Genomic DNA, 57284 nt, shown 5'->3' with positions numbered 1-57284 from the left:
GGCAAGCTTCCGGGTCACCCCGGAAATCGACCTCAAACCGGTGCCCGACGGTACGCCTTGTCCGTATGTGGAGATCGTCGCGCGAGACTTGCCGCCGTCCACGTCGAAGGTCACAATCTGGCGCACCGCGGCCGGCCGCACCACCGAGGTGCGCGGCGCGGTCCGCGCGTCCGCAAGTGATGCGCTCGCCCGCGTCGATTACGAAGCGCCGTTCGGTGTGCCCATCACGTACCGGGTGGAGCCATTCACCGCCAGCGGGGAATCGCTCGGCCTGGTAGGTCTTTCCGAAACCCAGCTGGACGTGGAAGAAACCTGGGTGCACAACCCGCTCAATCCCGCCGGCGCTGTAGCGGTGTCCTTCCGAGGATCCGCAGTTTCAGGAGTCTCCCGTCCTATGGATGCCGAAGTGCACCACCCAATCGGTCGCCGAGTGGGCGTCGTGGTCTCCTCTGGACGGCGGGGCGTGACGGACGTGTCACTCGATGTCATGACCGAAACGCTGGAAGCAGCGGACCGTGTCGCGGCACTCCTTGGAGACGAAGGAGCAGAAACCACCCCAGTGCTCTGCTTCCGCGTCGGGGCCAACGACCGGGTCCGACTGCCGCGGCCGTTCTTCGCTGTCGTGCCCGACATCGTCGAGTCCTCATTCGACTACACCAAAGGCACCGGCACGAAGATCGCCCACTCGATGAAGGGCACCGAGGCGGCCCCGCCCGCTCCGGGACTGTTCATCCCGCTGCTGACCTATGCGCACCTGAACGCCTACTACGCCACCTATGCCGCGCTCAACGCGGACAACGCCACCTACCTGGCAGTCAACACCCGATACGACCTTGTGAGGTGACATGAGACCTGGCACAGAAGCTCTCAACGATGTGCTCCTCGGGGGGTCATTCTCCCGAGAACTACTCGTGGACGTGGTCCACGGGACCAACACGGTGCTGGAAAATCTGCCGCTGACCGCCTGGGCATTCAAGGGCGACCTCGGCGCAGACATCAAAACCTCCGGCACCGCGACCTGCGTCTATATCCCGCCCGATGGGGAGCCATTCGCGCCGAAGGGTGCCGACGGGATCCTTTCCCCGTATCGGGCCCGGCTGATCCTGAAAATGAAGGTGACCGCCGGCGCGTTCTCCGAAACCGTGCTGCTCGGCTGGGGGCGGGTCATGAAAACCCCCGGTGCCCGGGACACCATCGACCCGGTGCTGCGCGCCAACCGTGTCACCTCCTCGGTCGTTCCGATCGTGTGGGACGGACTGGAGCGCAACATCCAACGGTCCGGTTTCTACTTCCCCACCCCCGCAGGCACCGGCGCATGGGACGAACTCGCGCGGATCACCGGCCTGCCGGTGACCCGTAATGTCCCAGACACGGCAATCCCGAAAAACACGGTGTGGGAAGCCAAGCAGGGCGGACGACTGGACGCGGTCCAACAGATCGCATCCCTGCTCGGCGGACGTGCAGCGATCAACCCGGCCGGGCAGCTCACCATCTTGCCCAACGCGCTCCCGCGCGACCCGATCCTGATCCTCAAAACCGGGCCGGATGGAACCATCACCGACCTGGAATCTGATATCGACATCGACAACGTTTACAACGAAGTCGTCGGGCTATACGAGGTCGGTGAGGATCGCCGCCCGGTCTACTCGATCGCACGCGTCGATGCCGGGCCCCTGTCAGTGAGCGGCGACTTTGGCCTGTCCACCCGCTACCATGCGTCCGACCTGGTCACAGATCAGGAATCGGCCGACAAAGCCGCCAGATCCGTGCTCGAAGAATCGATCGGTTCCCAGACGTACAAGGTGCAGGTGCAGTGCATCACGCACCCGCTCGTGGAAAACAACGACTACGTCGAAGTTCAGGGCGTAGACCGCACCGTCCGCGGCCGCGTCATCGCCTACGAGCTGTCCGATTCTGCCCTGATGACGCTGGTTCTGGAAGTGCGCATGGTGCTGGCATGAGTACCGCTCAGGTCCTCGCCCAGATCGCGGCCACGATCCCGCAGGTGCAGAGCTACACGGCGACTTTCGTGCGGATGTCTGGCGCGCTCGCGCTGGTCACGATCGGGACCAACACTGTCCCAGCGCGCTGTTCCGGGTTTTACCCGCCCGCGGTGGGCATGACCGTGCAGGTGCTTGTCCAGGACGGGCAGCTCCTCGTGGTCGGCCCCGCTGTCCCGCTCAACCCTGTCGGGAAGATCAAGGCCGCCCAAACCCCCAAGGCCACCGTGACCGTAGACGGGGTGGATTACCTGCTCGGTGTCCGTGTCGGCTATACGCCGGCCGTGGGCGACGATGTCGAGATCAACTGGGCAACCGGGATCATTCAAGGCAAGATCGCCGGCGCACCCACCCCGGAGCCCCCGCCCACCGGCGGCGGGGGCGGGCCGGTCCAGTTCGCCGGGATGCTGGTGCAAGCCGGAGCCTCGGGCAACTGGTGGACCAGCGGCCCGTCCTGGAACAGCACGGACCCGTGGGCGTCCACGAACAACGTCGGCGCGTGGTTTTACGGTGCCGCGCTGCGCAACGCCCTCGCCGGAGCCTCCCTGACCTCGGCCGAGATTTACCTCCCCGCACAAGCTCTGCAGGGCACCGTCTCGCTGGGGTTGCATCCGCACCCTTCCCAGCCTGGCGGTGCGCCTGCCGGGTCCGCATACACCGCGCTGGGCAGCGCATCCGGTTGGGTGCCCCTGCCCCCCGGTTTCCCCGAAGCGCTACAGGCCGGCACCGCGCTTGGCGTGACCGTGCGCTCCACCAACGGATTCAACAAATTCTCCGGCGTCCCTCACACCCCACTATCGGGCGCGATGCGGTTCTCCGGGTCCAGATAGGAAGGCTGACATATGGCAGCAAACAGCACGGACCCAACAACAGGTCGCCCAATGTTCATCGAGAACCAGGCCGTGCAGGTTGGTGCGGACCTCGACACCGTTTCCAGGTACGCCTCCGAAAACGGCAACCGCGTCGCACTCACCACAGCCGAGCGGCAGGCATTCAAGTACGGCCGGGAAGGCCTGGAATGCTGGGACAAAGACGAAAAACGCGAGTACCTCTGGACTGGTGGCGCGTTCCGGCGTCGCAGCCTGCTCACCTCGCAGGTGCAGGTCCAGCAGGGTTTCACCTCCCCGATCAACCGCCTGGAAAAGGACGCCGACGGCTGGGTCACCGTGACCTACCAGGTGACCCGAGACGCGTTCTCTGGCATTGGCCAGCAGCTCGGCACCCTCCCGGCCGGGTTCCGGCCCAGCCTCGATGTGCCCGCCGCTGGCAGCGCCACCTCTGGCGCGCCTCCCGGGCTGTGCACCGTCCTGATCCAGTCCAACGGCGCAATGGTGTTGTACGCCACCGGAAACGGGAACCGCACCTTCTACGTCACCGCCCGCTACTTCGCCCCGTAAGGAGACCTATGCCTCTGCCATTTCCCGCCGCCCAGGTGGGTGCCCGATTCGGGAAGCGCAATTATCCGCCCAACCCGTACCACAAGGGCATCGACTATCCGCTGCGCGCGGGCACCCCGGTGCCCGCCGCAGCGGCCGGCACCGTCATCGGTACCGGCCACACTGCAGGGTTCAACCATTGGGTCGAAATCGACCACGGCCACAGCCTCACCACCCGATATCACATGCTCGGCACTGTGCAGGTCGCCCGTGGGCAGAAGGTTGCCGAAGGGCAGACCATCGGCACGGTCGGCCCGAAGTTCGGCGTGAGCACCGGTGAGCACCTGCACTTCGAGCTGCACGACAAAACCCGTCGCGATCCCATCTATGGCACCGCGATTGACCCCCTCGCGAACATCGGCCGGCTCACCCCGGCCGCGCCCGCATCCATCCCCCTCACTCTCATTGGAGACACCATGATCCGTATTCAGTCCCCCGGCCGCGGCATCGCCCTCATCGGTGCCGGCTATTACCGTCACCTCACCACCAATGAGGAGGTCGAGCAGTCGGGCCCCCTCATGGAAAAGCACGTCAACGGAAACGACCGCCAGTTCGACCTCTGGGTGTCCATGGCACTCGCCGGCCGAGCTGCTGTTACCGGCGAGCGTGCCGCCGTGGACACGACTGGTGTCGTTGAGCAGGTCCTCGCGGGCATCCGTGCCACCGGCGTGAGCGTGAGCGTGGACGTGGCCGCGGTCGCCAAGGCCGTGAACGACGACCTGATCGCCCGGATCGCCGGTTAGTGCCGGAGGTAGAAGTCCCAGCATGGCTCGTCCCGGTGTTGGTCGTGGCAATCCCAGCCACGGCCACCCTGGTCGGTGCCGTGGTGGCTGCGGTGTTCAACTACCGGGCCGCATCTGAGACGGCCCGGGCAGAGGCGCAGCAGGCCAGCATGAGCGCCTCCGACACCCTCATCAACCAGCTTCAAGAAGAACTCACCCGCTACCGGGAAGACGCCGATCGCCGAGCCACTGCCCAGGATGAACGCATGAACCGGCTCGAATCGAACTCGGACGGCTACCGCACCTACGCGCACGAACTGCGCGCCCATATTTTCGACGGGCTAGGCCCGCCCGCACCCGCGTGGCCCGACGGCCTGCCCAGATAGGAGCATCATGGCACGACATGCAGTAGAAACCCCGTCTGGGGAAATCTGGTTCAAGAACCAGCGAGCACTCCGCACCGCCCTCGCGGTCGGCATCCCGGCCTTGATCGGCCTCGTCGCGATCCTGCCCGAGATCATCCAGGCGATCCTTACCGAGGCCGGCGAGACGCTGCCGGCAGGGCTGCGGCTGTGGCTCGCCGGCGCGGCCGCGCTGATCACCACGGTGGCCGCGACCATTTCCCGGGTCATGGCCATTCCCGCGGTGGACGAGTGGCTGCGTCGCTGGACCCCGTTCGGGTCCACGCCGCGCGGCGAGTAACAAAGGTGGGGCGACTCTTTCGAGAGTCGCCCCAACTTTTCTGCGTTCACCTAGTTGCTACTTGGCCTTGGTGCTGACGACAACGCCACCGAGTTCCTTCTGCATGGCCTCCGCCCGGGGATCATTGATAATCCAGTTCGGGCCTACCAGAAGCGACAAGTCAATCAGTTCCCCTACCAGAGCTTTTGTCTTGTCTGCTGACTTCTGCGCGGCATCAGCAGATGTGAAGGTGGACAGCACGGTCCCCTTGCTGCATGTGCCGGACTGCGCCGCCCCAATTACGACATCAGTTTGATCCCAAGTTTCGCAGGGGAACCCGGCTTTAACGAGCCCATCGCGAAGCTCCGACACGGTGGACACCTCGCCTAGTTCTTTTTTCTCAGGTGAAGGGGATGCGCTCGGGCCGGGGCCAGTGCACCCGGTGAGTGCGAGCGCGCCGATGATCGCCAGCACGGGAAGAATCTTCGAAGTCATGCCCACAGTGTACCGGGAGTCGGCGCGCCGGGGGAGTGGCGAGACACGCCGTTTGATGCGCCGGATTCTTCGGCTCCTAAAATGGCTCCCGTCCGTAATTGGCAAACGAAAAACCCGGTCAGGATTTGCACCCTGACCGGGTTTTATATGGTGGCTCCGACCGGCATCGATCCGGTGACCTTTCGATTTTCAGTCGAACGCTCTACCAACTGAGCTACAGAGCCAGGTGGCAAATACTTGCCGCCTGAGATAAAAAACCCTTCCCGATGGGAAGGGTTCTTCACCTTGGCGACCCTGACGGGACTTGAACCCGCGACCTCCGCCGTGACAGGGCGGCACGCTAACCAACTGCGCTACAGGGCCTTACATATTGAATTGTACTGCATTACTTGGTAGTGGTGACCCCAACGGGATTCGAACCCGTGCTACCGCCGTGAAAGGGCGGCGTCCTAGGCCGCTAAACGATGGGGCCGTGAGGTTCGAAGACCTCGGCTACCGAAGTAACAGACCGGAGTTTGGGATGATTTCCGTTCGGATTTCGTTTCCCGCTCTCTTGCCTGAAATCAGTATATGGGCATAATCCTCTCACAGAAAAATCGAGGTCGCCCCGGGCGCGTCCGATTGAGCGAAATCCCCGGTCAATCGGCGTGGCGGGGTTGCGGGTTTCGGCGTGGCGGCCGCCCGCAAAACCGCGCTTTTTGCCTCGCTGCCGAGCAGAATACCCGGGGGAATGCCGTCTCTCATATGCAAAACGGCGGCCCGGGAGAACCCGGACCGCCGTTTCGCGGGGGCAATTAGTGCTTGCCCTCGGCCTCAAACGCGGCGAAACCGTCGGTGACGATCTGCTCGGCGGTGGCGGCGTCGGCCCAACCGTCAACCTTGACCCACTTGCCGGGCTCCAGGTCCTTGTAACGGGTGAAGAAGTGCTCGATCTCGTTCTTGGTCTGCTCGTCCACATCCGAGATGTCCTGGATGTGTGCCCAGCGCGGGTCCTTGGCGGGGACAACCAGAACCTTGGCGTCCGAGCCGGCCTCATCGGACATGTTCAGGACGCCCACCGGGCGAACCTTCACGCCGACGCCCGGGAAGACCGGGTACTCCAGCAGAACCAGGGCGTCAACGGGGTCGCCGTCGAGGCCCAGGGTGTTCTCGAAGTAGCCGTAGTCGGTGGGGTACACGAAGGTGGTGAACAGCACGCGGTCCAGGTAGACGCGACCGGTCTCGTGGTCAACCTCGTACTTGTTGCGGCTGCCCTTGGGGATCTCTACGACGACGTCGTAAGTAGCCATGACTTGTTCTCCTTAGTTAGAACGGATCAGAATCGGGAAAGTCTGTAATAACGTTACTTGATGCCCGAGAACACACAAGCACCCCGTCGCCCAGGTTTGGATACGTCCAGCGCCCGCATTCGTAGCGCCGTCCGGCAGGCCCTCGTCGAACGTGCCAATGCGGCGAACACCGAGGGTGACGCACCCGTTTTTGTGGCCCTCTCCGGCGGGCCGGATTCCCTCGCGCTGGCCGATGCCCTGGCGTTTGAGGCACGCTCGGCCGGGATTTCCGCCGGCGCGATCATCGTGGATCACGGTCTGCAGGAGGGCTCGGACCTCGTGGCCGAGCGGACCGCCGCCACCGCCCGCGAGCTGGGCCTGGACCCGGTGATTGTGCGCCGCGTGAGCGTGGGGACCGAGGGCGGACCCGAGGCGGCCGCCCGCGAGGCCCGCTATGCGGCACTGTCCGAGGTGGCTCGGGAACACGGATCCGACACGGTGCTGCTCGCGCACACCCGCGATGATCAGGCCGAAACCGTGCTGCTGGGTCTTGCCCGCGGTGCCGGTGCACGCAGCCTCGCCGGCATGGCACCGCGTTCGGGGCTCTATGCGCGTCCGCTGCTCGGGATCGACCGGGTCGACACCGTGGGCTCCTGCGCCGCTCGCAGCCTGACCCCCTGGATCGACCCCCATAACTTTGACCCCTCCTATGCACGTGTGCGTGTGCGCGAGACCATCCTGCCGATGCTGGAGGCCGAGCTCGGTCCGGGTATCGCCAAGGCGCTGGCTCGCACCGCCGATCAGGCCCGCGAGGACGCCGACGCGTTTGAGGACATGATCGAGGAGTTCATCGAGGAGATCGTGGAGCACGCCGAGGCGGGCATCGCGGTTTCGGTCCAAGCCCTGGCCGCGAACCCCGCGGCGCTGCGCAACCGGATCATCCGCCTGGTGGCCCAGGGGGAGTTCGGCGTCTCACTCGAACGTTCCCACACGCTGGAAATTGCCGAACTGGTGACACGTTGGCGAGGTCAGGGCCCGATCGATGTGCCGGGGATCCGTGTACATCGCGACAACGGCCTGATCGTTTTCACCGCCGCCGGGGCGCTCGACTAGCGCATTTGTGCGGGTGCGCCGAACGATAACGCACGTTGCACCCGCCAAACATGCCGTTTATACAAAACACGGCGCGCTGGTGGATTTCCCCCATCACCAGGACAACGTAGACTTGGTTCATGGAATCCAGCGACATCCGCAATGATCTGACCGAAATCCTCGTCACCGAGGAACAAATCAACACCAAACTGCGCGAGCTTGCCGCTCAGATCGACGCGGATTACGCCGGAAAGGACCTGCTCCTGGTGGGCGTCCTGAAGGGTGCCGTCATGGTCATGGCCGACCTCTCCCGCGCGCTGACCCAGCACGTGCAGATCGACTGGATGGCCGTGTCCTCCTATGGTGCCTCGACCAAGTCGAGCGGCGTCGTGCAGATCCGCAAGGACCTGGACACCGACATCGCCGGTCGTCACGTGCTGATCGTCGAGGACATCATCGACTCGGGTCTGACCCTCTCCTGGCTGCTGGATAACTTTGCCGCCCGCGGTGCCGCCTCGATCGAGGTTTGCGCCCTGCTGCGCAAGCCCGAGGCAGCCAAGGTGGAGATCGACTGCCGCTACGTCGGCTTCGATATCCCCAACGACTTCGTGGTGGGCTACGGCCTGGACTTCGCCGAGCGCTACCGCAACCTGCGCGACGTGGCCGTGCTGGCTCCTCACGTATACGCCTAAAACTCGACGTTGACGAAGACCCCGCGAGGTTTCCTCGCGGGGTCTTCCGCATATCCTCCGAGCCGCCCGAACGCAAGCTGTGAACACGCATGGGTTCATCCCACGGCGAACATGGGGCGGACTTTCGCCCCTAGCGGCTACCCTAATCAGTACGGGCCTCCTCGACCCGTCCTTGCCTCACCCGCAGAAAGGTCCGAGCGTCCGCTCGCACGCACATGAAACCCAATCGCCTTTTCAAGGGCCCGCTGCCCTACATCATCGTCGCAATTGTTGTCTTTCTGATTGGTTTTAACCTGATCGCGGGGCTGAACGGATTCCGTGAGATCAACACGGACCAGGGCATCTCGCTGATCAAGGACGGCAAGGTCAAGGAGGTCACCCTGACCGCCGGTGAAAACCGGGCCGACCTGGTGCTGAAGGATGACTTCAAGGACTTCGGCAAGCGGGTGCAGTTCAACTTCCTCGACGCGCGTGCCGGTGATGTCATCAGCGCGGTCAACGAGGCCAAGCCCTCCGACGGCTACACCGATAAGGTGCCCCAGCCCAGCTGGATCGGCTCGCTGCTGCAGTTCCTGATCCCGTTCCTGATCATCGGTGTGGTCTTCTGGTTCCTGCTGTCCAACATGCAGGGTGGTGGCAACAAGCTGATGTCCTTCGGTAAGTCGAAGGCCAAGCTGGTGTCCAAGGAATCCCCGCAGGTCACCTTTGCGGATGTGGCCGGAAGCGACGAGGCGCTTGAGGAGCTCAACGAGATCAAGGAGTTCCTGAAGGAGCCCGCCAAGTTCCAGGCCGTCGGTGCGCGCATCCCCAAGGGTGTGCTGCTGTACGGTCCTCCCGGAACCGGTAAGACCCTGCTCGCCCGCGCCGTCGCCGGTGAGGCCGGCGTTCCCTTCTACTCGATCTCCGGTTCGGACTTCGTGGAGATGTTTGTGGGTGTGGGTGCCAGCCGCGTGCGTGACCTGTTCCAGCAGGCCAAGGAAAACTCCCCGGCCATCATCTTTGTGGACGAGATCGACGCCGTCGGTCGCCACCGTGGCGCGGGAATGGGTGGTGGTCACGATGAGCGTGAGCAGACCCTGAACCAGCTCCTGGTGGAGATGGACGGCTTTGACCCCAAGACCAACGTGATCCTGATCGCAGCCACCAACCGTCCCGACATCCTGGACCCCGCGCTGCTGCGTCCGGGCCGGTTCGACCGTCAGATCGGCGTGGATGCGCCCGACCTGCCCGGCCGTCGCAAGATCCTCGAGGTACACGGAAAGGGCAAGCCGCTCTCCAAGAACGTCGACCTTGAGGTTGTCGCCCGCAAGACCCCCGGGTTCACCGGTGCCGACCTGGCCAACGTCCTCAACGAGGCCGCCCTGCTGACCGCGCGCTCCAACGCGCAGCTGATCGACAACCGTGCGCTGGACGAGGCTATCGACCGCGTGATCGCCGGTCCGCAGCGTCGCACTCGCGTCATGAACGACCGTGAGAAGCTCATCACCGCGTACCACGAGGGTGGTCACGCCCTTGCCGCCGCCTCGATGCGGAACTCCGACCCGGTGACCAAGGTCACCATCCTCCCGCGTGGACGCGCCCTCGGTTACACGATGGTGCTGCCGCTGGAGGACAAGTACTCGGTGACCCGCAACGAGCTGCTGGACCAGCTGACCTACGCGATGGGTGGCCGCGTGGCCGAGGAGATCGTGTTCCACGATCCCACCACCGGTGCCTCCAATGACATCGAAAAGGCCACCTCGATCGCCCGCAAGATGGTGACCGAGTACGGCATGAGCGCCGGAATCGGCGCGGTCAAGCTGGGTGCCTCGAGCGGCGAAATGTTCCTCGGTCGCGACATGGGTTCCCAGCGCGACTACTCGGAGCGAATCGCCCAGCAGGTCGATGACCAGGTGCGCGCGCTGATCGAGCAGGCCCACGATGAGGCCTGGAAGATGCTCAACGCCAACCGCGACGTGCTCGACCGTCTGGCCCGTGAGCTGCTGGAGAAGGAAACCCTGGATCACAACCAGCTGGCCGAGATATTCAAGGACATCAAGAAGCTGGACGAGCGCCCGCAGTGGCTCTCCAGCGTCGACCGTCCGGTGAGTGACCTGCCTCCGATCGAGATGCCGATCACCTCGGTGCCGATCCAGCCCGAGCTGACCGACGGTGCCGTGGCCTCGGCCACCCTGGAGCCCACCGAGGACCCGGCCGCCGAGATCGGTGCCGAGAGCCCGGCCGTTGATACTCCGGTGACCGAGACCGAGAAGCCGGCTCAGGCAGACCAGAAGCCGACCGACACAACCCCGGAGTCCTAGCCGCATGGCAGTGGATCGCGAACGCGTGATGCGGGCGGTGTCCGAACTGATCGAAGCGATCGGTGAGGACCCCGCCCGTCCGGGCATGCAGGACACCCCGCGCCGGGTGGCCGAGGCCTACGCCGAATACTTTTCCGGTATTGGCGTGGACGCCCGCGCCCTGCTGAACAACACGGTGCCGCTGGATTCCGCAGCCGATGAGCATGAAACCTCGGGGCCGGGGGAGATCGTATTGCTGCGCGATATCGAGTTCCGCTCGATCTGCGAGCACCACCTGCTGCCCTTTATCGGGGTCGCCCATGTGGCGTACCTGCCCGGGGAAAAGGTTGTGGGTCTTGGCGCACTGCCGCGGGTGGTCGACACCCTGGCGTCGCGTCCGCAGCTCCAGGAGCGCCTGACCGATGAGATCGCCGACACCCTCTTCACGGGTCTGGATGCGCGCGGTGCCCTGGTGGTCATGGAGGCCAAGCACGGATGTGTTTCCGCCCGTGGACCGCGCCAGGTAGCCTCCAGCACGGTGACCATGGCTAGCCGCGGCGAGCTTTCTGACCCACTGCGTCGGGGGGAAGTGTTCGCCCTGATCGGTGGGACTCATGAGCGCTAGGTCGTCGATGACGAGGCCACTGATCATGGGGGTGCTCAACGTCACCCCCGATTCCTTCTCCGATGGGGGCCACTATCTGGCCCCCGAGGCCGCGATCGCCCGCGGGCGTGCCCTGGTGAAGGCCGGGGCAGACATCGTGGATGTGGGTGGTGAGTCCACCCGTCCCGGCGCGGAAATCGTCGGGGTAGCCGAGGAGATTGCCCGGGTGAAGCCGGCGTTGGAGGCGCTCAACACCGCGGGGATCACCACCTCGATCGACACCATGAACGCCGAAACCGCGCGGGTCGCGGTCGCGGCCGGAACCCGTTATGTCAACGATGTGTCCGGCGGGCAATCGGACCCCGAACTGCTGCGGGTGGTCGCCGAGTCCAACACCGCGATTCTGATCGCCGGTCACTGGCGTGGTCGCCTGGATGCCGGGGACAGCTTGGCTCGCTATGACGACCCGGTGAGCGAGGTCGTGGCCGAGCTCACCCAGATTTTGGTGGCTGCGCGAGCCGCGGGGATTCCCAACGAGCGCATCATCCTGGATCCGGGCCTCGGATTTTCCAAGACCGGTGCCCACAACTGGGCGATCCTGCGGGGGCTTGATCGGTTGACCGGGCTCGGCTTCCCGCTCCTGATCGGAGCCAGCCGCAAACGGTTCCTCGGCGAGCTCCTTCCCGATGACGCCGACGTGACCGAGCGGGATCTGCCCACCGCGGTCCTCACCGCGCTGATCGCCGACGCCGGCATCTGGGGTGTACGGGTGCACGAGCCGCAGGCGAGTGCCCGCGCGCTGGACGTATGGGAGCGCCTGCGCGCCTAGCGCGCGATGGTTGTGCCCCGGGACACCTTCCTGCCGCCGTGTCCGGACGTTGGAGCGCGCGCCGCCGTTCGTGTGGCGGGGCCGAACCCGCGGCCGTAGACTAGCCCCGTGGCTGCCAACGACTTCATCACCCTGACCGGACTGCGTGTACGCGCGCACCACGGCGTCTTCGACTTTGAGCGGGAACAGGGCCAGGACTTCCTGATCGATCTGGTGGTGTGGCTCGACCTGCACCCGGCCGCCGCCGGAGATGACCTGGCCGCCACCGTTCACTACGGCGAGCTCGCCGAGGCCGTGGTGTCCGCCGTAGCCGCCAACCCGGTGGACCTGATCGAAACCGTGGCCGAGCGGGTTGCCGCGGTTGCCCTGAGTTTCCCCGCCGCCGAGCGCGTGCGCGCCACCGTGCACAAGCCCGACGCCCCGATTTCGGTGCCATTTGGGGATGTGGCCGTGACGATTGAGCGCACCCGATGACCCCGCTGCCCGGCGGACGTGTCGTGCCGCCCACCCGCAATACGCAGGCGAAACTCGATCGGCTCGCCCGTGATGAGGCCCACGCGAACGAAACCCCGCAGCACTCGGTTGCCGCGATCCTTGCCCTCGGTGCCAATCTTGGCAACCGCGCGGAAACCCTCGACGCCGCGGTGCGCGACCTGTCCGATGTGCCCGGGATCCTTGAGGTCACCCTCTCGCCGGTGGTCGACTCGGTGGCGGTGAAGCTCGACGGTCCCGACCCGGATGCGCCGGGATACCTGAACGCCGTCGCCCGCGTGCGCACCACGCTGAGCCCCCGCGACCTGCTGGCTGCCGGTGCCGAAATCGAACGAGCCCACGGTCGTGAGCGCCTGGAACGCTGGGGCGACCGAACGCTGGATATCGACATCATCACCTACGGCGACCTGGAAATCGAGACGCCCACGCTGACCATCCCGCATCCGCGTGCGGGTGAACGAGACTTCGTGCTGGGACCGTGGTGGGCCCTGGATCCCGATGCCGTCCTCCCCGGTGTCGGCCCGGTCGCCGAGCTCCTGCGTGCGTTGCAGACCACCCCGATCGAAACGGAACGGCCGTGAAGCGGACCTCCTATGGTGTCCTCATCGGGCTCCTCGCCATCGGCGCAGCGGTGGGGGCACTGACCAACATGACCCTCGCCGGTCTGGGCCGGCCGCTGCTGACGCCCGCGCTGTCGCTTCCGATCACGCTGCTGTTGATCGCCGGCGTCACGGTGTTTTTAGCCGCCCGAATCTATCGTGCGATCCGGGCGACTCCGCGCCGCCGAGTCGACTCGTTTTACGCGATGCGGATTCTGGTGCTTGCCAAGGCCGAAGCCGTCACCGGTGCCCTACTGAGTGGTGTGGGACTGGGTCTGATCGGGTTTCTCCTCAGCCGCGCGGTGAGCCCCGCGCTAAACTCGTGGATACCCCTGGTGATTGCCACCGTGGGTGCCCTGATCCTGTGCGCGGGCGGCCTGATCGCCGAATACCTGTGCACCCTGCCGGAGGATACCGACGATGACCTACCCGGAGCAGCCCCCGCGTCTTCCTGAAACGCCCGGTGAGCCCGCCGCGGAGCAGCCGTCCGCCGCCGGGCCCGCTTTTGCCACTGCGCCTTCGTTCGCGGAGCCTTCGGCTACAGAGATCCCGCCCGCCCCGGCTGGCCCCGAGCTGAGGTCGCTGGAACTCGACTATCCGCGTGATCAGTGGCAACGGATTTCGCCGAAGTTTGCCGTCATCGAGCAGATCGGGAACACCGTCACGATGATCGTGGTCGCCGCGGTGGCCGCCCTGATTTGGTGGCTGAACGAGTCGATCTGGCCGTTGCTGGGTGGTGGCGCAATCCTGATTGTGCTGATCATTACCGCGATCCTGATTCCCCGTCGTGCCCGCTCAATCGGCTACCTGCTGCGCGAGGATGACCTGCTGTTTCGCCGCGGGATCATGTGGCAGCGCTTCGTTGCGGTGCCGTATGGCCGGATGCAGCTGGTTGATATCAACCGGGGGCCGGTCGCCCGTGCCTTCGGCCTGGCCGAGCTGAAATTTGTGACCGCCGCGGTGGGCACCAACGTGATCATTCCCGGAATGCCCCTGGCGGAGGCCGAGCAGCTGCGCGACCACCTGGTGGCCGTCGCCGAGAGTCGACGGAGCGGGCTGTGAGCGGCGAGTTCGCACCGATCCCGCCGCCCACGCCGGCAACCGCTTCCGCCTCGACGCCGCGTACGGTCGCCGACCTGACCGACGGCGAGTGGCACCGAATGCACCCGGCGACCCCGCTACTGCGCGGAGGGGTCGCGTTTATCGTGATCTTCGGCATCGTTGTATCGAATTTCCGCGAGCGTCTGGTGGCCTTTTTTGTCCCGGTGCTGAACGGTCCCGAACAGTATGATCCGGTCACCGCGATCCTCAACTCACCCAACATTCTGCTGATTCTTGGTGGGGTGCTGGCCGTGCTGGTGCTGATGATTGTGTTCTTCTACATTTCCTGGCGGATGGCGACCTTCCGGATCGGAACCGACGCGGTGGAGATCCGCAGCGGCATCCTGTTTCGGCGGCACCGTCGGGCCCAGTTGGATCGGATCCAGTCGGTCAATATCTCCCGGCCGCTGTTCGCCCGTATCTTTGGGGCGGCCAAACTGGAGGTTTCGGTCGCCGGAGACGGTGCCAACGTCAACCTGGAGTACCTGCACGCCCGCGATGCGGAGCCGCTGCGCGCGGCCCTGTTGACCCTGGCCTCGGGCAAGCAGCACCGCCCGGCGGCCCCGGCCTCGGCGGCTCACATGGCCGGCGAGGGCGCCCCCACCACCGCCTCGAAACTTGAAAACCTGGTGACCGATCGCGCGCGTGACCTGCTTGGTCCCGAGCTGGATCTTGCCGCCCACCAGGTCACCGCGGTCGTGCGGGTGTCTCCGCTGCGCCTGATCGTCTCGACCGTGGTGAGCCTGTCCACCGTGCTCTTGATCGTGATGGTGGTGGTGGTCACGGTCATGGTGACCCGCGGGATTTACTGGTCGCTGTTTGCGCTGCTGCCGGCAATCCTCGGTGTGGTCTCCTACTACTGGTCGCGGATCTCCAAGTCCATGCGCTACTCGGTGGCCAGCACCTCCGCGGGCATGCGGATTGGCGCGGGATTGCTCTCCACCACCAACGACACCGTCCCGCCCGGCCGGGTACACGCGGTGCGGGTGACCCAGCCGCTGCTGTGGCGTCCGTTTGGCTGGTGGAAGGTGCAGATCAACCGGGCGGGCACCTCGGTGCTGAACGCCGCCGATTCGGCCACCACCGCGCTGCCGGTGGGACGCCTGGATGACGCGGCCGCCGTGGTGGGACTGCTGCTCAACCAGCCGTTCTATCAGCCCGTCCGCGAGCTCCTGAACGATGCGCTGAACTCCCGGAACCCGCGCGGGTTTGTGGGGAACCCGCGGCGCGCGGCCTGGGTGGATCCCTTCGCCTGGCGACGCACCGGCTACACGCTGACCGGGGATCTGCTGATCTTCCGTCGCGGCGTGATCTGGCGTCACCTGGACCTCATCCCGCTGGCTCGGCTGCAGAGTCTGAACACCACGCAGGGACCGATCGAGCGTCGGTTGCGGATCGCCAGTGTGACCGCGCATACGGTGCTCGGCCCGGTTGTGGCGACCCTGCCGCATATGTCCACCCGGGAGAGTGTGGACCTGTTTGAGAGGGTCTCGGCCGCGGTGGCCTTGGCTATCGGGACCGACACCTCGCACCGCTGGGCCCAGACGCGCGCCTCGGCACCGGTCCCGGGGGCCCCGCGGATCGACCTGGGACGCTGGGAACCAAGCAGCGAACGCGAGGCCGAGCTGGTCGCCGAAAATGCACAGCGCTATCCGGTGGCGGGCGTCGCGGACAATATCGAATTGGGCCCGGACCTCGGGCCGCAGGAGGAAAAGTAGTGAGTGGTCGTGCCGGACGTTTGGGTGTCGGAATCATCGGAGCCGGTCGGGTGGGCCCGGTCCTCGGGGCGGCGCTGGCCGGTGCCGGTCACGCGGTAATCGGCATCTCGGCCATCTCCGAGGCCAGCCGCGACCGGGCCGAGGCGATTCTGCCCGGGGTGCCGATCCTGAAGATCCCCGAGATCATCGAGCGCAGCGAACTGGTCATCCTGGCGGTGCCCACCGTCGAGCTTGCCGCGCTGGTTGAGGGGTTGGCCGAGGCCGGAACCTGGCAGCCGGGACAGATCGTGCTGCATACGGCCGCCGAATTTGGCACCGCGGTACTCGCCCCGGCGGCATCCCGCGGGGTGATCCCGCTCGCGCTGCACCCGGCGCTCGCCTTCACCGGCACCAGCATGGACCTGGCCCGACTGGCCGAAAGCTATGTCGCGGTCACCGCGCCCGCGCCGGTGCAGCCGATCGGGCAGGCCCTGGTGGTGGAGATGGGAGCCGAGCCGGTGATCGTGGCCGAGGACGACCGCCCGGCCTATGCCGAGGCCATCACCACGGCCACCGCGTTCTCCCGCTCGATCGTGACCCAGGCGACCTCCATCCTCGCGGACATCGGGGTTGAGCACCCCGGCGGATTCCTCTCCTCGCTGGTGCGTAGCGCGGTGGATCAGGCGCTGCGCGAAACCACGCGGCAGCCGGAACCCGATTCGCTGATCTAGGCGCGGGCGCGCGGCCGCGTCGGTCCGGGCTAAACTGGGGTGCGAACGCCACCGTCCCCAAGGAGAACACACAGTATGAGCGACTCCCCCGTTGCCGCCCCGACCGATGCCGAAATCTTCGAGCAGAAGGCGGTGCGTCTGGCGAAGCGCGAACGGCTGATCGCCGAACGCACGAATGCCGCCGGCGGAGCCTACCCGGTGAGCGTCCCGATCACGACCACGATCCCCGAACTGCGCGCCGAGTATGCCCACCTCGAGGCCGGCGAAGAGACCGGTATTACCGTGGGTGTGGCCGGACGCATCATGCACGCCCGTAACACCGGCAAGCTGTGCTTCGCGAGCCTCCAGTCGGGCGACGGATCCCGCGTCCAGGCCATGGTCTCGCTGGCCGAGGTGGGCGAGGAATCGCTCGCCCGCTGGAAGGACCTGGTTGACCTCGGTGACCACGTGTTTGTCTCCGGACAGGTCATCTCCAGCCGCCGCGGCGAGCTGTCGATCATGGTGACCGACTGGCAGATCGCCGCCAAGGCCATCCAGCCGCTGCCCAACCTGCACAATGAGCTCAGCGAGGAGAGCCGCGTGCGCGCCCGCTACCTCGACCTGATCGCCCGCGAGCAGGCCCGCAAGACTGTGAAGGATCGGGCCACCATGATGGCCAGCCTGCGTTCAACCTTCACCGGCCAGGACTTCCTCGAGGTGGAAACCCCGATGCTCCAGGTCATGCACGGTGGCGCGGCCGCTCGTCCGTTTGTGACCGAGTCCAACGCCTTTGACACCGAACTGTACCTGCGCATCGCCCCCGAGCTGTACCTCAAGCGTGCGGTGGTGGGCGGCATCGACCGGGTGTTCGAGATTAACCGCAACTTCCGGAACGAGGGTGCCGACTCGACCCACAGCCCCGAGTTCGCGATGGTTGAGGCCTACCAGGCCTACGGTGACTACAACTCGATCGCCGATCTGACCCAGGCCCTGATCCAGAACGCCGCGCTCGCCGTCGCCGACTCGCACGTGGTGACCTGGGCCGACGGCACCGAGTTTGACCTCGGTGGCGACTGGGACCGGATCGACATGTACACCTCGCTCTCCGAGGCTGCCGGTCGCGAGATCACCCCGGAAACCCCGATCGAGGAGCTCAAGGCCCTGGCCGAGGCCGAGGGTGTGGCGGTGGCCCACCCGATTCACGGCAAGTACGTCGAGGAACTGTGGGAGCACTTCGTGAAGGGTTCGCTGGTGCGTCCGACCTTCGTGATGGACTTCCCGGTGGACACCTCGCCCCTGGTGCGCGACCACCGCAGCAAAGCCGGCGTGGTCGAGAAGTGGGACCTGTACGTGCGTGGCTTCGAGCTGGCTACCGGATACTCCGAGCTGGTTGACCCGGTCATCCAGCGTGAGCGTTTTGTCGAGCAGGCCAAGCTGGCCGCCCGCGGCGACGACGAGGCCATGCCGGTGGATGAGGACTTCCTGCGCGCACTTGAGCACGGCATGCCGCCGTCGGGTGGCATGGGCATGGGGGTTGACCGACTGATGATGGCGATCACCGGTCTGGGAATCCGCGAGACCATCCTGTTCCCGCTGGTGAAGTAGGACAAATATCGAGAAGCCCCGGGTTTTCCCGGGGCTTTCGGTATTTAAGCGGGGACACGCCCCGGAGATGCGGACAACGCACAGGGTTCGGGCTTAGCGTGTCGCCATGTCTACCCCAGAAGAGAACCAGAACGGGACCCCGCGGGACTCCGATCCCACCGATGCCTCGACGCCGAGCCAGGCCCTGCCCGGGTTCCCTCCGCCGGAGCAGCCGCCCACCGCCTATCCGCCGCAGCCAAATCCGGCCGAGGGCGCCCCGCAGGCCTATCCGCCGCAGCCCGGCTACTCGCAGCCCGGATATGGGCAGCCCGCCGCCGAGCAGCCGGGCTACCCGCAGGCCCCCGGGGCCTATCCGCCGCCGCTGGGCAGCGCCCCGCCCGTGTCCCCGGGGCAGTTTGGCCAGCCCGTTCAGATTCCGCCCCAGGTGTCGCAGCCGCTAGCGAAATTCACGCTGATTCAGTACGGGGTCCTTGCCCTCGGCGCGTTGATCAACACCTGGGTCGGGTTGTTTACCGGTGGGGATCCCGCCCTGGCGCAGCTGGACAACAACTTCCTGGTCATCAGCGGGATCTTCGCCTCGATCTTCACCATCGCCATCGCCGCGGGTAGCGCCGCGCTGATCTTCTTCCCCGTGCGCCGTGGCCGCGCCTGGGGGCGCACGGTGGGCACGATCTTCGCGAGTTTCAGCGGCCTGTTTGGGGTCATTCAGCTGATTGGCTCGCTGATCGGGCTGGCCTCGGCCCCGGGCGCCGCCCTGCTGGGTATTGTGCTGGCGCTGGCCGCGGTCGCCGTCAGTGCCTACTGGCTGGTGCTCGCCTGGCGCAAGCCGCGCGTCTAGGCCGGCCCGCACCCGCGGCCCCGGATCGTGCTCACGATCCGGGGCCGCGGGTGTGTGCAATAACCGACAGCGTCGCGGGACCGCCGTCGCTCCCCGGCTAGCCTGAGCGCATGAGTGCCCTCTCCGCGTCTCCCGGTCGCCTCGTTCCGACGCGTTTTCGGCCGCTGCTGAACCCGCTTACCGCGCTGTTTGTGTCCGGGGCGACGGCGATGCTCGCCTCGATCTGGCTCTTCTATAGCGCCTTTGCCCTGCCTCTCAGTGTGACCCTCGCCCCCGGTGCGGCCACCCGTGCGGGGCACCGCACACCATTCGCGGACCTGGGGATCGGACGAGGGTTCCTGCTGGGGTCCACGATCGTCGCGGCCCTGGCCACGGTACTGGTCCTGGCCGTGGGATTTGTGAGCTGGCGCGGTCTGCGTACCGGGTTGCGTCGGGGGTCGCCGCGCGCGCGAATCGGGGCGAGTATCGGTGTGCCGATACTGATGGTGGTGGTGCCCGGCTGTCTTGCCGTGTTCGCGGCCCAATCGGGGCTGTCCCGGATCGCGACGACCATGCACGACACCCTTCCCACGCCTCTGGTTGCGTCGTCGGGAGTGCTGGGTCGGACCCTGCTCTGCCTGCTGTGGGGGCTGGTGCTGGTGCAGTGTGTGCTGTGGGTGGGAGCAGCCTGGCGCACGGCTACCCCGCCGCGGCGGCCCCGTCCCGAGACCCGAGGGGTGCGCGCCTGGTTTCTGGCACTCGGTGCCGTGGCCCTGGCCTGCCCGCCGGTCTTCGCGTTACTCGCCTGCGTCACCACCCTGGGGCGGGATCACGGGGAGTATTCGGCTCACCTCGGATTCACCGTGGGGCTCATCGTGCGCGGTGGCATGCTGATGCTCCTGTCGGCCGGGCTCCTGGTGTGGCTCGGTGCGCTGAGCGCACGCTCCCATCCGCAGACTCGGGCGGCGGGCACCATCGTCATGCTCACCGCGATGCTCTGGGGTCTCACCGGGCTGGTCTCTCCGGTGATGAGCACCCTTCAGGAGACGGGCGGTCCGGACGCCCGGGCCGCGATCCTGTTGCGGGTCATTATTCCCCTGGTCGCCGGCACCTGCGGGCTGGTCCTCGCGCGACGCCTGCCCACCGACGTGAGCCCCCGCCTGCCCGAGCTGAGCATGGGTGTCCCGGCGCACTCGTCAGTCTCGGGGGAACGGGGTACGATGGAAGCATCATGGACAACTTCTGGGTAAACGCGCTCTGGTCGGTCACCCCGACCATCCTTGTCGGTCTGGTGTTCTGGGCCATCGTGCGCTCGATCATCCGGGCCGACCGTGGCGAACGTGCGGCGTATGCGGAGATAGAATCGGTCGAACGCGTGCGTCTGGGCCTGCCGCCGGCACCGCGTCCCGGCAGCGCCGCCGCGAAGGCGTCCTCGCCCGAGTAGTCCGGTCTGCGGACCTGCGTGGCAGAACTTTCTGTGTGGCCCCTCACCTCTGGTGAGGGGCCACACGGCGTTTGGGGTACCTGCGCGTCTGGGCGTCATCCTCCGGCGGGGAGGGCGTGCGACGGATGACCCGCGTAGGTATGACAGGGCCCAACACGAAAACCCTCGCCGTGTTTATCGTGAGTTTCATGTCGACTCCGAATTCGCAGCCTCAACCCGTCAACCCGGCCCCGAGATTTAGTCCCGTGGGAGGGTCGAACCCGCAGGCACCCGCGTACCCTGAGCCGGAGGCTACATACCCCGCGCAGGCCCCGGCTGCGCCCGTGCCCTACCCGGCGCAGGGTCTGGCTGTCGGCTATGGTTATCCGGCACAGGGCCCGGCTGTTCCCTACGCCTACCCGGAGCAGGCCCCGGGAATGTCCGAGCCGGTGGCCAGTGTGCGCGGGATCTACGTGGACCCCACCGGCCTGAAAAAGCTGGTGCCGGCGTTTGCCAAGCACATCGCCTCCAGCTATCTCGCCATCGTTGTTATCGCGACCCTGTTGCTGCTGGCAAATATCTGGATCGGCTATTTTGCCTTCAGCTCGGTAAGTTCCCGCTACGAGAGCGGCGACGAGCTGCTGGCGGCGGCGCTGATTCCGGTGGTCGGATTTACCGTGGTGGTCCTCATCGTGAGCACCGCTGCCTGCCTGCTCGTGGTGATTCCGATGCGTCGAGGCCTGCCCTGGGCTCGTGTGCTGGGCACGGTGATCGTCTCGCTGGTGATCCTCGTCTCGTTCGCCGTGGTGATTACGATGGTGGCGGCCGCGGGTATTCGGGTGGGGATCCTCTGGATCGTGCTGCTGGCCACATCCATCGGATGGATCATTAATGCGTGGTCGGGCAAGGTTCCCGAGCCCAAGAAGCGGAAGCGGCGTGGCACAGGAGCCGCATGACCCGGCGAACGCGGCGCACCGCACCGTGATCGAACCGCGGACCGATTGATGCCGGGGTGTGGCCTCCTCATCGACGCGCCGGGCTCCCAATCGGGCCACGTAGCGGCGGATCCCGATCCGGACACGGCAGAAACTCGCGCGCATCACACCTGTTTGTCCGCGTCGGTTCGCTAAGCTGGCCTGACCCGGCGGAACCGCGCAGCAACGGCGTCTCCGCCCGATCGAGAGGAGAGCCGTGGGCCTCGACCTATTCCTGGGTGGATTCGGTCTGTGGAGTGCGCTCTACCTGGTCCTCGACATCACCATCCGCGTGATCGCGGTGATCGTGGTTCCGCGCAACCGCAAGCCCACCGCGGGCACCGCCTGGCTGATGCTGATCTTCATTCAGCCGGCCGTGGGCATGCTGATCTTCCTGCTGATCGGAAATCCGAAGCTCCCGCGTAAGCGGCGCAAGATCCAGGAGGAGATCAATGATGCGGTCAAGGCCGGCGTCGAGGCTCTCCCCAACCAGGAACATCAGCCCGGTGCGCCCACCTGGTTTAACTCGCTGGTTGAACTCAACTCCAACCTCGGCGCGCTGCCGCTGCTGGGCGGTAACACCGCGCGACTGATCCCCGACTACGACGGGTCGATCGCCGAGATGGCGCGCGAAATCGATACGGCCGTGGACTATGTCCACATCGAGTTCTACATCCTCTCCTACAGCGATAAGACCGAGGAGTTTTTCAACGCGATCGGTCGCGCCGTGGCACGCGGGGTCAAGGTGCGGGTGCTCTTTGACCACATCGCCACGCTGCGCTCGCCGCGCTACCGACAGACCAAGCGTCGCCTGGTCCAGGTGGGTGCCGAGTGGCACATGATGCTCCCGGTGCAGCCGCTGCGCGGAAAGTACCAGCGCCCGGACCTGCGCAATCACCGCAAGCTGATGATCGTGGACGGTCGAGTCGGCTATATGGGTTCGCAAAACCTGGTGGATCGGACCTACCTCAAGCGTGGCAACCTGCGCCGCGGCCTGAAGTGGAAGGACCTGATGGTCCGCGTAGTGGGCCCCACGGTGGACGCCCTGAACGTGATCTTCCTCTCCGACTGGTACGCCGAATCCGGCGAGATTATCGCGCTGCGCCTGGACATGGCCGAGGCCGTGCCCGAGGAAACCCCCAATGTGCTGGACTGTCAGGTGGTGCCCAGCGGCCCCGGATTCGACGGGGAGAACAACCTGCGTCTCTTCCTCGGCCTGCTCTATGCGGCGCAGAAGCGCATCGTGATTACCAGCCCGTACTTTGTGCCCGACGAATCGATCATGTACGCGGTGACCACCGCGGTGCAGCGCGGGGTTCCGGTGGACCTGTTTGTCTCCGAGGAGGGCGACCAGGCGGTCGTCTTCCACGCCCAGCGCTCCTACTATGAGGAGCTGCTGAAGGCGGGCGTGCGCATCTTCATGTATCCGGCCCCCTACATCCTGCACTCCAAGCACTTCACCATCGACGATGACGTGGCCGTGATCGGCTCCTCGAATATGGACATGCGCTCGTTCGGCCTGAACCTCGAGGTCTCGCTGCTGGTGCGCGGGGCGTCCTTCGTGGAGGAGATGCGCGGGATCGAAGACCAGTACCGGGCGATGAGCCGCGAACTGACCCTCGAGGAGTGGGAACGGCAGCCGCTGCGCTCCACCGTGCTGGACAACCTCGCCCGGCTCACCTCGGCGCTGCAGTAGCGCGCCGTTGCCGCACCGGGCGGCTGCTACCGTAGAGATATGACTACGCCCCCGCGCCCGCCGATGACCCGCGCCACCATTATCGGAATCATTCTGGTGGTGGCCAGCCTCGCCGCCGGGATCGTCTCGACCCTCTCGGGAGATGTGACGATCAAGGCCATCGCGCTGGGGATTTCGTTTGTGGCCCTGGTGGGTGCCGGTGTGGTGATCGGAATTCAGGTGGCCGCCGAGCGTCGCAAGGTGAGTGCCGCACGCCGTGCCGCGGCCGCCGAGCGCGCGGCCGGAGACGGCTCTCCCCAGTCCTAGACGCGGAAACTCCGCGCGTTTCCCCCGATGTCACGCCCACGGCGAACAGGGGACTATTGAGCGCTTCGGCGCGTTATTCTCGATGTAACGACGCCGACCCACGCCGCGGCGTTTAAGGAGTGAAATGTTCGAGAGATTCACGGATCGTGCCCGTCGCGTTGTCGTTTTGGCCCAGGAAGAGGCCAAGATGCTCAACCACAACTACATCGGGACCGAGCACATCCTGCTCGGCCTCATCCACGAGGGTGAGGGGGTTGCCGCCAAGGCACTCGAATCCCTCGGGATTTCGCTTGACGCCGTGCGCGAGCAGGTGCAGGACATCATCGGTCAGGGCCAGCAGCAGCCCACCGGTCACATCCCGTTCACCCCGCGCGCCAAGAAGGTGCTTGAGCTCAGCCTTCGCGAGGCCCTGCAGCTGGGACACAACTACATCGGGACCGAGCACATCCTGCTCGGCCTGATCCGCGAGGGTGAGGGTGTTGCCGCCCAGGTTCTGGTGAAGCTGGGTGCCGACCTCAACCGCGTGCGCCAGCAGGTCATCCAGCTGCTCTCGGGTTACCAGGGCAAGGAGACCGCCTCGGTCGGTGCCGGTGCCCCCGAGCAGGCTGCGCCGCAGGGTGGCTCGGCCATCCTCGACCAGTTCGGCCGCAACCTGACCCAGGCCGCGCGCGACAACAAGCTGGACCCGGTCATCGGCCGGGAAAAGGAGATCGAGCGGGTCATGCAGATCCTCTCGCGTCGTTCCAAGAACAACCCCGTCCTGATCGGTGAGCCCGGTGTGGGTAAGACCGCCGTGGTTGAGGGCCTGGCCCAGGCCATCGTGGCCGGCAACGTGCCCGAGACCCTGAAGGACAAGCAGGTCTACTCGCTGGACCTCGGTTCGCTGATCGCCGGTAGCCGCTACCGCGGTGACTTTGAGGAGCGCCTGAAGAAGGTCACCAAGGAGATCCGCAACCGCGGAGACATCATCATCTTCATCGATGAGATCCACACCCTGGTGGGTGCCGGTGCCGCCGAGGGCGCAATCGACGCCGCGAACATCCTCAAGCCGCTGCTCGCGCGTGGTGAGCTGCAGACCATCGGTGCGACCACCCTGGACGAGTACCGCAAGCACTTCGAGAAGGACGCCGCCCTGGAGCGCCGCTTCCAGCAGATTCAGGTGGGGGAGCCCTCGCTGGCTCACACCATCAACATCCTGAAGGGTCTGCGCGACCGCTACGAGGCCCACCACAAGGTGTCCATCACCGATGGTGCCATCGTCGCCGCTGCCAACCTGGCCGACCGCTACATCTCCGACCGCTTCCTGCCGGACAAGGCCATCGACCTGCTCGACGAGGCCGGCGCACGCCTGCGCCTCTCGCTGCTGTCCAGCCCGCCCGAGCTGCTTGAGTTCGACGAGAAGATCAACGATGTGCGTACCCGCAAGGAAGACGCCATCGAGGGTCAGGACTTCGAGAAGGCCGCGTCGCTGCGCGATGAGGAGAAGAACCTTCTCGGCGAGCGTCTGCGCCTGGAGAAGAAGTGGCGTTCGGGCGAGGTGACCACCGAGGCTACGGTCGACGAGGGTCTGATCGCCGAGGTGCTCGCCCAGGCCACCGGTATCCCGGTGTTCAAGCTCACGGAGGAGGAGTCGGCACGTCTGATCTTCATGGAGAAGGCCCTGCACGAGCGGGTGATTGGCCAGAACGAGGCGATCAGTGCGCTCTCGCGGACGATCCGTCGTACCCGTGCCGGCCTGAAGGACCCCAAGCGTCCCTCCGGTTCGTTCATCTTCGCCGGCCCCACCGGTGTCGGTAAGACCGAGCTGGCCAAGGCCCTCGCCGAGTTCCTGTTTGACGACGAGAACGCGATGATCTCGCTCGACATGTCCGAGTACGGCGAGAAGCACACCGTCTCGCGTCTGTTTGGTGCTCCCCCCGGATTCGTTGGATTCGAAGAGGGTGGCCAGCTGACCGAGAAGGTGCGCCGCAAGCCGTTCAGCGTGGTGCTGTTCGATGAGATCGAGAAGGCTCACCCGGACATCTTCAACTCCCTGCTCCAGATTCTGGAAGAGGGCCGGTTGACCGATGGTCAGGGTCGCGAGATCGACTTCAAGAACACCGTCATCATCATGACCACGAACCTCGGTTCGAAGGGCATCGCCGGTGGTCCGGTTGGTTTCCAGGCCTCGGGCGACTCCGCCGCGACCTACGACATCATGAAGGGCAAGGTGAGCGAGGAGCTGAAGAACCACTTCAAGCCCGAGTTCCTGAACCGCGTGGATGACGTGATCGTGTTCCCGCAGCTGAACAAGCCCGAACTGCTCCAGATCGTGGACCTCTTCATCGGCCGCCTGCGCGACCGCCTGATGGACCGCGACATGACCATCGAGCTGACCCAGGCCGCGAAGGAGAAGTTGATCGACATCGGCTTCGACCCGAGCCTGGGTGCCCGGCCGCTGCGTCGTGCGATGCAGCAGCACATCGAGGACCAGCTCTCCGAGCGCATCCTGCACGGTGAGCTGGGCGCGGGTGACCACATTCACGTGGACGTGGCGGACAACAAGTTTGTGTTCACCACCTCCCGCCAGGCCAACGCGCTGGACGCTTCGCTGACCAACGTCGCCCCGGCCATCGGCACCGGCCCGGCCACCCCGGACCTGCTCTCCTCGGGCGAGTAGTCCACGACAGATAGAACCGGCCCATCCCTCTGGGGGTGGGCCGGTTTTGCGTGTCAGGGATGTGTGTGCGGCCATCCGAGCCGGGGCGCGAGTCCTCCGTGTCCGCCTCGGTTGCGCCAGATTGGTTGGCCGGGTCGCCCGGAATCGCGGGGAATCAGGTGGGGCGGGCATCGGTGTCTGACGCACGGGTGAGGCCTCGGGGTTAGCGTGGAAGTGTTGGCCCGTGCTGTCCCCACCACGGTGCCAATGTTTCGGCCCCGCGACCCGTATCCCCTTCCGACGAGTCGCGGGGATCGTAACCCGGGGCGATCGGGAGGGCACAATGACCGGCCGACAGAGTGAAGCTCCCATTGCGGTGGTCACGGGTACCCGCGCCGAAACCATTCGGCTGGCCCCGATCATTCGACGACTGCACGGGCGGGCCAGGGTGTTCCACACCGGGACCCTCGCCGAATCCGGTCTCTCGGGCCGATTCTTTGCGGCGCTGGGACTGGGCACACCGGATGTGGTACTCAACGGTGCCCCCGGGCGCTCTCCGTCGGATCAGATCGGTGCCGGCCTGATCGATCTGGGTGCCCAGTTTTTGGAGAGTCCCCCGGCCGCGGTGATCGTGTTTGGTCAGACTCCGAGCGCATCGATGGGGGCGCAGGCCGCACGCTACGCGGGAGTTCCGGTGGTGCAGGTGGGGGCCGGGATGGCGGCGCAGGGTCGGGACCAGCCCGACGAAACCACTCGTCTCGTGGTGAGGGCCCTCGCCGATCTGCACTGTGTCGCCACCCCGGAGAACGCCGAAAACCTACGGATCGCCGGGGTCGATCCGGCACGGATCCGGCTGACCGGGAGCACCGGCGTGGAGTCGACCCGGCTGGCCCTGTCCACGGTGGTCCGGGACCGTCTGATCCCGGACGCCCCCAGCGGTTATGTCCTTGCCACCATCGCCCATCCGGAAAACATCGGCGATGCTGACACCCTCACCCGCATTCTCCGGGTGCTCGGGCAGGGAGCGTTGCCCGCGGTGCTGGCGCTGCACCCGCGCACCGCCGAGGCCGTTACCCGGTTTGGGTTGGAGGACCTGCTGACCCCGTTGCAGGTGCGCCGGAATCTGGGCTATCGGGCCTTCCTGGAGCTCGCCGCCCGCGCCCGGCTGCTGATCACCGACTCCGATGGGGTGCAGGAGGAGGCCACGGTGCTGGGCAAACCGGTGCTGGTTCTGCGTCGAAACACCCGCTATCCGGAGGCAATCACCACCGGATTTGCCGTCCTGGTCACCCCGGGGATGGATCTCCGGCTGGAGGTCGCCCTGGCCCTCGCCGATGTGGATGGGGCGGCACGGCTTGCCGGCCGGGCATCACCCTTCGGAGACGGACACGCAAGCGAGCGTATCCTGCGGCACACCGTGGCGCTGATCGGTGAGCAACGTTCGCGCCTCCGGGGATAGCGGATGCTGCATCCAATCCGCTGCGGGATTCTGCCGGGATCCGGGTATAGCCTGGCTGTATGAGTACCAATCCCACCTCGTATCGGGTTCGCCCGGCCACCACACGCGATATCCCGGGAATCATGAGCCTGATGCAGCCGTTCGTGGAGCGTCGCATCCTGCTGGGGAAGGAACGGGTGGTGTTTTATGAGGCGGTGCAGGAGTTTGTGGTCGCCGAGAATGCCGAGGGGCACCTGGTGGGTGCCGGGGCGCTGCACGTGATGTGGGAGGATCTGGGCGAGATCCGCACCCTTGCCGTGGACGAAACCCTGCGTGGCGCGGGGGTGGGGCACCTGATCATGAGCGCGCTTGAGGAACGTGCACTCACGCTGGGTCTGAGCCGGCTGTTTTGCCTGACCTTTGAAACCGCCTTCTTCTCCCGACACGGCTACTCGGCGATCGAGGAGAGCATCGTGGATGCCGATGTGTATGCGGAGCTGGTGCGCTCACCCGATGAGGGTGTGGCGGAGTTCCTGGATCTGGCACGGGTGAAACCCAATACCCTGGGGAACACCCGAATGCTCAAGCACCTCGCCTAGACGGGGTTTCTTCACCGAGTATCCCCGATAATCTCCCCCGGGTTCGGCGCTCCTGCCGAGCCGGGAGAATCGCGCAGATATCCTGGTTTTATGAGCTCTTCAGCACCCGATTCCGGTCGCCCATCCAAGCAGGTTTATGCACGGCGGCGGCTGTTTGTGTTGCTGGGGCTGGTCGCGGTCATTGCGGTCATCGTGCTGTTGATTGTGCAGCCGGGATCCACCTCGGATGTGCCCAAGGCGTCGGTGCCGGTGGTGACACCCACCGAGACGCCCGCCCCGGGAGCCTCCGGTGCCCCGTCGGCGAACCCCTCGGGGGCACCCACGGATGGCGCATCGGCCCCGAAGTGCTCCTCGAAGGTCATCGTGGTGAGTGCGATCACCGATAAGGGCGACTACGCGGCGGGGGAGAAGCCTCAGCTACGAATGTCGATCACCAATACCGGCAGCGAGGCGTGCACGATCAACGCGGGCACCAGCAAGCAGTCGTTTACGATCCTGAACGGCGACAACAAGGTGTGGACCTCGACGGACTGCCAGGTTGAGCCCAGCGATCAGAATTCGGTGATTGAGTCGGGGCAGACCGTGCAGTCGGCCGAGGCAATCGTGTGGGACCGTACCAAGTCCACGGCGGACACCTGCGAGGGCAACCGGGACCCGGTTCCCGCCGATGGTGCCTCCTATCAGCTGTCGGTGAGCATCGACGGGATCAAGAGCACCAACGCCAAGCGATTCGTTCTCGAGTAGGAACCCTGGGAGAATAGGGGCATGGCAAAAAAGAAGCAGCCGTCGTTCCGTTCCGAACCGCTGGCCGAGGCGCTGGCCGAGCAGGATATGGCCAAGGTGGCGTTTGCGCTGCGCAATGACAGTTTTGTGGTGCCGCTGATGAAGCCGCGCACAAGCGATAAGCCCACGGCCGAGCAGTCGGCCGATGTTTGGCTGTACCGCGCCCCCGATACCGGGAAGGTGGCGCTGCTGCTGTTCTCGGATGCCAAGAATAAGCCCGAGGCCCTGCCGCCGTTTGTGGCGCTGCATAAGGGCCTGTGGCTGCATGATTTCCTGCGCACCCACGGATCCGAGATCGACACCGTGTTCTTTGATATTGCCGGACCGCACCCGCTGCAGGCACCGGCCGCGGAGATCATGCGGGTCCTGGATATCTAGGTTGCCGCCGGCCAGGTTGTGGCGTGGGTGCGCACCTTTGTGGTCGAGACTCGGTGTGGTCGAGACCTGGTGTGGCCGAGTCCCGGCGAGCTTGGATTCCGGGGTCGGCTAGAACGCCGCGTCGAGTTCCTTTTCCCGGGTGGTCGCGGCTGCCTTACGCGCCTGCCGGAGGGCCTCCTGGATCCCCTCGGACTCGTGGTCAACGATGCGTGAGTAGCCGAGGCGCTCGGCCTCGGTGCGGCGCTGCCGGGCGGAGACCACGGGCCGGATTTCCCCGGCCAGCGAGATTTCCCCGATCGCCGCAAACGAGTGCGGAACGGCGAAGTCCTTGACCGCCGAGGCAATCGCGATGGCGATCGCGAGGTCTGCCCCGGGTTCGGTAAGGCGCACCCCGCCCACGGTGGACACATAGACGTCCTTATCGGAGAGCTTGAGGCCCGCTCGGCGTTCCAGGACGGCGAGCAACATCGAGACTCGTGAGGTGTCGACCCCGTTGGTGACCCGGCGCGGGTTGGGGGCCGAGGAGGACGCGACCAGCGCCTGCACCTCCACCGGAAGCGGGCGGCGGCCCTCCATCGCGACGGTCACGCAGGTGCCCGACACCGGGGTGCCGCGGCTGATGAACAGGGCGCTGGGATCGGGAACCTCGGCGATGCCGTCTCCGGCCATCTCGAAGCAGCCCACCTCATCGGTGGGGCCGAAGCGGTTCTTGAGCGCACGCACGAAGCGCAGCGCGGTTTGACGGTCGCCCTCGAAGTGGCAGACGACGTCGACCAGGTGTTCCAGCAGTCGGGGACCGGCGATGGTGCCGTCCTTGGTGACGTGACCAACGATCAGCACCGGCAGGTTGCGTTCCTTGGCCACACGAACCAGCGTCTGGGCGACCTCACGCACCTGCGAGGGCTGGCCGGCCAGTCCGTCGGACTGATCGCTTGAGACGGTCTGGACGGAGTCCACGATCAGCAGCTGCGGATCAATCGATTCCACCTGCCCCAGCAGCACGCCGAGGTCGGTTTCGCTGGCGATGTACAGGGTGTCGACCAGGGCTCCGGTGCGCCGTGCTCGCAGCGACACCTGGCCCACCGACTCCTCGGCGCTCACATAGAGGACCCGGGCTCCCGAGCGGGCGACCCGCGCCGCAACCTCCAGCAGCAGCGTGGACTTACCCACGCCGGGCTCACCCGAGAGCAGAATGGCCGCCCCGGGGACGATGCCGCCGCCAAGCACACGATCCAGCTCGCCGATGCCGCTGGGCCAGTGGGTGAGCGCGTTTTCGGTGATCGTGGTGATGGGCCGGGCGCTACGCTCGGCCGACACATTGGCCGCCTGCACCCGCGAGGAACCGGGCTGCGCACCCACCTCCTGGACCGTGCCCCACTGCTGACATTCCCCGCAGCGGCCCACCCATTTGGCGGCGTGCCAGCCACACTCGGTGCAGACATATGCGGAGGTGATCTTGGCCATACCCTCAGCGTACCCGGGACCCCCGACCGCGCCGCGGTTGATGCCTGTTCTGTGGACAAAAACGATTCATCCACAGCCGCTCGACACGCCGAACACGCGCAAAAGTGGCCTCGATTCGCGCCCGAGATGCGGATATCGTAGACTCTTTCTCGGTGACGTGTCCGAGCGGCCGAAGGTGCAACACTCGAAATGTTGTGTAGGTTCACCCCTACCGCGGGTTCAAATCCCGCCGTCACCGCCACTAAAACCCCCTCCGTTTTGCGGAGGGGGTTTTGCTTTGGGTTCGCCACGGTCATGCTCGAAGTCAGCGCCACTAAAGCCCCGCTCCTCGGAGAGGGTCTTTTGCTTTGGGCTCACATCGCCGAGCCGCCTAGATTTGGTAGTCGTCGGCGCTCGCGACCATCGCTGCCGGGCGGCGACGTCGGGGCATGCGTTGCTGGCTCACAAGGATGCCGATCACCACCACAACGGCACCCACGGGCTGATACCACGCGAGCTTCTCGCCCAGCACGAGGACCCCGAGGCCGATCCCCACAACGGGCGCAATGTAGGTGACCGTGGAGGCGGTGGTCGCGCCCCAGTGGGCAACGATGCTGGCGTTCCAGACATAGGCCAGCCCGGTGCCGAACGCTCCCAGAACAACCATTGACGCGACCACCGCCGGCGAGATGACAAACACCTGGGTGGCTATCGCGGGGCTGAGAATCAGCATCACGACCGCGGCCATACCCACCTGGGCGGTCGCGACGGGGATCGCGTCGAGGCCCCGAGGAGAGACGAACCGGCGCATATACACGAACGCAATCCCGTAACTCAGTGTCGCTCCCAGACAGGCGAGATAGCCGAGCGGGCCGGTTTCGCCGTGGAATCCGGTGAGCGGATCGAGGACCAACAGGATGCCGATGAACCCCACGCCGAGCCCACCCGCCTTCCAGCGATCCGGTCGCTCGGACGGAAGCGCCAGCAGTGCGACAGCCATGGTCATCAACGGCGTTGTCGCGTTGATGATGCTCGCCACACTCGACGGAACGTGCTGCTGCGCCCAGGCGAACAGCAGGAACGGCACCACACAGAGCAGCATGGCGACCACAAAGAGGTGAGCCCAGATGCTCCCGCCGCGGGGGAGCCGTTGGCGGCCGACGAGGCAGACGATCGCCAGAACCACCGCGCCGATCACCAGACGGCCCAACACCACCTGCGTCGGTGAGAGGCCACGCAATCCAATATCGACGAGGAAAAAGCTCGACCCCCACACCACGGCGAGCATCACGTAGTGAAGCAGCGTGCGACGCGAGGACGCCGATCCATCAAAAGCTAAAGTCATATCCTCATGGTCGAGGACATCCGCATGCGACGCTGGCGGAAATCGGACACAGCGAGCTCACCTCGAACTACGTTCTTTCGAAGCGGAGAATCTCGGCCGGGCTGCCCGGCTAGCGCGCGGCGGCCGCCGTGCGCGTCGCCAGTGTCGCAAACGCATCGCGCAGCTCGGGCGGACCCACCACCTCGATGGCGCAGTCAAAGCGGCACAGCGCCGCGGCGAGGGATACCCAGGACCAGGAGCCCGCCTCCAACCGGCAGCGACCCGGCCCGAGGTCCGTGAGGGTTCCGTCGCCCACAAACGGCCGCACGTCGCGCGCGGGAAGGGCGAGGATCACCGTTCCGGTGCACGGCCAGACGTTTTCCCGTTCGGACCCCTTGAAGCGTGCCGACACAAAGGCCGAGACGTCGCCTCCGGGAACCTCGCGCGGGGTGAAGCGGGGGCCACTCGGGGTGCGCGGGGTGATCCGGTCTACGCGGAAGAGCCGCCAGCCGTCACGATCGAGGTCCCAGGCCACCAGGTACCATCGCCCGGCCACGGTCACCAGGTGGTGTGGTTCGACCCGGCGCGCAGGCTCGGGGGTGGCCCCATCGAGGGCACTGCGCGTTAATTCGGGGACGAGGGAATCCCGCGCCGATCCCGTCTGATCCGAGGCAACCGAGGCAACCGGGGTGCCCGGGGCAACCGATGCAACCGGGGCAACCGGAGCAACGTCGGTACCCGGGGCATTCGACGCGACAGGCGCCACCGGGGCGTCTGCGACGCTCGGGATCGCGCCCCTCGCGTAGTCGAAGCGCACCACCGCGCGTGCGCGCACCGCGGCCGAGAGCGTGAGCAGTACCTCGGGCGTCGCGGGGGAGGGCTCCGCCTGTCCCGGACCCGCGGGCAACGCCGTGAACTCCAGGGCATTCAGCCGGTGTCGCAGTCGGGACGGCATCACCTGGCGCACGGTGGTCAGCGCTCGCAGAGCCGCCTCCTCGATGCCCGCGCCGGTCACGCTCGCCGCCTGGAGGGCGAGGGTGAGCGCCACCACCTGGTCGTCGTCAAAGAGGAGCGGCGGCAGCTCGTTGCCCGCATCCAGGCGGTAACCGCCGTCGGGCCCCATCGTCGCGTCGATCCGGTAACCCATCTCGCGCAGCCGGTCGATATCCCGGCGCACGGTTCGGTGACTGATCTCCAGACGCTCGGCCAGCACCGCCCCCGGCCAGTCCCGCCGAGTTTGCAGCAGGGACAGCAGGGTGAGCAGTCGCGAGGTGGTGGTCATGTCCCGATCCTATGCACAGTCGAGGACCAAAACTGTCCTATATGGGCGGGAGCATGGGAATACCGGGGGATTCCCGGCCCGAGATTTAGGAGCGAACATGACCATCCAGACCACCACCCACCTCAACTTCCACGGCGACGCCCGGCAGGCACTGGAGTTCTACGCCGCGGTATTCGGCGGACAGTCGACCATTGCCACCTACGCGGACTTCGGGATGCCCGCTGAGCTGCCCGGCGCACAAGACGTCGTGTTCGGCCGAGTCGAATCCGATCGGGGCTTCCGGGTCATGGCCTACGACATTCCCGGATCAACCGGGGGATCGGCGGCGCAGGGCGGCACCACCCATCGCGAAAACGGCACCACGATCACCACGTCGCCGTTCTTTGTCTCGGTCCGTGGCGAATCGCTCGCCGAGGTCACCGGCTACTGGGAGGCACTCTCCGCCGGCGCCACCATCGTGGAACCACTGGCGGCCTCCGCCTGGAGCGCGGGCTTCGGGATGCTGACCGACCGCTTTGGCGTCACCTGGGTAATCGACGTCGCCGCCTAAAACCGGACCGGCCGTGGCTCGAGAGCGCCACGGCCGGCCCGGTCTCCACCGGGCATCGACCGCCTTGTCCTCGACGCTTCCGAGCCATGGCGGCGGTGCCGAATCTGACGTAGGGTTACCGCACTATGAACGAGAAGCGGGGAACTCACGATGATCAAAACGGCATACAACATGGGCGAAAAGGAGGGCATGGTCGACAGCCCGGAGGCTCATTCGGCATCGGCGGCATCGGCAGCGGAGGCGGAGGCGGCGGTGGCGGGCAGGCCCAGGACCTGCGGCGCAGAGGTCCAGCTGAACCGGCCAACCCGGTCGTCATATCTGACGGAGCGGGAACGGCATGGCACCAGCGGCTGCACCTTCTAGCCTCACTGGAACCCGGGTGGAATGGGGTGAACAGTTCGCGTATCGCGCCTGCGGCGCTCGCCGGTGCGGCGCGGATATTGGAGGTCGTCGCCCTCGAAGTTGACCCGTTGCCCACGATTGGGCCGACCGAAGAGGGAGGGATCCTGATTGAGATTTTCGATGGGGCCCAAATACGCTCGGCGGAGATCCTCTCCTCGGGGGAAATCGAGCTCTTCCACATGCGCGTTGATGATGCGGGAGGCACGCACCTCAAGACGCAGGACGGCGCAGCTGCGGCCCGATTCTTGATTGGGCGACCATGAACCGGAGGGACCAGACGGGCACAGATGCGGGAGAATTCGAGATCCACGACGACGCCGAACTGCTGTTCCGCCAGATCGTCGAGTGGATGGTGGTGGATGGCGTGGTCCTCTCCGCCGTGTTTGGGCCGTCGCCTCATGACCAGGGGAAACCGTCGTACTCGCGTTCGTCGATAGTGACAGCCCAGGGTGCGAAGAATTGGCACAACGCGCATGCGCGAAGCCGATCCCGAGAGGTGTGGGCCGTATCCGTTGGCGAAGCTTTACACCATGACCTCCGCGCGATAGACGATAGCAAGGTGCGAAAAACCGGTGAGATCCAGGCTCCGGGTCACTGCTTTATTGACTTTCGGGAGCTTACCCGCAACCAGATCAAGGAACGAAGATTTCGTCTGTACGTCACTGCACGTCGCCGGGGAGCGGTGCCGACCGCGCCCTAACCGGGTAGCGCGCGGCCCACACCCGCAACCGATGCATGCAATTTCGGACAACGGGGTGTACTTCCCAGGTTCAGCTTTGCCACAGTACGTAGATGAGTGCGCGCCCGTCGGTACAGCCCGAGAGCTTTCGGGAGCGCAAGCGCGCCGTGGTGGATGTCACCCTGCTGGTGTGTGCGGCACTCGGAATTCTGGTGGGGATCGTCATGATGACGGATACCCCGTGGGATCACATCGACCAGTCGGATCACCTGCGCACCTTCGGCGGGGACTACCAGCGCCTCCCGTTCGAGTTCTATCCCTACCCCTAGGTCTGGCAGGACGGACACCAGTAGGTGTCCCGTTCGCGCGTCGGATCGGCACCGAGCCGGCCTTTTAGGATACGTGTTCCGCAGCGGCGGCACGGCTTATGCTCGCGTCCGAATACCCAGTCGGTTTGGCCCGGGCGATCGATCCCGGTGGTCACCCGCTTGGGCCGGTCCCGGTTGGCACGGATCAGTCGAGCCGAGAGGTCAACCAGTGGCACCAGCTCCACATCGGCGACGCGTCGAGTGGGCAGGACCCCACGTAGGAAACAGATCTCATTGACATACTCGTTGCCGAGGCCCGCGATGTTGCGCTGATCCATCAGCGCCACATGGATGGCCCGCTCGGGCTCGGCACCGAGCCGAGCAACCGCCTCGGGGGCGTCCCACTGGGCGGTCAACGGGTCCGGGCCGAGGAAGGCCAGTTCGCTCTCCTCGCGGCTACGCGGGTACAGCTTCACAAACCCCAGCTCGAAGCCCACGGCCTGATACTGCTCGGTCGTGATGACCGCGCGCGCCTGATAGGCCGGTCGCCGCCACACCGACCCCGGCCGGTACAGGTGCCAGGACCCCTCCATCCGCAGGTGGGTGTGCAGGGTGAAGTCTCCCACCCGCATGAGCAGGTGCTTGCCGCGGGCGGCCACGGATTCGATCCGCGATCCGGTCAAATCGCTGGTGGCCAGGTCCGGGACGCGCAGGTCCCAGCCGGTCACGATCTGCCCGGCCAGCGCCGCATCAAGGTTTCGTGCGGCGCGAAACAGCGTATCGCCCTCAGGCATATCGGCCTCCCTCGTCCTCGATTGTGCCGGTGCTTATGCCCGGTGAGGGCATGAGCCGGATCGACACGACAGTGCGCGCGTTCACGCGATCCCCCGGCGGATGCGCAGACCCTTGGGGGTATCGGAGAAGCCGGCCGCTCGCAGCACCAGCGCCGCGGGGCTGGCATGCACCGCGCCGCCGTTGAACTTCTCGATCGCCAGCTTGTCCACGTGTCCCGCGCGCACCAGCGCCACGAGCGAGGCGGCGGCCAGCGCCACCCGGTCGGGATCCGCGGTAAAGGTCAGCAGCGACTTTCCGCCGCGTTCGAGGTACAGCACCAGGTCGCCGTCCACCAGGGTCACCAGGCCGCCGGCCTTGCGGCCCGGACGATGGCCGGTGGGCACCGCATCCGGGGTAGGCCAGGGGCTCTCGGCACCCGCCGCGGGCCAGGGGAGCGCCGCGCCAAACGGGTTGGCCGGGTCGGTGGCCGCGAGCGTGCGAACCCGCGGGGGTGCGGGGTTGGGGTCGGGCAGGATCGCGCGACGCAGACGGTCCACACTCGATGCCTGCGCGAACTGCGCACCGCCCAGGCCCTCGATGAAGTAGCCGCGACGGACCCGCCCCGCGGATTCCATCTCGGCGAGCACCCGATAGGCCAGCGCAAAACCGCCCGCCGCACCCTCGGCCATGACCGAGCCGCGGGTCAGCACGCCGTAGCGTTCGAGCAGCAGTTCGGCATCGGCGGCCCCGCGCACGGTGGGATCCACAATCGGTGCGGGGAGCAGTGACCAGCGCCCCGACAGGTGCGGCGGTGCACCCTCGCGAGGCACGCCGTACGTGCTGCGCCGGGGGAGTACCGGGCGGCGAGCGGAGACGCCGGCCGCGGAGGAGCGCTCGCCGAGGCCGGTGCCCTCGGGCTCGGCGTCGGATGCGACGTCAGAGAATCCGGATTCGCGGGGACCGATGCTCTCGTTCCCCGTATCGTCGTCCGCCAGCGCCTCATCCCGGAAGGACACGGCCCCGCCCGGACCCAGCGCTCGTGCACCGCCGCCGGGTACCCCGTAGGCACCGGCCCCGTTCATCGGGACCGCGCCGCCGAGCGAGCGCGCCCGCGACAGGCGCGACCGGTTCAGCCGGGCCCGAGGCGCCGGAGCCGCCGCCTTGTGGGCACCGCGTCCGGCGGTGAAACCACGCAACGGGGCGAGAGTGTCTCCGGCGACCAGGCCGGCCCAGACCAGTTCCCACAGCACCTCGTCCAGGCGCGCCGCGGAGATTTCGGGCAGCGCCTGCTGGAGCTGAGCAAAGAAGAATGCGCCGCCGCCGGCGAGGACGTCGAGGACCGCCGCGTGTTCGGGACCGTGATCCGGCTCGGCCGGGGGTGCGGCGAGCGTGTAGGGGGCCAGGTCTGCCGGATGCAGCGCGATCCAGCCGTCGCGCGCCCCGAGGCCGCCCATGCCCGACCAGATGACCTCGCCGCTCGCGGTGAGCCGATCCAGCAGCGCCGGAGTGTAGTCGCGCACCCGCAGCGGCAGGATCAGGGTTTCCCAGGCGGAGGCGGGCAGGTAGAGACCGGCCAGTTGGTCCACGACGCTCAGCACGCCGTCGATCCCGTGGAGGTCGCCGCCGAGACCGTGCCAGTCGTCGAGGAAGCGGGCGAAGGTATCCGGGGAGACTGGTTCAACCTCCTGGCGGAGCGCGGCCAGCGAGCGCAGCCGTAGACGGCGCAGGACCTCGGCATCACACCACTCGGCGGCGCGGGCTGGATCTTCGAGCTCGATCGACACCTCGGGCAGGAACTCGCCCCGCACCAGGCGGCGCGCATCGGCCAGACGTCCCAGCGTATGGGTGACCACGGCGATCCCCAGCCCGAATCGGTCGGCCACCGCCCCCGCCCGGAACGGACCGTGGCTGCGCGCGTAGCGGCCGATCAGGTCGCCCAGCGGATCGGGCACCGCCTCGGTGAACGCGGTGGGTACCCCCGGGGGCAGGGGGACGCCCAGGGCGTCGCGCACGCGGGAGGCATCCTCGATGGCGATCCAGTGAACAATGCCACGCACCGGGACCGGCAGCGCCCGACGGGTGCGTTCGAGTTCGCTCAGGTAGCCCTCGGCTTCGGTGAGGGACACCGGGGGGACGATCGGAGTTTCGGGATCGGTCGGCTCGCCCTCGGAATCGGCTCCGGACGCCGGAGCGGTGCCGGAACCGGCCTCGGCTTCGACAGCGGCCCCAGCCCCGGCTTCGCCTGTCGCCGCCCGCCCCGGCACGGTCGCCCCGGGAGCGACCTGGCGTGCCTCGGCCGGGCGCAACCGCTCGGCCACCTCATCGGCTCGCAGCGGTCCCAGCAGGCGCAGCAGGTCGGCGGTGCCCTCGATCCCGCGCAGGCGGCGTTCGGGGTCGAGACGCTGGAGCTCGGCCTCGGTCTGGGCCAAAACATCGGGATCCAGCAGCTCGCGCATTTCTACGCGGCCCAGCAGTTCGGCCAGCAGCTGCGGATCGAGGCTCAGCGCGGCGGCCCGCCGCTCGGCGATCGGCGCATCCCCCTCGTACATAAACGCGCCCACATAGCCAAACAACAGCGCGGCCGCGTAGGGGCTCGCCGATTCGGTCTCCGTCTCGGCGATGCGCACCGAACGCGATTCCAGCCGCTTCGCCAGGTCGATCAGCGCGGGGACGTCATACACATCCTGCAGGCACTCACGCACGGCCTCCAGCAGGATCGGGAAGGTGGGATAGTTGCGGGCCACATCCAGCAGCTGCGCCGAACGCTGACGCTGCTGCCACAGCGGCGCACGCTTGCCGGGGTTGTAGTTGGGCAGGAGCAGCGCCCGGGCGGCGCTCTCCCGGAATCGGGAGGCAAACAGGGCCGAGGATCCCACCTCGGCGGTCACGATCTCCTCGAGCTCGGCCGGATCAAACAGGAACAGGTCGGCCCCGGGCGGCTCGGCCTCGGCGTCCGGCAGGCGCAGCACGATTCCGTCGTCGCTGGCCACCGGGGTGCCGTTGATGCCCAGACGCTCCTGCAACCGCGCGCCCACCGCGAGTGCCCAGGGCGCGTGCACCTGCATGCCGTAGGGGGAATGCAACACGATCCGCCAGTCGCCCAGCTCATCCCGGGTGCGCTCGACCACGAGGGTGCGATCGGTGGGCAGCGTGCCGGTCGCCTCCTTCTGGGCGGCGAGGTAGGCACGCAGATTGTCGATGGCAAAGGGGTCGAGTCCGGCGGCGCTCAGCCGGGTGGCCGCAGGTTCGGGATCCAGCGCCGCGATCTCCCGGGCGAATGCCCCCAGCGCCTTGCCCAGCGCCGCGGGACGGCCCAGGCCGTCGCCGCGCCAGAACGGCAGCCGTCCGGGTTGTCCGGGCGCGGGGGTGACGATCACCCGGTCGTGGGTGATCTCGCGGATCTTCCAGCTCGTGGTTCCCAGCGCAAACACGTCGCCCACCCGCGACTCGTACACCATCTCCTCATCCAGCTCGCCGACCCGCGAACCGGTGCCACCCTCGCCGTCGCCGATGAGGTACACCCCGAACAGACCGCGATCGGGGATCGTGCCTCCGGCGATGACCGCGAGACGCTGTGCGCCCGGGCGTCCGGTCAGGGTGCCGTCCTCGCGGTCCCAGACCACGCGTGGGCGCAGCTCGGCGAACTCGTCGCTCGGATAGCGGCCGGACACCAGGTCCAGCACCGCGTCAAACGCCGCCCGCGGGAGGGCCGAGAAGGGGGCGCTGCGCCGGACGGACTCAAACCAGTCCTCCACGGCGATGGGTTCCAGCGCACACACGGCGACGGTCTGCTGGGCCAGGATGTCCAGCGGATTGCTGGGCACCCGAAGCTGTTCGATCTCCCCGGCGAGCATCCGCTCGGCCGACACCGCGCTGGAGAGCAGGTCGGAGCGGTGCTTGGGATAGAGGAACCCGCGCGAGACCTCGCCCACCTGGTGTCCGGCACGTCCGATGCGCTGGAGTCCGGCGGCCACCGAGGGCGGGGACTCGATCTGAATGACCAGATCCACCTCGCCCATGTCGATGCCCAGCTCAAGGCTTGAGGTAGCCACCACACAGCGCAGACGGCCGGTTTTTAGGTCGTCCTCGATCTCCGCCCGCTGCGCCTTGGCCACCGAACCGTGGTGGGCGCGGGCGAGGATCGGGGCCTCGGGATCGATGCCGTTGGTCTGCCCGCTGCCACCCACCAGCTGCGCGGGCGGGAGCAGGGTATCGCGGTCCGGGACGGCCGAGCCCAGCCGGGCCGCATACTGCTCGTTGAGCTGCGCGGTCAGGCGCTCGGCCAGGCGACGCGAGTTTACAAACACGATCGTCGAGCGGTGTTCGAGGATCCGCTCGATCACCGACTCCTCAATAAAGGGCCAGATCGATCCGGGCCGATCCACCTCGGGGGGCGCGGCTCGGGCATCGGGTTCGGCCGTCAGATCGATAAAGCCGTCGTCCTCGGTGTGCAGCGGCCCGTGTTCGGTGGGGCCCTCGGACACCGCGTACCGCGGCAGGTCGGTCATATCCGGGACCGGCACGATGACCCGCAGGTCAAACTTCTTCTGCGAGACGGGCTTCACGATGGTGACCGGGGCCGTGCCACCCAGAAAGCGCGCGACCTCGGCCTCGGGGCGCACGGTGGCGGAGAGCCCGATCCGCTGCACGGGTTCGGGAACCAGCGCATCCAGGCGTTCCAGGCTGAGGGCCAGATGGGCCCCGCGCTTGGTTGCGGCGACCGCGTGGATCTCGTCGATGATGACGGTATCCACCCCGCGCAGGGTTTCCCGGGCCGAGCTGGTGAGCATCAAAAAGAGCGACTCGGGGGTCGTGATCAGGATGTCCGGCGGATTCTTGATCAGCGCTCGCCGCTCGGCCGCCGGGGTGTCCCCCGAGCGGACCCCCACCCGCAGATCCCGAACCGCGATGCCCTCGCGCTCGGCTGTGCGACGGATGCCGCTGAGCGGGGCGCGGAGGTTGCGTTCCACGTCGACGCCGAGGGCCTTGAGCGGGGAGATGTAGAGCACCCGGGTGGTGGTTTCCGGCGGCTCGGTGGTGGCCAATCGGTCCAGGGCCCAGAGGAACGCCGAGAGGGTTTTCCCCGAACCGGTGGGGGCGATGACCAGGGTGTTATCGCCGCCGGAGATGGCCTTCCAGGCACCGGCCTGGGCGGCCGTGGGCGCGGCAAAGGACTCGGTGAACCAGGTCCGAGTCGCCGGGCCAAACCCGGTCAGTGCCGCGCGGGCCACGGCCCTAGTACTGCCGATCGAGGAAGGCGCGCAGATCCGCCAGCTCGGGACCGGAGATCGAGTGGTCCAGGCCCTCGTAGATGCGACCGGAGAGGGTCGAGTGATCGGGCAGCCAGTCGGTGGTGCGGGCCACGGCCTCGTCGCTGATCACGGTATCGGCGCTTCCGCGACCCCAGAACACCGGGGGACGGGTTTCCTGCAGGATCGCGTCTCCGGGCTGCTCGCCGGCCACCACGAACCCCGCGAGGTTTCCGGCGAAGGCGAAGCGTTCGGGGGCACGACGCAGCAGGTGGACGGACATGGCCCCGCCCTGGGAGAACCCGGCGGCGGCGACGCTGGTCGGGGTGAAGGGGAGGGCATCGATCCAGGCGATGATGGCATCCACCGAGGCGTCGAGGCCCGCGGGATCGGGGGCACCGGGGACCGCGAGCGGGAACCAGGACCAGCCATCGATCGGCCAGGGGGCCTGCAGCGGAGCGCGCAGCGAGGCGATCACCGGGGCGTCGGGAAGGTGCGGGACCAGGCCAAACAGGTCGGCCTCATTGGACCCGTAGCCGTGCAGCAGGAGCAGCAGGGGACGCCCGGCGCGCTCCTCCTCGGGAACCGACCAGAGAACGGCATCGGGGGTGATCGCGGGGAGGGACATCGGCGGATCCTTCGGCTCGGGGCTTGTGGCTAAACGGGTCACCTCCCAGGTTAGGCTCTTCCACCGACATCCGCACCAGCCGCCGCCTCCGGCCGCGCTCGCTCGAAGCGAAATCGATTGGCTCGCTTCCCCCGGCGAATCTTGTAAGAATGAAGCATGAGCGTACGTACCCCGGATCCCGAACCGCTGCCCGATGAGCCGAGCCGTCCGGTGAACCCGGGCTGGCTGAGTGATGTGGAGCTGGAGGAGATCCGGCACCGCCTGCCCCTGCTGTATGTGGAGGCGATCCCCGTGCGTCAGGACGGCCTGGGTCAGGTCACCGAGGTGGGCATCCTGCTCCGGGGCACCGCGCTGGGCGCGATCACCCGCACCATCGTCTCGGGTCGGGTGCTGTACGGCGAGACCCTGCGCGAGTCGCTGTTCCGGCACCTGGAGAAGGATCTGGGGCCGATGGCGTTCCCACTGCTGCCCGCCTCTCCGGTCCCGTTCCACGTGGCCGAATACTTCCCGCTGCCCGGTGTCTCGGCTTTCACCGATGAGCGCCAGCACGCGGTCTCTCTGGCCTATGTGGTGCCGGTGACCGGAACCTGCGAGCCGCGCCAGGATGCCCTGGAAATCACCTGGCTCACCCCCGAGGAGGCATCGAGTGATGCGCTCGCCGCCGAGATGGAGGGCGGCCGCGGCACCCTGCTGCGTGCGGCACTGGCCTCGGTCGGCGCGCTGCGCTAATCGCCCTCGAAGCCGGGAGCACGCCGTTCCCGAGTGAATAAAGGTGGGCCCCATCCGAATTGATCGGATGGGGCCCACCTTTGTCTGTGGGGCCGAAACCCCGTGCGGCCGGAGCCGCTAGTGACTAGTAACCGCTGGGAGCGGAGGCGCGACGCGGACCGTTGCCGCGACCGCGCGAGTTGCCGCCGTCGGAGCTGGTCGAGTACATGGCCGAGGAGCCGCCGCGGGTGTTGCCACCGCGACCGCCGCCGGACTCGCCACGACGAGCCTGACCGGCACCGGCACCCTGGCCGCGACCGCCCTGACCGCGTCCACCCTGACCGGCACCCTGACCCGAACGCTGAGCGCCCTGGCCGCGTCCGCCTTCGGTGCGCTGTCCGCCGCGACCGCCCTCGGTGCGCTGGCCGCCCTGGCCGCGTCCACCCTCGGAACGCTGACCGCCCTGGCCACCGCCCTGCTGAGCCTTGCGCTGTCCGCCACCGGGACGGTCGGCGCGACCCTCGCGGATCGCACGCTTACGCAGCGCGTTGGCACCCTGGCTCTTGCCGCCGCCACCCTGCTGCTGGACCGGGGCCAGCGGCGCGGGCTTCACAAAGGCGGCAACCGGGCCGACGAGCTCGGTTACGGCGGCCGAGTCGGCATCCACCTGCTGGAAGTCCACGGTGATCGCGGCCTTCTTCATGATCTTCTTGAGGTCATCGGTCTGGCTGGGCAGGCAGATGGTCACCACGTCACCCTCGGTGCCCGCACGAGCGGTACGGCCCGAGCGGTGCAGGTACGCCTTGTGTTCCATGGGCGGGTCGACGTGGACAACCAGCTCGACGCCATCTACGTGCACACCACGGGCGGCGACGTCGGTGGCCACCAGGACGCGCACGCCCTCGGGACCGGTCGAGCCGAATGCGGCCAGGTTGCGGTCACGCTGGGGCTGCGAGAGGTTTCCGTGCAGGTCCACCGCGGGGATGCCCTGCGAGGTGAGCTGCTTGGCCAGCTTCTTGGCCTGGTGCTTGGTGCGGGTGAAGAGGATCCGCTTACTCTGGCCGCTGGCCAGGGTGGTGATCAGGTCCTTCTTGCCCTCGAGCGAGGAGATCGAGAAGACATGGTGGGTCATGGCGGCCACGTGCGAGGTAGCCTCGTCCACCGAGTGCAGGACCTCGTTGTGCAGGAAGCGGCGCACGAGCTTGTCCACACCGTTGTCCAGGGTGGCCGAGAACAGCAGTCGCTGACCGTTCTCGGGGGTGGCCGAGAGCAGACGGGTGACAACCGGGAGGAAGCCGAGGTCTGCCATGTGGTCGGCCTCGTCAATGACGGTGATCTCCACGGCGTCCAGGCGCACGTGGCCCTGCTTCATGAGGTCTTCCAGGCGGCCGGGGCAGGCCACGACAATGTCGACACCGGCGTTCAGCGCGTTGACCTGACGGGTCTGGTTGATGCCACCGAAGATGGTGGTGGTCTTCAGGCCGTAGGCCTCGGCCAGCGGGTTGATGACCGCGGCGATCTGGGTGGCCAGCTCGCGGGTCGGCGCCAGGACCAGACCCAGCGGGCGGCCGGGACGACGGTTGCCGCCGGCCAGCTCGGTGGCCAGGCGTGCAACCAGGGGGATCGAGAAGGCAAGGGTCTTACCCGAGCCGGTCTTTCCGCGGCCGAGGACGTCGCGTCCGCCGAGGGTGTCGGCCAGGGTGTCTACCTGGATGGGGAAGGCGTTCTCCTTGCCATCGGCCGCGAGGACCTTAACGAGCGGAGCGGGAACGCCGAGTGAGGCGAAAGTGGTTTCTGACATGCTGGTGCCTTTCGGGCATCACGTCCCCGCGGGCAGCGGCACGGCCGAGCTTCGGGGCAGGGGTGGCGAAGGCGCAGGTGTGCGCATCCGTTCGCCGTATGAAGTGTCATCGAATCGGCGTGGCCGACGAGAGAGGGAGCGTTCTACGACGCACGTGAGCGTGGGGCGGTGCCCCGAACGAGATCACGAGTGCCTCCAGTCTAGCGCGACCGCTCGCTCACGCCCAATACTCACGGGGAAAGCACATCGGGAGGGCCGGATCGAAAAATCGTCCCTCGTCCCGCCCTTGGGGTCGGATCGTTGACTTCGTGCGGAAGACTCCTCCGAGAGTTTGTCTTCCATGTCGCCCAAATGGCACTTATTTGTCAAATTAACTTGAGCAAATGAAAACGAAAGCGTAGAGTCGTTGACATGAACACGGTAACAGTCGCCAAGACGATCGCCGGTTCAGATGGGGTGCATGCCTCATTTCACACGACGGTTCCTGTCACGGGGCCGCGACTTCCTCATTGCCTGCGCTGGCGGGTGGGTCGCGGTGCTACACGGATGCCACGGGGCGTAGAGGCGTCCTTGGTAGCTAGGAAACACGGACCAACGATTTTCGCGCATGGGAGGAGCACAGATGACGACCACACACCACTTAGCCGGCAGGAAGCCGGGATTCCCCTCGAAAGATGCGTCAAACGGTGCCGGCCTTCCCGCGCGACGATCGGTGTGGCGAAGGTGGGTGAGCGCCGAGTGAACACCGGTGAACTCACCGCCTGGGCGGGTGAGGCCACCATCGCGCAGGCCGTGCTGGTAGCGGGGGCGATCATCGCGGTCGCGACCCTCTGCTGGCGCGTCTGGCCCTGGCTTAAGGGGTTTGTGGCGCTGGTGAGTGCGCTGGGGGATCTGCCCCGGTTTCTCACCGACACTCGCCGCCATGCTCGGGAAACCACCGCGGTTCTGACCGCGGTGAAAGACCAGGTGCTGCCCAACCATGGGGGCAGCATGCGTGACGCGGTGGATCGCGGTGAGCGGGCCTCGGCCGAGCTCGCCGTCAGGCTCGGCGCAGTCGAGCAAAAGCTCGCCGACCTGGAGGACACGCTGACCCGGGACAACACCCGGATTGCGGTTCTCGAAGCGGTGCAACCGCGCGATGCGCGTGGTCGGTTCATGAAGGAGGAGGGATGAGTATTTTCACCCGAAAATTCTGGTCCTATGCCGGAGAACGGGCCATCAAAACCATGGCGCAGGCCGCCGTTGCCCTGATCGGCACCGGCAGCCTGGGGCTGCTGGAGGTGCAGTGGTGGGGGGTGCTCTCGGCCTCACTGTTGGCCGGGATCATCTCGATCCTGACATCGATTAGCACCCCGCAGGTTGAGGATGCACACCTCGATCAGTTCCGAGACTTCCCGCCCGGAACCTAATGCCTTGGAGCGCATCTCGCGTTCCGAGATTCACAAGAAACACATAACGAAAGGAGGAGTGATGGCAAGACTTCCGTTTGCGCGGAGTCAGGTGACCCAGGTTTTTGGGCCGCGTGATTTTCCGCAGGACCCCTTCCACAAGGGGATCGATTTTGGTTCCGGTGTCAGCGTCGGGCTGGCAGTTCCGGTCGCGGCGGCTGGAACCGTCATCGGCTCGGGCCAGAGCGCTGCGATCAACTTTTGGAAAGAGGTTGACCACGGTGGTGGCTGGACCACGCGCTATCACATGCTGGGGTCGTCCGCCGGTCCCGCCGTGGGAGCTCGGGTTACCGAGGGCCAGACCATCGGTTTTATCGGCCCCAAGTCTGGTGTGAGCACCGGGGTGCACCTGCACTTCGAGGTTCACAACAAGAACCAGTCCCGGCCGAACTACGGCACCGCCGTAGATCCGCTGACAAACATCAACAACATCCCCGGACCGACCGGTCCGACCACACCCCGAATTGGAGAAGACATGCCCAAGATCCTCAAGGTGCCCAACGGCACCATTGCCCTGATTTCCGAGCTCGGTCAGACCGTGTACACCAGCATGAGCGGTGGGCAGGGTTTTAGCATCGGTGCCAACACCAAGGCCTACGGCGAGGTGACCCTCTCGACCGAGGATGAGCTGTCCACCGTGCTGCGCGAGTCGCGTAACCGCTACTCGCAGCTGGTCGCCGACGTGGCTGCCGCGGTCAAGGCTGCACGCTAGGTGACATCGCCTCGGTGTTGGTGACGATCAGCCCCTCGGCGTCAGGCGGTCGGGGTTCCCTTCGGGGGGCTCCGGCCGCCGTTTGCGTCGTTGCAGGGGGCGCTGCCGGACACACGAGCCCCATATTTGTCCTCGGGGGCGCACGCTGGAGGCATGCAGAAAACTAGCGGTATGGCCTCTCGGAACCCACTGTGGGCGCGTGTATTTCGCACGGCCCCTCTTCTTCTGGTGGCCGGTATTGCACTCACCGGATGCGCATCCGGGTCCGCAGTGCCTGGGGCGGCGCCCAGCGCATCCGCCGTGCTCACCCCGGCTGGCGAGGGTGGTGACCATCCGGATCAGGCGCACCGCGGCGATCGGGACCGGGACCAGGGTTCCCCGATTCGCCACGTCGAGATCCGAGTGAGCGGCGACGCCCCTCGCGCGCTCATCCGTGACTTTACGGTGCCCGAGAGCCAGAATCGGCGACACCTGGATGACGATGTGAGTGATCGTGAGAACGCCGCCGCCGCTACCGAGCAGACCCTTCCCTGGAGCACCGAATTCGACCTGACCCTGGACGCGAACGGTGACTATCAAAAGGTCATCGTCTGGGCTCAGAACATCCCGGGAAACGTCGGTGAGGTGCGGTGCGAGATCTACGTGGATGGGGAGCGTAAATCCCACCATGACGAGGACGATAACGACCCGGTGAGCTGCGATAAGAAGCTCGACCTGGACTAGCCCGATCGCGAGCGCCCCTGCATCGAGGCCTGACCGATCGGTTTAGCCTGCCTCATTCGCGCGCTGTGCCCACCCGGGTGCGAGCGCGCGAATTTTTTGTCCCCGCCACTGCCACAGTGCCCACAGCACGGGCCAGTACAGCGGTGCCATCGGCCCGTGGAACTCGACCCGGTCGCGCCAGAGCGAGCGGCCGGGATCCCCTGGCAGTGGAGAGACGGCCATCCGGTGCCGCCAGCCGGTGAGCAGTGCCAGCGGCCCCGAGGTGGCGCCACCGGTATCAACAAAGAGGTTGGTGCGGCCATCCTCGGCCTGTTCGAAGCTCACCCGAATGATCTGTCGGCCCAGTGGGATGATCCCAAACAGGCGTGCCCGGCACTCCACCGATCCCGGCTCCCACATCGTGGCAACGGCTTCGAGGTTTTCCAACTCGACCGATGCGCTGCCGTTCTCCGGGATGAAGTCCCCAAGCGGGCGGACGTCCACCAGGGGGGAGTAGAGCTCACGCACCACGGCGACCGAGCGGAGCGCGCGCCAGGCCGCATCGGATGGAGTGTCCATCGGGAACTTCAGCTGAACGTACATCCCACCAGTCTGGGTGATCGTGATCGCGAGCGCCAGCGTGTATCCCTGCGCACAAATCATTTCTTGTGAGGGCGGTGACGGGGTGGAGTGTTCGCTGGGGGATCGCGCTCCGGGATCGTTGTCATGAATCCCGCGTCATCCCGTTAATTGCCCCATGGATGTCAAAGATTTAGTAATATCGTAGACATTCACGTCATTTGATATGTAATCAGGAATGAGGAGGGGCGGTGGCAAGACTTCCGTTTGCCCGGAACCAGATCACCCAGGTTTTTGGGCCACGCAACTTTGCACGGGATCCGTTGCACCGAGGGGTCGATTTCGGCTCCGGAGTGTGGGCCGGACTCGCGGTTCCGGTTGCCGCCGCGGGCACTGTGAGCCGTGCGGGTCAGACTGCCGCGATCAACTTCTGGAAGGAGGTGGACCACGGGGGCGGGTGGAGCACGCGCTATCACATGCTTGGATCGGCGGCCGGTCCGGGGGTGGGGAGCCGGGTGTCCGAGGGGCAGACGATCGGATATATCGGCCCAAGATTTGGGGTCAGCACCGGGGTCCACCTGCACTTTGAGGTGCACAATCGGGGCGCTTCTCGTCCCGGATATGGGACCGCGGTGGACCCGCTCACCCACATCGATTTGATCAGTAGCGCAGGGGTTCAGCCCCCGCAAGAGGAGGACATACACATGATTCTTATTCAATCTCCGGGACGTGGGGCAGCCCTTATCGGTCCCGGATTCTTTCGACCGTTGCGGAATGCGGAGGAAATCGAACAGGCGGCCCCGCTCGCGCAGCGTCGGCTGAACGGAAACGATCGTCAGTTTGATGTCTGGCGAGCCCTCGTTGTTGGCGGATAGCGCAGACCGGATGAATCCGCTGTGCCGCCACGAGCGTTTTCACGGAATGCGGTAAAAAGAATCTATGGCGATCCGTTACTGGCTCGGAGTAGTTTCCGGGCAGCAGGCCGCGTGGTGTAAGCGCCACGGGGTGTTTGCGGTGTCGCCGGGATTACGTCGAGAGCTTGCCGAACTGGGTGAGGCCGACGGGCTTGTGCTCTATAGCCCGCGTACCCGCCCGACCGATGAGGACCCCCTGCGCTCCTTCACCGCAATCGGGAGGCTGACCGCAAGCGACGTGCGTCGCGTGGAGATGCCTACCCCGCCGGGTGAGCGCCTGCGTCCCTGGCAGCGGGCTGTGCTCTGGGAGCCCGATGCCGATGTGATCCCCCTGCGCCTGCTGCGCGATGTCCTCGACCTGTCTGCCGGATGGGACTGGGCAAAGCCCCTGCGACGCGGACTCATCGAGATCTCGGCGCGTGACTTCCGCATCCTGCGTGAGGAGATGGGCCCGCCGCTGCCCGAGGATCGTCCACACGGCATCGCCGCCGCCGGGCCCGGAGGGGACCCGAACATTGCGCCCGGTGCCGGGTTGCTGCGCTGGCGCGAGGAGCAGTCCGAGCAGACCCCGGGGGCGGCACTGCCGCTGTGGGTCGCGGAATCCGAATAGGTTGTATGACGGGAATTATGTCACCCGACACGATCGAGGCCTCCGTGCGGATTACACTGGCACCGTGACCGATTCCAGCCTCCCCGAAACCTTCGCCCCCGCCCAGGCTCGCTACCAGGTGCGCTTCGACTTCGGATCGGCCGGGCTGCGTCGCCTCGCCGACGCCGACATCATCGTCTGGGTGGATGCCCTACCCGAGGCTGGCTCGCTGCCGAGCCTGGAAGAGGTCGCTCCGACCAGCGCGATCATCCTCGGTGCCCTCACCACCCGTTCGGCCGTGGCCGACTGGATCCTGCGCCGCCAGGTAGATCTGGGAAAGCGGGTCAGCATTGCGCTGGTTGCCGCCGGATTCGAGGATGGGTTTGCGAGCCACGATCTGCTGGCCGCCGGTGCCATCATCGAGGCGCTCGCCGACCGCGGCATCGACTTCACCTCCCCCGAGGCCGCCGTGGCCGGTGCCGCCTATGCGGGACTGCGTCAGGCCAGCGGACACCTGTTTACCGCCTCGGTGGTTGGCCAGAACGTGCGCCGCAAGCTGAGCCTGGAGCCGGTCAAGGCCGCGGCCCAGATCGATAGCCAGACCGAGGTTGTGGTGCTGCGCGAGTCGCCGGTACCGGTAGAGGCACACGCCGAGTAACGCCGCCCAGGGGTGCCGGTGCGGGCTTGTCCGTTCCGGGCACATGCCTCGACTTGGCCTGTTCGTCTGTGGGCCCCATCCTCGGGTTTCCGGAGAGGGTCGTCGAGTGCGGAGTCTCCCGCGCTACAGCGTGGGCAGACGGTTGCCGGCCAGCGCCAACTGGGTGCGCTCGGCCAGGCGGGCACGGTGGCGGCGGACCTTGTCGCGGTTGCCGCAGCGCTGCATCGAGCACCAGCGGCGGGTTCCGGCGCGGGAGGAATCGAAGTAGATCAGATCGCAGTCGTCCGCCGCGCAGTGACGCAGGCGTCCGGCCAGGCGACCCGAGAACAGGGCCACCGCATCGCGGGCGATGCTCGCGAGCACCTGCGCTGCGCGCGGTTCGGTGCGTCCGGCCTGACGGGCACCGCCGGCCAGGCGTGCCGGGACATCCGGGGTGGCCGCATACAGGTTCAGCATGTCGATGTCGGTGCCCGCGGGCGGGTACTCATCTGCCAGGGCCCGGGCGATCCGCGCGATGGTGGATCGCAGGGCCTGGGCATCCTGGAGGTCACGGTCGGTTGCGGGGGAGCAGGGGATGCGGGTGCTCAGCCAGGTGCCCAGTGCGAGCGGGTCGCCCAGCAGCTCCACGGCCTCGTCCAGGTGTCCATCGGCCGCACCCCAGGCACCGGTGTAGCAGAAGTCAAGCGCGGTGCTGCCGCTGTCAAACAGCCAGGTCACGCCCTCTCGGGAGCGGAACTCTTGGCCCGTCGCAACGGTTTCACCATTCTGATCAATCACGAACCCAAGGGTATTGAATCCGGGGCCCGAACGTGAAATCACGTGCGTGATGCGCGCGCTAGCTGGCGCGCGCCAGGATCTTCTGCAGCGTCCCGATATTGCGGGTGGTGATGTTCAGGCCGCGGGTGCCCGCGCGGGCGGTGGCCTTGGCAAACGGGGTGGTGGTGCTGGAACCGCGCGGGACAGACCACCAGAGCACGTGGCGATCGGGGTCGCCCACGACCCGGTCCTCACCCTCCGCGTCCCAGGCGACGAGCCCGGCCCAGGTTTCGGTCTGGTCCGGGGTGGGATCGGCAAACACCACGTAGCGGTGACGCTCGGGATCCTCGGCAAACGGTGTCCGGGTCAGCAGCGAGGCCAGCTCGGACACCTCAACCAGGATGACCCGGGCCGAGTATCCGAAGCGTTCGGAGAGGGCACGCTCGATGGTTGCGGGCTCGATCGCCCCGGAAAAGCACACGTTGCCCGTGGCCAGAACCGTGCTCACCGATCTCAGCCCCAGGTCGGTGAAGACCGCGGCCAGCTCGGCCGAGGTGATGCGCACCCCGCCGACGTTGATCCCGCGCAGCAGCGCAACCCGCGTGGCGCTCATCGGTTCGACTCCGCCCGGATGCACGGGTGCGTGTTCAAAGGCTCTGCGCTCATCGACTCACCATCGCCGCGGCACGGGTGGCCGCGGTGATCTCCCGGCGAATCCAGCGCAGCTCATACTGCGGATCAAAGCTCGCCGAGCATTCGGCGCAGGAGCTGCGACGCACGGGCTTGCGGTACCGAAAGATTGTGTGACCCTGCGGGCAGGTTCCCACCCAGGGGGCCAGCTCATCGGCGGTCTCGCCGTGGTGTAGTCGGGAACCCTCATAGCCCAGCCCCTCGGCCACGCGTCGCCACTTGGGACCGTGTGCGGCCTGGGATCCGGCGAGGGCGTGGGCAACCTCGTGCAGCAGGATCTGATGGATCTCGTCGTCCTCATAGCGGGCGGCGAGATAGCGGGACACCGAGATTTCCTTGGCGGTGTAATTACACAGCCCGGCTCGCCGCTTAGCGTTGTCGAAGCGGAAACTCCATCCCTGGTTGGGGAGGTGCAGCGTGATGAGTGCCTGCGCCCAGATTCGGACGCGCTCAAGATCGGCCATGAGACTACGGTAACCCCTCCCGGTGACTTTGGTGCCCGGAATGCTGAAACTGGGTCCCGAAGTGGGGTTAGCTTCCCTGCCGGTTGAAGGTGAACACACCCCGGTCGGGCAGCGGGGACCCCACCGCGTCGGCGTCGGTCGCGGGTCGTGCGCCGCCGATGAAGGCGCGCAGTTCGGTTCCCTGCACGGCCTTAGCGGGGTGCGGCCCGCCGGCGAGCAGGCGCGGGATGAAGTCCATCGGCAGCGGCGCGAACGACCCGATCAACACCACGTTGCCGAATCGGCGCCCCTTGAGGATCTGGGTTTCGGCCAGCGCCGCCACGTTCTCGGTGACCGCGCCGAGGGTCGCCGCCTGGCTGCGCGCAAATGCGAGACCCGGGCCGTCGGCCACGTTGACCGCGATGATCCCGGTGGGGGAGAGGAACTTTGCGACCTCGCGGTAGAACTCGACGCTGGTCACGTGGGCGGGGGTCTGGCCGCCGGAGAAGATGTCGACCACGATCAGGTCGCAGGCCCCGTGCATCCCTGCGGGCAGCTTGCCCAGGGTTTCGCGGGCGTCGCCGTAGCGGACCCGGATGGCCGCACGCTTGGGCCACGGCAGGTGCTCGCGCACCAGGTCGATCAGCTCGCGCTCGAGCTCCAACACCTGCTGCCGACTGCCGGGACGGGTGGCCTCCACGTAGCGGGGCAGAGTCAGCGCACCGGCGCCCAGGTGCAGGGCGGTGATCGGCTTTCCGGGGGTATCCAGCAGGTCGATCACGTGACCGATGCGCTGCACGTACTCGAAAAACAGGTTGTCGGGCCGGTCAAGGTCGACGTGGGATTGCGGGGTCCCATCCACCACCAACTGGAACGTGCCGGGCACAAACTGGTCGGGCTCGATCACCGCGTGATAGCCGCTAAAGCCGAGTTGGACGCCGGGGTTTTCCTGCTGTTGAGCCACAGATAGAGCGTAGCTTACGGCCGCGGGAGTGGATCACTCGCGCGCTTATACCGGACCGCTTCAAACTTTTCAACTCGCGTACTGGACTTTGCGTGAATTGTCGCATATGCTTGACCTTTGCGCTCCCAGACGTTTCACCACGCCTTCATATTGCGGTCGGCCTCGGTGCTTCACTACCCAGATAACGGGGTTATGAAGTGTCCGCACTGTTCGTCCGGCGAGTACTCCACCTTACTCACGGTAACTAGGCCCGACGGGGCCCACGGAGGTAATTTCCTTGGCTGCTGCGCGCAACGCATCCACCACTTCACCCAAGAACGGCCGCGGGCACTCCCGCCTGTCGTTCGCAAAGATCACTGACACCCTAACGGTCCCCGACCTGCTGGCTCTCCAGACCGAGAGCTTCGACTGGCTGGTTGGCTCGGAGGCGTGGAAGACCCGCGTCGCCGAGGCTGAGGCCGAGGGACGCAACGACCTGCCGACGAACTCGGGCCTCGATGAGATCTTCGAGGAGATCTCCCCCATCGAGGACCTGGGCGAGACCATGCAGCTCAGCTTCACCGCTCCGTTCCTGGAGCCGGAGAAGTACTCCATCGAGGAGTGCAAGGAGCGTGGCAAGACCTACGCTGCTCCGCTGTACGTCGAGGCTGAGTTCATGAACCACCTCACCGGCGAAATCAAGACCCAGACGGTCTTCATGGGCGACTTCCCGCTGATGACCGAGCGCGGTACCTTCATCATCAACGGTACCGAGCGTGTGGTTGTGTCCCAGCTGGTTCGTAGCCCCGGTGTCTACTTCGAGCGCACCCCCGAGAAGAACTCCGACAAGGACCTCTACTCGGCACGCGTCATCCCGAGCCGTGGTGCATGGCTCGAGTTCGAGATTGACAAGCGCGACCAGGTTGGTGTGCGTATCGACCGTAAGCGTAAGCAGTCGGTCACCGTCTTCCTCAAGGCCCTGGGTCTGACCAGCGAAGACATCGCCAGCGAGTTCGCCGGCTACGAGTCGATCGCCCTGACCCTGGAGAAGGACTCGATCGTCTCCAAGGACGACGCCCTGCGCGACATCTACCGCAAGCTGCGTCCGGGCGAGCAGGTGGCCGCCGAGGCTGCCCGCGCCCTGCTGGACAACTTCTACTTCAACTCCAAGCGTTACGACCTCGCCAAGGTTGGTCGCTACAAGATCAACAAGAAGCTTGGTCTTGAGGCACCGCTGACCGACTCGGTCCTGACCGTCGAAGACATCGTCTCGACCATCAAGTACCTGGTGCGTCTGCACGCCGGCGAGACCCACTTCACCGGTGTCCGTAAGGGCGCTCCGGCGGAGATCCGCATCGACACCGACGACATCGACAACTTCGGTAACCGTCGTATCCGTGCCGTGGGTGAGCTCATCCAGAACCAGGTCCGTACCGGCCTCAGCCGTATGGAGCGCGTGGTTCGCGAGCGCATGACCACTCAGGACATCGAGGCGATCACCCCGCAGACCCTGATCAACGTGCGCCCCGTCGTCGCCGCGATCAAGGAGTTCTTCGGAACCTCGCAGCTGTCGCAGTTCATGGACCAGAACAACCCGCTCGCGGGTCTGACCCACAAGCGTCGTCTGTCGGCCCTGGGCCCCGGTGGTCTGAGCCGTGAGCGCGCCGGTGTCGAGGTGCGAGACGTTCACCCGTCCCACTACGGCCGCATGTGCCCGATTGAGACCCCTGAAGGCCCCAACATTGGTCTGATCGGTTCGCTGGCATCGTTCGCACGCATCAACGCCTTCGGTTTCATCGAGACCCCCTACCGTCGCGTTGTCGACGGTGTGGTGACCGAGAACATCGATTACCTGACCGCCATGGAAGAGGACGACTTCATCGTCGCCCAGGCAAACGCACCGCTGAACGAGGACGGTTCGTTCTCCGAGGACCGCGTGCTGGCTCGTAAGAAGGGTGGAGAGGTTGACCTCTTCGCACCCGACGAGATCGGCTACATGGACGTCTCCCCGCGCCAGATGGTGTCGGTAGCAACCTCGCTGATTCCGTTCCTCGAGCACGACGATGCAAACCGCGCGCTCATGGGTGCCAACATGCAGCGTCAGGCTGTGCCGCTGCTGCAGAGCACCTCGCCCATCGTGGGAACCGGTATGGAGGGCTTCGCGGCCATCGACGCCGGTGACGTTGTGACCGCAAACCGCTCGGGTGTTGTGGCTGAGGTTTCGGCAGACGCCGTGACCGTTCAGCTCGACGAGGGCGGCTCGGAGACCTACTACCTGCGCAAGTTCGACCGCTCGAACCAGGGCACCAGCTACAACAACCGCGTGGTTGTGACCGAGGGTGACCGGATCGAGGCCGGCGAGGTTATCGCCGACGGTCCCGCCACCGAAAACGGTGAGCTGGCACTGGGTAAGAACCTCCTCGTGGCGTTCATGACCTGGGAAGGTTACAACTTCGAGGACGCGATGATCCTCTCCCAGAACCTGGTGAAGGACGACACCCTCTCCTCGATTCACATCGAGGAGTACGAGGTTGACGCTCGCGACACCAAGCTGGGTAAGGAAGAGATCACCCGCGACCTGCCCAACGTCTCCCCGGACCTGCTGAAGGACCTGGACGAGCGCGGCATCATCCGCATCGGTGCCGAGGTTCGCCCCGGCGACATCCTGGTCGGTAAGGTCACCCCGAAGGGTGAGACCGAGCTCTCCGCCGAGGAGCGCCTGCTCCGTGCCATCTTCAACGAGAAGAGCCGTGAGGTTCGCGACACCTCGCTGAAGGTGCCCCACGGTGAGCGCGGTACCATCATCGCCGTCAAGGAGTTCAACGCCGAGGACGGCGACGACGAGCTGGGCTCGGGCGTCAACCGCCGCGTCGTGGTCTACATCGCCCAGAAGCGTAAGATCACCGAGGGTGACAAGCTCGCCGGTCGTCACGGTAACAAGGGTGTCATTGCCAAGATTCTGCCGGTTGAGGACATGCCGTTCCTCGCCGATGGAACCCCGGTGGACATCGTGCTGAACCCGATGGGTATCCCGGGTCGAATGAACTTCGGTCAGGTGCTGGAAACGCACCTCGGCTGGATCGCGACCCAGGGCTGGAAGGTAGAGGGCAAGCCCAGCTGGGCCAAGAACCTGCCCGAGCAGGCTCGTGAAGCCGCCCCGGGCACCAAGGTTGCGACCCCGGTGTTCGACGGTGCGTCCGAGGAGGAGATCGCGGGTCTGCTGGACTCCACGATCCTCACCCGTGACGGCGACCGCCTGATCGACCACTCCGGTAAGGCACAGCTGTTCGATGGCCGCTCCGGCGAGCCGTACCCGATGCCCATTTCGGTCGGTTACATGTACATCCTGAAGCTGCACCACCTGGTGGATGACAAGATCCACGCGCGTTCGACCGGTCCGTACTCCATGATCACGCAGCAGCCGCTGGGTGGTAAGGCACAGTTCGGTGGACAGCGTTTCGGTGAGATGGAGGTGTGGGCCCTCGAGGCCTATGGCGCCGCCTACGCACTGCAGGAGCTGCTCACGATCAAGTCCGACGACATCCTTGGCCGCGTCAAGGTGTACGAGGCGATCGTGAAGGGTGAGAACATCCAGGAGCCGGGTATCCCCGAGTCCTTCAAGGTTCTGATCAAGGAAATGCAGTCGCTCTGCCTGAACGTGGAGGTTCTCTCCGCCGATGGCCAGGTTGTGAGCCTGCGCGACACCGATGACGACGCCTTCCGCGCCGCCGAAGAACTCGGTATCAACATTTCTTCCCGGTTTGAGTCCTCGTCCGTGGACGAGATCTAACCAGGCCCACGCAGAGATTTTCCAGAGAATTTCCTGAGGAGAGAAATTGCTCGACGTAACAACTTTTGACGAGCTTCGCATTGGCCTGGCTACCGCTGACGACATTCGTCGTTGGTCGCACGGTGAGGTCAAGAAGCCGGAAACCATCAACTACCGCACCCTGAAGCCCGAGAAGGACGGTCTGTTCGGTGAGCAGATCTTCGGCCCGAGCCGCGACTGGGAGTGCTCCTGTGGCAAGTACAAGCGTGTCCGCTTCAAGGGCATCGTTTGTGAGCGCTGTGGAGTAGAGGTCACCAAGTCCAGCGTTCGTCGTGAGCGCATGGGCCACATTGAGCTCGCCGCCCCCGTCACCCACATCTGGTACTTCAAGGGTGTGCCCAGCCGTCTGGGTTACCTGCTGGACATGGCACCGAAGGACCTCGAAAAGGTCATCTACTTCGCCGCCTACATGGTCATCTCGGTGGACGAAGAGGGCCGTCACCAGGACATGCCGGGTCTGGAGAACGAGCTGCGTCTCGAGCTCAAGACCCTGGGTGACCAGCGTGACGCTCGCATCGC

The 57284-nt window shown here is 66.3% G+C and carries 57 protein-coding genes and 4 tRNA genes (2 of these 61 cut by a window edge); 44 read left to right on the top strand and 17 right to left on the bottom strand.

The window, feature by feature from the left end; genetic code table 11:
- The 7 genes from M2390_RS14520 to M2390_RS14490 all read left to right on the top strand — a co-directional run.
- Window positions 1–844 carry the 3' portion of a hypothetical protein gene (locus M2390_RS14520; protein WP_259179764.1) on the top strand. The gene continues 161 nt to the left of window position 1, outside the view, so the window shows 844 of its 1005 coding nt (coding positions 162–1005); its start codon lies off the left edge, out of view; its stop codon occupies window positions 842–844.
- A 67-nt stretch (window positions 845–911) separates the two neighbouring features.
- The gene (locus M2390_RS14515) at window positions 912–1961 is read left to right on the top strand and encodes a hypothetical protein (protein WP_259179762.1); all 1050 of its coding nucleotides are present in this window, start codon (window positions 912–914) and stop codon (window positions 1959–1961) included.
- Window positions 1958–2830 carry a hypothetical protein gene (locus M2390_RS14510; protein WP_259179759.1) on the top strand — a complete coding sequence of 291 codons (873 nt, stop codon included), beginning with the start codon at window positions 1958–1960 and terminating at the stop codon, window positions 2828–2830. The genes M2390_RS14515 and M2390_RS14510 overlap by 4 nt, the downstream gene beginning before the upstream one ends.
- Window positions 2831–2842: 12 nt before the next feature.
- The gene (locus M2390_RS14505; protein ID WP_259179757.1) at window positions 2843–3397 is read left to right on the top strand and encodes a hypothetical protein; all 555 of its coding nucleotides are present in this window, start codon (window positions 2843–2845) and stop codon (window positions 3395–3397) included.
- An 8-nt stretch (window positions 3398–3405) separates the two neighbouring features.
- On the top strand, window positions 3406–4179 hold the full coding sequence (locus tag M2390_RS14500) for a M23 family metallopeptidase (RefSeq protein WP_259179755.1): 774 nt from the start codon (window positions 3406–3408) through the stop codon (window positions 4177–4179).
- 44 nt (window positions 4180–4223) lie between these two features.
- Window positions 4224–4544, top strand: coding sequence for a hypothetical protein (locus tag M2390_RS14495; protein WP_259179752.1), 321 nt, complete (start codon window positions 4224–4226; stop codon window positions 4542–4544).
- A 7-nt stretch (window positions 4545–4551) separates the two neighbouring features.
- The gene (locus M2390_RS14490) at window positions 4552–4860 is read left to right on the top strand and encodes a hypothetical protein (RefSeq protein WP_259179750.1); all 309 of its coding nucleotides are present in this window, start codon (window positions 4552–4554) and stop codon (window positions 4858–4860) included.
- Between the two features lie 57 nt (window positions 4861–4917).
- Here M2390_RS14490 and M2390_RS14485 read toward each other — a convergent pair whose 3' ends face one another.
- The 5 genes from M2390_RS14485 to M2390_RS14465 form a co-directional block, all read right to left on the bottom strand.
- Window positions 4918–5334 (bottom strand): hypothetical protein, encoded by a 417-nt coding sequence (locus M2390_RS14485; protein ID WP_259179748.1) that lies wholly within the window; start codon window positions 5332–5334, stop codon window positions 4918–4920.
- A gap of 148 nt (window positions 5335–5482) precedes the next feature.
- A tRNA-Phe gene (locus M2390_RS14480) sits at window positions 5483–5558 on the bottom strand.
- Window positions 5559–5620: 62 nt separating this feature from the next.
- Window positions 5621–5697, bottom strand: a tRNA-Asp gene (locus M2390_RS14475).
- 33 nt (window positions 5698–5730) lie between these two features.
- Window positions 5731–5806: transfer RNA gene (locus M2390_RS14470), tRNA-Glu, on the bottom strand.
- Between the two features lie 322 nt (window positions 5807–6128).
- On the bottom strand, window positions 6129–6623 hold the full coding sequence (locus M2390_RS14465) for an inorganic diphosphatase (RefSeq protein WP_030147921.1): 495 nt from the start codon (window positions 6621–6623) through the stop codon (window positions 6129–6131).
- A 60-nt stretch (window positions 6624–6683) separates the two neighbouring features.
- Here M2390_RS14465 and tilS point away from each other — a divergent pair, with 60 nt between their 5' ends.
- From tilS to M2390_RS14350, 23 genes are all read left to right on the top strand, one after another.
- Complete coding sequence (gene tilS, locus M2390_RS14460; RefSeq protein WP_259179744.1) at window positions 6684–7715, top strand: tRNA lysidine(34) synthetase TilS; 1032 nt, start codon at window positions 6684–6686, stop codon at window positions 7713–7715.
- A 119-nt stretch (window positions 7716–7834) separates the two neighbouring features.
- On the top strand, window positions 7835–8386 hold the full coding sequence (hpt, locus tag M2390_RS14455) for a hypoxanthine phosphoribosyltransferase (RefSeq protein ID WP_030147923.1): 552 nt from the start codon (window positions 7835–7837) through the stop codon (window positions 8384–8386).
- Between the two features lie 215 nt (window positions 8387–8601).
- Window positions 8602–10686 (top strand): ATP-dependent zinc metalloprotease FtsH, encoded by a 2085-nt coding sequence (gene ftsH, locus M2390_RS14450; protein ID WP_259179739.1) that lies wholly within the window; start codon window positions 8602–8604, stop codon window positions 10684–10686.
- Between the two features lie 4 nt (window positions 10687–10690).
- Window positions 10691–11290 (top strand): GTP cyclohydrolase I, encoded by a 600-nt coding sequence (folE, locus tag M2390_RS14445; RefSeq protein ID WP_121687556.1) that lies wholly within the window; start codon window positions 10691–10693, stop codon window positions 11288–11290.
- 7 nt (window positions 11291–11297) lie between these two features.
- Complete coding sequence (gene folP / locus M2390_RS14440; RefSeq protein WP_259179736.1) at window positions 11298–12098, top strand: dihydropteroate synthase; 801 nt, start codon at window positions 11298–11300, stop codon at window positions 12096–12098.
- Window positions 12099–12206: 108 nt separating this feature from the next.
- Window positions 12207–12572 (top strand): dihydroneopterin aldolase, encoded by a 366-nt coding sequence (folB, locus tag M2390_RS14435; RefSeq protein ID WP_259179735.1) that lies wholly within the window; start codon window positions 12207–12209, stop codon window positions 12570–12572.
- A complete protein-coding gene (gene folK, locus M2390_RS14430) occupies window positions 12569–13171 on the top strand; it encodes a 2-amino-4-hydroxy-6-hydroxymethyldihydropteridine diphosphokinase (protein WP_259179733.1) in 603 nt (200 codons plus the stop codon). Before folB ends, folK begins: the two co-directional genes overlap by 4 nt.
- The gene (locus tag M2390_RS14425; RefSeq protein ID WP_259179731.1) at window positions 13168–13644 is read left to right on the top strand and encodes a DUF3180 domain-containing protein; all 477 of its coding nucleotides are present in this window, start codon (window positions 13168–13170) and stop codon (window positions 13642–13644) included. The genes folK and M2390_RS14425 overlap by 4 nt, the downstream gene beginning before the upstream one ends.
- Window positions 13610–14251, top strand: a complete 642-nt coding sequence (locus M2390_RS14420; protein WP_259179729.1) for a PH domain-containing protein — start codon at window positions 13610–13612, stop codon at window positions 14249–14251. Before M2390_RS14425 ends, M2390_RS14420 begins: the two co-directional genes overlap by 35 nt.
- Entirely contained in the window at window positions 14248–16008 is a 1761-nt protein-coding gene (locus M2390_RS14415; RefSeq protein ID WP_259179728.1) for a PH domain-containing protein, read from the top strand. The genes M2390_RS14420 and M2390_RS14415 overlap by 4 nt, the downstream gene beginning before the upstream one ends.
- Window positions 16008–16718, top strand: coding sequence for a Rossmann-like and DUF2520 domain-containing protein (locus M2390_RS14410; RefSeq protein ID WP_259179726.1), 711 nt, complete (start codon window positions 16008–16010; stop codon window positions 16716–16718). Before M2390_RS14415 ends, M2390_RS14410 begins: the two co-directional genes overlap by 1 nt.
- A gap of 75 nt (window positions 16719–16793) precedes the next feature.
- On the top strand, window positions 16794–18302 hold the full coding sequence (gene lysS / locus M2390_RS14405) for a lysine--tRNA ligase (RefSeq protein WP_259179724.1): 1509 nt from the start codon (window positions 16794–16796) through the stop codon (window positions 18300–18302).
- A gap of 106 nt (window positions 18303–18408) precedes the next feature.
- Window positions 18409–19140 (top strand): hypothetical protein, encoded by a 732-nt coding sequence (locus tag M2390_RS14400; protein ID WP_259179722.1) that lies wholly within the window; start codon window positions 18409–18411, stop codon window positions 19138–19140.
- Between the two features lie 110 nt (window positions 19141–19250).
- Window positions 19251–20369: a hypothetical protein gene (locus tag M2390_RS14395; protein ID WP_259179721.1), complete on the top strand. Its 1119-nt coding sequence runs from the start codon at window positions 19251–19253 to the stop codon at window positions 20367–20369.
- Window positions 20351–20563: a hypothetical protein gene (locus M2390_RS14390; RefSeq protein WP_259179719.1), complete on the top strand. Its 213-nt coding sequence runs from the start codon at window positions 20351–20353 to the stop codon at window positions 20561–20563. Before M2390_RS14395 ends, M2390_RS14390 begins: the two co-directional genes overlap by 19 nt.
- A gap of 323 nt (window positions 20564–20886) precedes the next feature.
- Complete coding sequence (locus M2390_RS14385) at window positions 20887–21498, top strand: hypothetical protein (RefSeq protein WP_259179716.1); 612 nt, start codon at window positions 20887–20889, stop codon at window positions 21496–21498.
- A gap of 235 nt (window positions 21499–21733) precedes the next feature.
- On the top strand, window positions 21734–23212 hold the full coding sequence (cls, locus tag M2390_RS14380) for a cardiolipin synthase (protein WP_245991868.1): 1479 nt from the start codon (window positions 21734–21736) through the stop codon (window positions 23210–23212).
- A 39-nt stretch (window positions 23213–23251) separates the two neighbouring features.
- Complete coding sequence (locus tag M2390_RS14375; protein ID WP_259179714.1) at window positions 23252–23518, top strand: hypothetical protein; 267 nt, start codon at window positions 23252–23254, stop codon at window positions 23516–23518.
- Between the two features lie 124 nt (window positions 23519–23642).
- Window positions 23643–26177 carry an ATP-dependent Clp protease ATP-binding subunit gene (locus tag M2390_RS14370; RefSeq protein WP_259179712.1) on the top strand — a complete coding sequence of 845 codons (2535 nt, stop codon included), beginning with the start codon at window positions 23643–23645 and terminating at the stop codon, window positions 26175–26177.
- 322 nt (window positions 26178–26499) lie between these two features.
- On the top strand, window positions 26500–27615 hold the full coding sequence (locus M2390_RS14365; RefSeq protein WP_259179711.1) for a UDP-N-acetyl glucosamine 2-epimerase: 1116 nt from the start codon (window positions 26500–26502) through the stop codon (window positions 27613–27615).
- Window positions 27616–27674: 59 nt separating this feature from the next.
- Window positions 27675–28193, top strand: coding sequence for an amino-acid N-acetyltransferase (locus M2390_RS14360; protein WP_259179707.1), 519 nt, complete (start codon window positions 27675–27677; stop codon window positions 28191–28193).
- A gap of 90 nt (window positions 28194–28283) precedes the next feature.
- Entirely contained in the window at window positions 28284–28937 is a 654-nt protein-coding gene (locus M2390_RS14355) for a hypothetical protein (RefSeq protein ID WP_259179704.1), read from the top strand.
- Between the two features lie 21 nt (window positions 28938–28958).
- On the top strand, window positions 28959–29354 hold the full coding sequence (locus M2390_RS14350) for an SseB family protein (RefSeq protein ID WP_121687542.1): 396 nt from the start codon (window positions 28959–28961) through the stop codon (window positions 29352–29354).
- A gap of 108 nt (window positions 29355–29462) precedes the next feature.
- Here M2390_RS14350 and radA read toward each other — a convergent pair whose 3' ends face one another.
- Window positions 29463–30818 (bottom strand): DNA repair protein RadA, encoded by a 1356-nt coding sequence (gene radA / locus M2390_RS14345; protein WP_259179702.1) that lies wholly within the window; start codon window positions 30816–30818, stop codon window positions 29463–29465.
- A 151-nt stretch (window positions 30819–30969) separates the two neighbouring features.
- Here radA and M2390_RS14340 point away from each other — a divergent pair.
- Window positions 30970–31059, top strand: a tRNA-Ser gene (locus M2390_RS14340).
- Window positions 31060–31188: 129 nt separating this feature from the next.
- Here the strand turns inward: M2390_RS14340 and M2390_RS14335 are convergent.
- Entirely contained in the window at window positions 31189–32142 is a 954-nt protein-coding gene (locus tag M2390_RS14335) for a DMT family transporter (protein ID WP_259179700.1), read from the bottom strand.
- 109 nt (window positions 32143–32251) lie between these two features.
- Entirely contained in the window at window positions 32252–33403 is a 1152-nt protein-coding gene (locus M2390_RS14330) for a YafY family protein (protein WP_259179698.1), read from the bottom strand.
- 97 nt (window positions 33404–33500) lie between these two features.
- Between M2390_RS14330 and M2390_RS14325 the strand changes: the two genes are divergently transcribed.
- The 3 genes from M2390_RS14325 to M2390_RS14315 all read left to right on the top strand — a co-directional run bounded on the left by M2390_RS14325 (window position 33501) and on the right by M2390_RS14315 (window position 35363).
- Window positions 33501–33953: a VOC family protein gene (locus tag M2390_RS14325; RefSeq protein WP_259179697.1), complete on the top strand. Its 453-nt coding sequence runs from the start codon at window positions 33501–33503 to the stop codon at window positions 33951–33953.
- 661 nt (window positions 33954–34614) lie between these two features.
- On the top strand, window positions 34615–35055 hold the full coding sequence (locus M2390_RS14320; protein WP_259179695.1) for a hypothetical protein: 441 nt from the start codon (window positions 34615–34617) through the stop codon (window positions 35053–35055).
- A gap of 92 nt (window positions 35056–35147) precedes the next feature.
- A complete protein-coding gene (locus tag M2390_RS14315) occupies window positions 35148–35363 on the top strand; it encodes a hypothetical protein (protein ID WP_259179694.1) in 216 nt (71 codons plus the stop codon).
- Here M2390_RS14315 and M2390_RS14310 read toward each other — a convergent pair.
- From M2390_RS14310 to M2390_RS14300, 3 genes are all read right to left on the bottom strand, one after another.
- The gene (locus tag M2390_RS14310; protein ID WP_259179693.1) at window positions 35360–36136 is read right to left on the bottom strand and encodes a DNA-formamidopyrimidine glycosylase family protein; all 777 of its coding nucleotides are present in this window, start codon (window positions 36134–36136) and stop codon (window positions 35360–35362) included. The genes M2390_RS14315 and M2390_RS14310 overlap by 4 nt on opposite strands.
- Window positions 36137–36217: 81 nt before the next feature.
- Window positions 36218–41347 (bottom strand): DEAD/DEAH box helicase, encoded by a 5130-nt coding sequence (locus M2390_RS14305; RefSeq protein WP_259179692.1) that lies wholly within the window; start codon window positions 41345–41347, stop codon window positions 36218–36220.
- 4 nt (window positions 41348–41351) lie between these two features.
- Entirely contained in the window at window positions 41352–41993 is a 642-nt protein-coding gene (locus tag M2390_RS14300) for an alpha/beta hydrolase (RefSeq protein ID WP_259179691.1), read from the bottom strand.
- Between the two features lie 156 nt (window positions 41994–42149).
- On the opposite strand from M2390_RS14300, the gene M2390_RS14295 reads away from it, so the two are divergent.
- Window positions 42150–42722, top strand: a complete 573-nt coding sequence (locus M2390_RS14295; RefSeq protein WP_030147952.1) for an NUDIX hydrolase family protein — start codon at window positions 42150–42152, stop codon at window positions 42720–42722.
- Window positions 42723–42846: 124 nt separating this feature from the next.
- Here the strand turns inward: M2390_RS14295 and M2390_RS14290 are convergent, their stop codons facing one another.
- A complete protein-coding gene (locus M2390_RS14290) occupies window positions 42847–44502 on the bottom strand; it encodes a DEAD/DEAH box helicase (RefSeq protein ID WP_030147953.1) in 1656 nt (551 codons plus the stop codon).
- Window positions 44503–45240: 738 nt separating this feature from the next.
- On the opposite strand from M2390_RS14290, the gene M2390_RS14285 reads away from it, so the two are divergent.
- The 4 genes from M2390_RS14285 (at window position 45241) to M2390_RS14270 (ending at window position 47385) form a co-directional block, all read left to right on the top strand.
- Complete coding sequence (locus tag M2390_RS14285; RefSeq protein ID WP_259179686.1) at window positions 45241–45675, top strand: hypothetical protein; 435 nt, start codon at window positions 45241–45243, stop codon at window positions 45673–45675.
- The gene (locus M2390_RS14280; RefSeq protein ID WP_259179684.1) at window positions 45672–45911 is read left to right on the top strand and encodes a holin; all 240 of its coding nucleotides are present in this window, start codon (window positions 45672–45674) and stop codon (window positions 45909–45911) included. Before M2390_RS14285 ends, M2390_RS14280 begins: the two co-directional genes overlap by 4 nt.
- Window positions 45912–45972: 61 nt before the next feature.
- Window positions 45973–46662, top strand: coding sequence for a M23 family metallopeptidase (locus tag M2390_RS14275; RefSeq protein WP_259179681.1), 690 nt, complete (start codon window positions 45973–45975; stop codon window positions 46660–46662).
- 171 nt (window positions 46663–46833) lie between these two features.
- Window positions 46834–47385 carry a hypothetical protein gene (locus M2390_RS14270; protein WP_259179680.1) on the top strand — a complete coding sequence of 184 codons (552 nt, stop codon included), beginning with the start codon at window positions 46834–46836 and terminating at the stop codon, window positions 47383–47385.
- 42 nt (window positions 47386–47427) lie between these two features.
- Here M2390_RS14270 and M2390_RS14265 read toward each other — a convergent pair whose 3' ends face one another.
- Entirely contained in the window at window positions 47428–47967 is a 540-nt protein-coding gene (locus M2390_RS14265; RefSeq protein ID WP_259179678.1) for a hypothetical protein, read from the bottom strand.
- Between the two features lie 227 nt (window positions 47968–48194).
- Here M2390_RS14265 and M2390_RS14260 point away from each other — a divergent pair, with 227 nt between their 5' ends.
- The 3 genes from M2390_RS14260 (at window position 48195) to M2390_RS14250 (ending at window position 50104) form a co-directional block, all read left to right on the top strand.
- Window positions 48195–48818, top strand: a complete 624-nt coding sequence (locus tag M2390_RS14260; RefSeq protein ID WP_259179677.1) for a M23 family metallopeptidase — start codon at window positions 48195–48197, stop codon at window positions 48816–48818.
- A gap of 64 nt (window positions 48819–48882) precedes the next feature.
- The gene (locus tag M2390_RS14255) at window positions 48883–49467 is read left to right on the top strand and encodes an EVE domain-containing protein (protein ID WP_259179675.1); all 585 of its coding nucleotides are present in this window, start codon (window positions 48883–48885) and stop codon (window positions 49465–49467) included.
- Window positions 49468–49531: 64 nt separating this feature from the next.
- A complete protein-coding gene (locus M2390_RS14250) occupies window positions 49532–50104 on the top strand; it encodes a 2-phosphosulfolactate phosphatase (protein WP_259179672.1) in 573 nt (190 codons plus the stop codon).
- Window positions 50105–50227: 123 nt separating this feature from the next.
- On the opposite strand, the gene M2390_RS14245 is transcribed toward M2390_RS14250, so the two are convergent.
- From M2390_RS14245 to M2390_RS14230, 4 genes are all read right to left on the bottom strand, one after another.
- Window positions 50228–50881 carry a CGNR zinc finger domain-containing protein gene (locus tag M2390_RS14245; RefSeq protein WP_259179670.1) on the bottom strand — a complete coding sequence of 218 codons (654 nt, stop codon included), beginning with the start codon at window positions 50879–50881 and terminating at the stop codon, window positions 50228–50230.
- Between the two features lie 58 nt (window positions 50882–50939).
- Window positions 50940–51473 (bottom strand): DUF1697 domain-containing protein, encoded by a 534-nt coding sequence (locus M2390_RS14240; protein WP_259179669.1) that lies wholly within the window; start codon window positions 51471–51473, stop codon window positions 50940–50942.
- A gap of 49 nt (window positions 51474–51522) precedes the next feature.
- Complete coding sequence (locus M2390_RS14235; protein WP_121687525.1) at window positions 51523–52014, bottom strand: SprT-like domain-containing protein; 492 nt, start codon at window positions 52012–52014, stop codon at window positions 51523–51525.
- Between the two features lie 67 nt (window positions 52015–52081).
- Window positions 52082–52957 carry a spermidine synthase gene (locus tag M2390_RS14230; RefSeq protein ID WP_259179666.1) on the bottom strand — a complete coding sequence of 292 codons (876 nt, stop codon included), beginning with the start codon at window positions 52955–52957 and terminating at the stop codon, window positions 52082–52084.
- Between the two features lie 277 nt (window positions 52958–53234).
- Here M2390_RS14230 and rpoB point away from each other — a divergent pair, with 277 nt between their 5' ends.
- Both rpoB and rpoC read left to right on the top strand, forming a co-directional pair.
- On the top strand, window positions 53235–56726 hold the full coding sequence (gene rpoB / locus M2390_RS14225) for a DNA-directed RNA polymerase subunit beta (protein WP_030147966.1): 3492 nt from the start codon (window positions 53235–53237) through the stop codon (window positions 56724–56726).
- A gap of 46 nt (window positions 56727–56772) precedes the next feature.
- Window positions 56773–57284, top strand: the 5' portion of a protein-coding gene (gene rpoC / locus M2390_RS14220) for a DNA-directed RNA polymerase subunit beta' (RefSeq protein ID WP_121687523.1). 3367 nt of this gene lie beyond the right edge of the window; the window shows 512 of its 3879 coding nt (coding positions 1–512); the start codon lies at window positions 56773–56775; the stop codon falls past the right edge of the window.

It is taken from the genome of Mycetocola sp. BIGb0189 (assembly GCF_024810155.1).
Classification (GTDB): domain Bacteria; phylum Actinomycetota; class Actinomycetes; order Actinomycetales; family Microbacteriaceae; genus Mycetocola; species Mycetocola lacteus.
This window is presented reverse-complemented; position numbering and strand designations above follow the sequence as displayed.

Coding starts and splice junctions, on each gene's coding strand:
- M2390_RS14490 (WP_259179750.1), top strand. CDS start 4,552: ATGGCACGACATGCAGTAGAAACCCCGTCTGGGGAAATCTGGTTCAAG.
- M2390_RS14510 (WP_259179759.1), top strand. CDS start 1,958: ATGAGTACCGCTCAGGTCCTCGCCCAGATCGCGGCCACGATCCCGCAG.
- radA (WP_259179702.1), bottom strand. CDS start 30,818: ATGGCCAAGATCACCTCCGCATATGTCTGCACCGAGTGTGGCTGGCAC.
- ftsH (WP_259179739.1), top strand. CDS start 8,602: ATGAAACCCAATCGCCTTTTCAAGGGCCCGCTGCCCTACATCATCGTC.
- M2390_RS14360 (WP_259179707.1), top strand. CDS start 27,675: ATGAGTACCAATCCCACCTCGTATCGGGTTCGCCCGGCCACCACACGC.
- M2390_RS14465 (WP_030147921.1), bottom strand. CDS start 6,623: ATGGCTACTTACGACGTCGTCGTAGAGATCCCCAAGGGCAGCCGCAAC.
- M2390_RS14270 (WP_259179680.1), top strand. CDS start 46,834: ATGGCCTCTCGGAACCCACTGTGGGCGCGTGTATTTCGCACGGCCCCT.
- M2390_RS14290 (WP_030147953.1), bottom strand. CDS start 44,502: ATGTCAGAAACCACTTTCGCCTCACTCGGCGTTCCCGCTCCGCTCGTT.
- tilS (WP_259179744.1), top strand. CDS start 6,684: ATGCCCGAGAACACACAAGCACCCCGTCGCCCAGGTTTGGATACGTCC.
- M2390_RS14320 (WP_259179695.1), top strand. CDS start 34,615: ATGAACCGGAGGGACCAGACGGGCACAGATGCGGGAGAATTCGAGATC.
- M2390_RS14255 (WP_259179675.1), top strand. CDS start 48,883: ATGGCGATCCGTTACTGGCTCGGAGTAGTTTCCGGGCAGCAGGCCGCG.
- folK (WP_259179733.1), top strand. CDS start 12,569: ATGACCCCGCTGCCCGGCGGACGTGTCGTGCCGCCCACCCGCAATACG.
- M2390_RS14295 (WP_030147952.1), top strand. CDS start 42,150: ATGAGCGTACGTACCCCGGATCCCGAACCGCTGCCCGATGAGCCGAGC.
- M2390_RS14240 (WP_259179669.1), bottom strand. CDS start 51,473: ATGAGCGCCACGCGGGTTGCGCTGCTGCGCGGGATCAACGTCGGCGGG.
- M2390_RS14420 (WP_259179729.1), top strand. CDS start 13,610: ATGACCTACCCGGAGCAGCCCCCGCGTCTTCCTGAAACGCCCGGTGAG.
- M2390_RS14335 (WP_259179700.1), bottom strand. CDS start 32,142: ATGACTTTAGCTTTTGATGGATCGGCGTCCTCGCGTCGCACGCTGCTT.
- M2390_RS14365 (WP_259179711.1), top strand. CDS start 26,500: ATGACCGGCCGACAGAGTGAAGCTCCCATTGCGGTGGTCACGGGTACC.
- M2390_RS14280 (WP_259179684.1), top strand. CDS start 45,672: ATGAGTATTTTCACCCGAAAATTCTGGTCCTATGCCGGAGAACGGGCC.
- M2390_RS14390 (WP_259179719.1), top strand. CDS start 20,351: ATGGACAACTTCTGGGTAAACGCGCTCTGGTCGGTCACCCCGACCATC.
- M2390_RS14370 (WP_259179712.1), top strand. CDS start 23,643: ATGTTCGAGAGATTCACGGATCGTGCCCGTCGCGTTGTCGTTTTGGCC.
- hpt (WP_030147923.1), top strand. CDS start 7,835: ATGGAATCCAGCGACATCCGCAATGATCTGACCGAAATCCTCGTCACC.
- M2390_RS14355 (WP_259179704.1), top strand. CDS start 28,284: ATGAGCTCTTCAGCACCCGATTCCGGTCGCCCATCCAAGCAGGTTTAT.
- M2390_RS14275 (WP_259179681.1), top strand. CDS start 45,973: ATGGCAAGACTTCCGTTTGCGCGGAGTCAGGTGACCCAGGTTTTTGGG.
- M2390_RS14315 (WP_259179694.1), top strand. CDS start 35,148: ATGAGTGCGCGCCCGTCGGTACAGCCCGAGAGCTTTCGGGAGCGCAAG.
- M2390_RS14235 (WP_121687525.1), bottom strand. CDS start 52,014: ATGGCCGATCTTGAGCGCGTCCGAATCTGGGCGCAGGCACTCATCACG.
- M2390_RS14400 (WP_259179722.1), top strand. CDS start 18,409: ATGTCTACCCCAGAAGAGAACCAGAACGGGACCCCGCGGGACTCCGAT.
- lysS (WP_259179724.1), top strand. CDS start 16,794: ATGAGCGACTCCCCCGTTGCCGCCCCGACCGATGCCGAAATCTTCGAG.
- M2390_RS14300 (WP_259179691.1), bottom strand. CDS start 41,993: ATGTCCCTCCCCGCGATCACCCCCGATGCCGTTCTCTGGTCGGTTCCC.
- M2390_RS14485 (WP_259179748.1), bottom strand. CDS start 5,334: ATGACTTCGAAGATTCTTCCCGTGCTGGCGATCATCGGCGCGCTCGCA.
- M2390_RS14500 (WP_259179755.1), top strand. CDS start 3,406: ATGCCTCTGCCATTTCCCGCCGCCCAGGTGGGTGCCCGATTCGGGAAG.
- M2390_RS14350 (WP_121687542.1), top strand. CDS start 28,959: ATGGCAAAAAAGAAGCAGCCGTCGTTCCGTTCCGAACCGCTGGCCGAG.
- M2390_RS14395 (WP_259179721.1), top strand. CDS start 19,251: ATGAGTGCCCTCTCCGCGTCTCCCGGTCGCCTCGTTCCGACGCGTTTT.
- M2390_RS14375 (WP_259179714.1), top strand. CDS start 23,252: ATGACTACGCCCCCGCGCCCGCCGATGACCCGCGCCACCATTATCGGA.
- M2390_RS14325 (WP_259179697.1), top strand. CDS start 33,501: ATGACCATCCAGACCACCACCCACCTCAACTTCCACGGCGACGCCCGG.
- folP (WP_259179736.1), top strand. CDS start 11,298: ATGACGAGGCCACTGATCATGGGGGTGCTCAACGTCACCCCCGATTCC.
- M2390_RS14330 (WP_259179698.1), bottom strand. CDS start 33,403: ATGACCACCACCTCGCGACTGCTCACCCTGCTGTCCCTGCTGCAAACT.
- M2390_RS14310 (WP_259179693.1), bottom strand. CDS start 36,136: ATGCCTGAGGGCGATACGCTGTTTCGCGCCGCACGAAACCTTGATGCG.
- M2390_RS14265 (WP_259179678.1), bottom strand. CDS start 47,967: ATGTACGTTCAGCTGAAGTTCCCGATGGACACTCCATCCGATGCGGCC.
- M2390_RS14505 (WP_259179757.1), top strand. CDS start 2,843: ATGGCAGCAAACAGCACGGACCCAACAACAGGTCGCCCAATGTTCATC.
- folE (WP_121687556.1), top strand. CDS start 10,691: ATGGCAGTGGATCGCGAACGCGTGATGCGGGCGGTGTCCGAACTGATC.